This window comes from Romboutsia timonensis (assembly GCF_900106845.1).
In the GTDB taxonomy this organism is placed as follows: domain Bacteria; phylum Bacillota; class Clostridia; order Peptostreptococcales; family Peptostreptococcaceae; genus Romboutsia; species Romboutsia timonensis.
Map to the genome: position 1 here is coordinate 924618 of NZ_LT629850.1, position 56903 is coordinate 981520.

The 56903-nt window shown below is 26.0% G+C and carries 56 protein-coding genes and 1 other annotated feature; of the genes, 46 read left to right on the forward strand and 10 right to left on the reverse strand.

The window, feature by feature from the left end; genetic code table 11:
- From BN7997_RS15755 to BN7997_RS16210, 7 genes are all read left to right on the forward strand, one after another.
- Positions 1-453 (forward strand): hypothetical protein (locus BN7997_RS15755; RefSeq protein WP_195906805.1); only part of this gene is annotated, 453 nt, incomplete at its 5' end.
- A gap of 215 nt (positions 454-668) precedes the next feature.
- Complete coding sequence (locus BN7997_RS06940) at positions 669-2168, forward strand: VanZ family protein (protein ID WP_071120105.1); 1500 nt, start codon at positions 669-671, stop codon at positions 2166-2168.
- 127 nt (positions 2169-2295) lie between these two features.
- The gene (locus tag BN7997_RS06945) at positions 2296-2838 is read left to right on the forward strand and encodes an RNA polymerase sigma factor (protein ID WP_071120106.1); all 543 of its coding nucleotides are present in this window, start codon (positions 2296-2298) and stop codon (positions 2836-2838) included.
- Positions 2816-3580: a hypothetical protein gene (locus tag BN7997_RS06950; protein WP_071120107.1), complete on the forward strand. Its 765-nt coding sequence runs from the start codon at positions 2816-2818 to the stop codon at positions 3578-3580. The genes BN7997_RS06945 and BN7997_RS06950 overlap by 23 nt, the downstream gene beginning before the upstream one ends.
- A 10-nt stretch (positions 3581-3590) precedes the next feature.
- Entirely contained in the window at positions 3591-4466 is an 876-nt protein-coding gene (locus BN7997_RS06955) for an ABC transporter ATP-binding protein (RefSeq protein WP_071120108.1), read from the forward strand.
- 10 nt (positions 4467-4476) lie between these two features.
- Positions 4477-5733, forward strand: coding sequence for an ABC transporter permease (locus tag BN7997_RS06960; protein ID WP_071120109.1), 1257 nt, complete (start codon positions 4477-4479; stop codon positions 5731-5733).
- A 28-nt stretch (positions 5734-5761) separates the two neighbouring features.
- Positions 5762-5884 (forward strand): hypothetical protein, encoded by a 123-nt coding sequence (locus BN7997_RS16210; protein ID WP_278335243.1) that lies wholly within the window; start codon positions 5762-5764, stop codon positions 5882-5884.
- 190 nt (positions 5885-6074) lie between these two features.
- On the opposite strand, the gene BN7997_RS06965 is transcribed toward BN7997_RS16210, so the two are convergent.
- Both BN7997_RS06965 and BN7997_RS06970 read right to left on the reverse strand, forming a co-directional pair.
- The gene (locus BN7997_RS06965) at positions 6075-7403 is read right to left on the reverse strand and encodes a DUF1002 domain-containing protein (RefSeq protein WP_071120110.1); all 1329 of its coding nucleotides are present in this window, start codon (positions 7401-7403) and stop codon (positions 6075-6077) included.
- Between the two features lie 317 nt (positions 7404-7720).
- A complete protein-coding gene (locus BN7997_RS06970) occupies positions 7721-8563 on the reverse strand; it encodes a CAP domain-containing protein (RefSeq protein WP_071120111.1) in 843 nt (280 codons plus the stop codon).
- A gap of 487 nt (positions 8564-9050) precedes the next feature.
- Here BN7997_RS06970 and BN7997_RS06975 point away from each other — a divergent pair, with 487 nt between their 5' ends.
- The 8 genes from BN7997_RS06975 (at position 9051) to BN7997_RS07010 (ending at position 18088) form a co-directional block, all read left to right on the forward strand.
- Positions 9051-9614 carry a type I restriction enzyme HsdR N-terminal domain-containing protein gene (locus BN7997_RS06975; RefSeq protein WP_071120112.1) on the forward strand — a complete coding sequence of 188 codons (564 nt, stop codon included), beginning with the start codon at positions 9051-9053 and terminating at the stop codon, positions 9612-9614.
- A gap of 407 nt (positions 9615-10021) precedes the next feature.
- Entirely contained in the window at positions 10022-10906 is an 885-nt protein-coding gene (locus BN7997_RS06980) for a sigma-70 family RNA polymerase sigma factor (protein ID WP_071120113.1), read from the forward strand.
- A 345-nt stretch (positions 10907-11251) separates the two neighbouring features.
- On the forward strand, positions 11252-11623 hold the full coding sequence (locus BN7997_RS06985; protein ID WP_071120114.1) for a GntR family transcriptional regulator: 372 nt from the start codon (positions 11252-11254) through the stop codon (positions 11621-11623).
- On the forward strand, positions 11624-12505 hold the full coding sequence (locus BN7997_RS06990; RefSeq protein ID WP_071120115.1) for an ATP-binding cassette domain-containing protein: 882 nt from the start codon (positions 11624-11626) through the stop codon (positions 12503-12505).
- Complete coding sequence (locus tag BN7997_RS06995; RefSeq protein WP_071120116.1) at positions 12498-13328, forward strand: hypothetical protein; 831 nt, start codon at positions 12498-12500, stop codon at positions 13326-13328. Before BN7997_RS06990 ends, BN7997_RS06995 begins: the two co-directional genes overlap by 8 nt.
- 236 nt (positions 13329-13564) lie before the next feature.
- Entirely contained in the window at positions 13565-15274 is a 1710-nt protein-coding gene (locus BN7997_RS07000; RefSeq protein ID WP_083335030.1) for a dynamin family protein, read from the forward strand.
- Between the two features lie 4 nt (positions 15275-15278).
- Entirely contained in the window at positions 15279-16982 is a 1704-nt protein-coding gene (locus BN7997_RS07005; RefSeq protein WP_071120118.1) for a GTP-binding protein, read from the forward strand.
- Between the two features lie 26 nt (positions 16983-17008).
- Positions 17009-18088, forward strand: coding sequence for a glycosyltransferase (locus BN7997_RS07010; RefSeq protein ID WP_071120119.1), 1080 nt, complete (start codon positions 17009-17011; stop codon positions 18086-18088).
- Between the two features lies 1 nt (position 18089).
- On the opposite strand, the gene BN7997_RS07015 is transcribed toward BN7997_RS07010, so the two are convergent.
- Entirely contained in the window at positions 18090-18338 is a 249-nt protein-coding gene (locus BN7997_RS07015) for a hypothetical protein (RefSeq protein ID WP_071120120.1), read from the reverse strand.
- Between the two features lie 519 nt (positions 18339-18857).
- Between BN7997_RS07015 and BN7997_RS07020 the strand changes: the two genes are divergently transcribed.
- The 7 genes from BN7997_RS07020 (at position 18858) to BN7997_RS07050 (ending at position 23654) form a co-directional block, all read left to right on the forward strand.
- Positions 18858-20342, forward strand: a complete 1485-nt coding sequence (locus BN7997_RS07020) for an aldehyde dehydrogenase (protein ID WP_083335032.1) — start codon at positions 18858-18860, stop codon at positions 20340-20342.
- A gap of 165 nt (positions 20343-20507) precedes the next feature.
- Positions 20508-20780 (forward strand): hypothetical protein, encoded by a 273-nt coding sequence (locus BN7997_RS07025; RefSeq protein ID WP_071120121.1) that lies wholly within the window; start codon positions 20508-20510, stop codon positions 20778-20780.
- Between the two features lie 192 nt (positions 20781-20972).
- Complete coding sequence (locus tag BN7997_RS07030) at positions 20973-21488, forward strand: sigma-70 family RNA polymerase sigma factor (RefSeq protein WP_071120122.1); 516 nt, start codon at positions 20973-20975, stop codon at positions 21486-21488.
- Between the two features lie 14 nt (positions 21489-21502).
- Positions 21503-21787 carry a hypothetical protein gene (locus tag BN7997_RS07035; protein WP_071120123.1) on the forward strand — a complete coding sequence of 95 codons (285 nt, stop codon included), beginning with the start codon at positions 21503-21505 and terminating at the stop codon, positions 21785-21787.
- Positions 21781-22158, forward strand: coding sequence for a zinc ribbon domain-containing protein (locus tag BN7997_RS07040; protein WP_071120124.1), 378 nt, complete (start codon positions 21781-21783; stop codon positions 22156-22158). The genes BN7997_RS07035 and BN7997_RS07040 overlap by 7 nt, the downstream gene beginning before the upstream one ends.
- 2 nt (positions 22159-22160) lie before the next feature.
- Entirely contained in the window at positions 22161-22940 is a 780-nt protein-coding gene (locus BN7997_RS07045; protein WP_071120125.1) for a hypothetical protein, read from the forward strand.
- A 93-nt stretch (positions 22941-23033) separates the two neighbouring features.
- The gene (locus BN7997_RS07050) at positions 23034-23654 is read left to right on the forward strand and encodes a hypothetical protein (protein ID WP_083335033.1); all 621 of its coding nucleotides are present in this window, start codon (positions 23034-23036) and stop codon (positions 23652-23654) included.
- A gap of 148 nt (positions 23655-23802) precedes the next feature.
- Here BN7997_RS07050 and BN7997_RS07055 read toward each other — a convergent pair whose 3' ends face one another.
- The gene (locus tag BN7997_RS07055) at positions 23803-24243 is read right to left on the reverse strand and encodes a GNAT family N-acetyltransferase (protein WP_071120126.1); all 441 of its coding nucleotides are present in this window, start codon (positions 24241-24243) and stop codon (positions 23803-23805) included.
- A gap of 380 nt (positions 24244-24623) precedes the next feature.
- Between BN7997_RS07055 and BN7997_RS07060 the strand changes: the two genes are divergently transcribed.
- Positions 24624-25586, forward strand: a complete 963-nt coding sequence (locus BN7997_RS07060) for a DUF2232 domain-containing protein (RefSeq protein WP_242873396.1) — start codon at positions 24624-24626, stop codon at positions 25584-25586.
- A 128-nt stretch (positions 25587-25714) separates the two neighbouring features.
- Positions 25715-25971, forward strand: a binding site (T-box leader).
- Positions 25972-26030: 59 nt separating this feature from the next.
- On the forward strand, positions 26031-27254 hold the full coding sequence (tyrS, locus tag BN7997_RS07065) for a tyrosine--tRNA ligase (RefSeq protein WP_071121388.1): 1224 nt from the start codon (positions 26031-26033) through the stop codon (positions 27252-27254).
- A 108-nt stretch (positions 27255-27362) separates the two neighbouring features.
- Here tyrS and BN7997_RS07070 read toward each other — a convergent pair whose 3' ends face one another.
- Entirely contained in the window at positions 27363-28253 is an 891-nt protein-coding gene (locus BN7997_RS07070) for an AraC family transcriptional regulator (protein ID WP_071120128.1), read from the reverse strand.
- 125 nt (positions 28254-28378) lie between these two features.
- Here BN7997_RS07070 and BN7997_RS07075 point away from each other — a divergent pair, with 125 nt between their 5' ends.
- Both BN7997_RS07075 and BN7997_RS07080 read left to right on the forward strand, forming a co-directional pair.
- Positions 28379-30019, forward strand: a complete 1641-nt coding sequence (locus tag BN7997_RS07075; RefSeq protein ID WP_071120129.1) for a glycoside hydrolase family 13 protein — start codon at positions 28379-28381, stop codon at positions 30017-30019.
- Between the two features lie 23 nt (positions 30020-30042).
- Positions 30043-30603 (forward strand): sugar O-acetyltransferase, encoded by a 561-nt coding sequence (locus BN7997_RS07080; RefSeq protein ID WP_071120130.1) that lies wholly within the window; start codon positions 30043-30045, stop codon positions 30601-30603.
- A 158-nt stretch (positions 30604-30761) separates the two neighbouring features.
- On the opposite strand, the gene BN7997_RS07085 is transcribed toward BN7997_RS07080, so the two are convergent.
- Positions 30762-31316 (reverse strand): TetR/AcrR family transcriptional regulator, encoded by a 555-nt coding sequence (locus BN7997_RS07085; protein ID WP_071120131.1) that lies wholly within the window; start codon positions 31314-31316, stop codon positions 30762-30764.
- A gap of 266 nt (positions 31317-31582) precedes the next feature.
- On the opposite strand from BN7997_RS07085, the gene BN7997_RS07090 reads away from it, so the two are divergent.
- The 8 genes from BN7997_RS07090 (at position 31583) to BN7997_RS07125 (ending at position 41003) form a co-directional block, all read left to right on the forward strand.
- Positions 31583-32422 carry a DegV family protein gene (locus tag BN7997_RS07090; RefSeq protein ID WP_071120132.1) on the forward strand — a complete coding sequence of 280 codons (840 nt, stop codon included), beginning with the start codon at positions 31583-31585 and terminating at the stop codon, positions 32420-32422.
- A gap of 312 nt (positions 32423-32734) precedes the next feature.
- Positions 32735-33658, forward strand: coding sequence for a hemolysin family protein (locus BN7997_RS07095; protein ID WP_071120133.1), 924 nt, complete (start codon positions 32735-32737; stop codon positions 33656-33658).
- Positions 33659-33865: 207 nt separating this feature from the next.
- The gene (locus tag BN7997_RS07100) at positions 33866-34777 is read left to right on the forward strand and encodes a DMT family transporter (RefSeq protein ID WP_071120134.1); all 912 of its coding nucleotides are present in this window, start codon (positions 33866-33868) and stop codon (positions 34775-34777) included.
- 334 nt (positions 34778-35111) lie between these two features.
- A complete protein-coding gene (locus BN7997_RS07105; RefSeq protein WP_071120135.1) occupies positions 35112-35558 on the forward strand; it encodes a MarR family winged helix-turn-helix transcriptional regulator in 447 nt (148 codons plus the stop codon).
- Positions 35559-35589: 31 nt separating this feature from the next.
- Positions 35590-37323, forward strand: a complete 1734-nt coding sequence (locus BN7997_RS07110; RefSeq protein ID WP_071120136.1) for an ABC transporter ATP-binding protein — start codon at positions 35590-35592, stop codon at positions 37321-37323.
- Entirely contained in the window at positions 37313-39133 is a 1821-nt protein-coding gene (locus BN7997_RS07115; protein WP_071120137.1) for an ABC transporter ATP-binding protein, read from the forward strand. The genes BN7997_RS07110 and BN7997_RS07115 overlap by 11 nt, the downstream gene beginning before the upstream one ends.
- A gap of 282 nt (positions 39134-39415) precedes the next feature.
- On the forward strand, positions 39416-39961 hold the full coding sequence (locus tag BN7997_RS07120; RefSeq protein WP_071120138.1) for an NADH peroxidase: 546 nt from the start codon (positions 39416-39418) through the stop codon (positions 39959-39961).
- A gap of 337 nt (positions 39962-40298) precedes the next feature.
- Positions 40299-41003, forward strand: coding sequence for an N-acetylmuramoyl-L-alanine amidase (locus BN7997_RS07125; RefSeq protein ID WP_195906806.1), 705 nt, complete (start codon positions 40299-40301; stop codon positions 41001-41003).
- Between the two features lie 204 nt (positions 41004-41207).
- On the opposite strand, the gene BN7997_RS07130 is transcribed toward BN7997_RS07125, so the two are convergent.
- Positions 41208-41435 carry a hypothetical protein gene (locus tag BN7997_RS07130; protein WP_071120140.1) on the reverse strand — a complete coding sequence of 76 codons (228 nt, stop codon included), beginning with the start codon at positions 41433-41435 and terminating at the stop codon, positions 41208-41210.
- Between the two features lie 139 nt (positions 41436-41574).
- Here BN7997_RS07130 and larE point away from each other — a divergent pair, with 139 nt between their 5' ends.
- The 8 genes from larE (at position 41575) to truA (ending at position 49657) form a co-directional block, all read left to right on the forward strand.
- Positions 41575-42372 (forward strand): ATP-dependent sacrificial sulfur transferase LarE, encoded by a 798-nt coding sequence (gene larE, locus BN7997_RS07135; RefSeq protein ID WP_071120141.1) that lies wholly within the window; start codon positions 41575-41577, stop codon positions 42370-42372.
- An 18-nt stretch (positions 42373-42390) separates the two neighbouring features.
- A complete protein-coding gene (locus BN7997_RS07140) occupies positions 42391-43536 on the forward strand; it encodes a THUMP domain-containing class I SAM-dependent RNA methyltransferase (protein ID WP_071120142.1) in 1146 nt (381 codons plus the stop codon).
- Between the two features lie 62 nt (positions 43537-43598).
- A complete protein-coding gene (locus BN7997_RS07145) occupies positions 43599-44534 on the forward strand; it encodes a hypothetical protein (RefSeq protein WP_071120143.1) in 936 nt (311 codons plus the stop codon).
- 203 nt (positions 44535-44737) lie between these two features.
- The gene (locus BN7997_RS07150) at positions 44738-45352 is read left to right on the forward strand and encodes an HD domain-containing protein (RefSeq protein WP_071120144.1); all 615 of its coding nucleotides are present in this window, start codon (positions 44738-44740) and stop codon (positions 45350-45352) included.
- Positions 45353-45371: 19 nt separating this feature from the next.
- Positions 45372-46739, forward strand: coding sequence for a hypothetical protein (locus BN7997_RS07155; protein ID WP_071120145.1), 1368 nt, complete (start codon positions 45372-45374; stop codon positions 46737-46739).
- Between the two features lie 21 nt (positions 46740-46760).
- Positions 46761-47459, forward strand: a complete 699-nt coding sequence (gene walR / locus BN7997_RS07160; RefSeq protein WP_071120146.1) for a cell wall metabolism DNA-binding response regulator WalR — start codon at positions 46761-46763, stop codon at positions 47457-47459.
- Positions 47459-48895 (forward strand): sensor histidine kinase, encoded by a 1437-nt coding sequence (locus BN7997_RS07165; RefSeq protein ID WP_083335034.1) that lies wholly within the window; start codon positions 47459-47461, stop codon positions 48893-48895. The genes walR and BN7997_RS07165 overlap by 1 nt, the downstream gene beginning before the upstream one ends.
- Before the next feature lie 24 nt (positions 48896-48919).
- A complete protein-coding gene (gene truA, locus BN7997_RS07170; protein WP_071120148.1) occupies positions 48920-49657 on the forward strand; it encodes a tRNA pseudouridine(38-40) synthase TruA in 738 nt (245 codons plus the stop codon).
- A 28-nt stretch (positions 49658-49685) separates the two neighbouring features.
- Here the strand turns inward: truA and BN7997_RS07175 are convergent, their stop codons facing one another.
- The gene (locus tag BN7997_RS07175) at positions 49686-50066 is read right to left on the reverse strand and encodes a DUF4363 family protein (RefSeq protein ID WP_071120149.1); all 381 of its coding nucleotides are present in this window, start codon (positions 50064-50066) and stop codon (positions 49686-49688) included.
- Positions 50067-50081: 15 nt separating this feature from the next.
- The gene (locus BN7997_RS07180) at positions 50082-50738 is read right to left on the reverse strand and encodes a DUF421 domain-containing protein (protein ID WP_071120150.1); all 657 of its coding nucleotides are present in this window, start codon (positions 50736-50738) and stop codon (positions 50082-50084) included.
- Between the two features lie 138 nt (positions 50739-50876).
- Between BN7997_RS07180 and miaB the strand changes: the two genes are divergently transcribed.
- Positions 50877-52310 carry a tRNA (N6-isopentenyl adenosine(37)-C2)-methylthiotransferase MiaB gene (miaB, locus tag BN7997_RS07185; RefSeq protein WP_071120151.1) on the forward strand — a complete coding sequence of 478 codons (1434 nt, stop codon included), beginning with the start codon at positions 50877-50879 and terminating at the stop codon, positions 52308-52310.
- A gap of 82 nt (positions 52311-52392) precedes the next feature.
- On the opposite strand, the gene BN7997_RS07190 is transcribed toward miaB, so the two are convergent.
- Positions 52393-53004, reverse strand: coding sequence for an NUDIX hydrolase (locus BN7997_RS07190; RefSeq protein WP_071120152.1), 612 nt, complete (start codon positions 53002-53004; stop codon positions 52393-52395).
- Between the two features lie 144 nt (positions 53005-53148).
- On the opposite strand from BN7997_RS07190, the gene BN7997_RS07195 reads away from it, so the two are divergent.
- The 3 genes from BN7997_RS07195 to mutS form a co-directional block, all read left to right on the forward strand.
- A complete protein-coding gene (locus BN7997_RS07195) occupies positions 53149-54180 on the forward strand; it encodes a hypothetical protein (RefSeq protein ID WP_071120153.1) in 1032 nt (343 codons plus the stop codon).
- A gap of 243 nt (positions 54181-54423) precedes the next feature.
- Complete coding sequence (locus BN7997_RS07200) at positions 54424-54921, forward strand: GNAT family N-acetyltransferase (protein ID WP_071120154.1); 498 nt, start codon at positions 54424-54426, stop codon at positions 54919-54921.
- Positions 54922-55222: 301 nt separating this feature from the next.
- The coding region (gene mutS / locus BN7997_RS07205) for a DNA mismatch repair protein MutS (RefSeq protein ID WP_074010962.1) at positions 55223-56903 on the forward strand (1681 nt) is incomplete at its 3' end.

Sequence of the window (56903 nt, forward strand, 5' to 3'; positions counted from 1 at the left end):
ACATCAGGAGGAAATGGATCGACTAACAACGGTGGAAACACATCAGGAGGAAGTGGATCAACTAACAATGGTGGAAACACATCAGGAGGAAATGGATCGACTAACAACGGTGGAAATACATCAGGAGGAAATGGATCGACTAACAACGGTGGAAATACATCAGGAGGAAGTGGATCAACTAACAATGGTGGAAACACTTCAAATGAAAGCACAACTACTAATGAAGTTGAAAATGAAACTATAAATGACCAACTTGATGAAATTGCTACTTTAGATGAGATTACTAATGAAACTACTGAAGAAAGTAAAGATAATTTAGAAGAAACAACAACTACTGATTCACAAGTTGAAGCTGAAGAATCAAAGAATGGAAATAATATAATAGCTTATATAGGTGTTGGTATAGCAGCAATAGCTGGAGTATTATTTGCAAAAGGTAAAAAAGATGAATAATTAATTTAAATAACGATACCTTAAAAGTAAAATAACAAAATAAAGTCCCTAAGGCTATTATAGCTTTAGGGGCTTTTAATTTATTTTTATTAATTCAACAATTATAGAACATAGATAAAAATAACTATGTAATAAAAATTTGCATTATAATTATTTTTTATGGTATATTTTGTAAATTAAATTAATCGATTTAAAAGATAAGGGAGATTAGAATAGTGAGAATTTATGATTTAATACAACTTGCAAGACAGTATATGCTATTAGGAGTTATTGTTGTAATTTTACTTCTAACAGGATACTTCTTACTTTATAAAAAACTAATGAAAGGTACTGATAAATTAAACAAATTTAAATTTGGATTGTGGAGTATATTTGTAATTTATATAGTTGTAGTACTTGGAGCAACAATTGGACATAGAGCTTCAGCGTATGGTAATATAAATCTACACTTGTTTAGCTCTTATAAAAATGCATACAATAGCTTTTCTATAAGAGAGTGGAGAAATATAATTCTTAATATATTAATGTTTGTTCCACTTGGATTTATGATACCATTACTTTTTAAAAAATGTAAAAGATGGTATATAACTTATTTAATAGGATTTGGGGCAACACTATTTATAGAAATACTTCAACTTATAAGTAAACGAGGGATATTTGAACTCGATGACATTATAAATAATACTCTAGGATGCATTATAGGGTATGGTATAGTAATATTTTTTATATCAATATATGAAAAAAGGTATAAAGTTTTAACTAATATAATTTACCAAATACCTTTAATAATAACTGTTATTTCCTTTAGTATAATATTTATTACTTATTCTAAAAAAGAGTTAGGAAATCTATCTATTACTAATAGCTATAATATAGATATGTCAACTATAGATGTAAGTAGTAATATTGACTTTAATGATAAATCGAATAAAGCGTATGTATATAAAGCATCTGTAGGAGATAAAGAAGAAGCTGCAAAGATAGCTAGTGAAATCTTTTCTAAGGTAAATACAAAAATAGATGAATCTCAAAATGATGAATATGATGATACTATAGTATTTAAATCACAAGATGGAAATTATAGCTTATGGGTAAATTATACAGGTAATACAACGTGGTTTATTTATTATAAAGAATTTAAAGGTAAAGAAAATTTAAGCTATAAAGATGTACAAGCTTTATTAAGTAAATTTGATATAGATTTACCTAAAGAAGCTAGCTTTGAAGATTATTACGGAAGACAAAGGATAAACGAAATAAAAAATTCTTCTAATGTAGTTGTAGCTGGTAAAGAGTTTATTCCAGAAATAGGAGATATCCATGCATTAGTAAATGAATACTATAAAAAGCCTGAGGTGCTTTATAAGAAGCTAGCTAAAGTGTTTGAAATGGATAAGAATAAGTTAAAAAAATTAGAAGAAGAAAATAAAGAGTTGAAGAAAGAAAAAGACGATTTGCAAAAAGCTTTAAAATCATTTGAGCGTGAATTTGGAAGTATATTTTGTAATAGTCGCTTAGCTGATAATTCATTAGTAGATGTTATATCTATGAATAAATCAAAAGATTCTGTGGTTTATGATAGTTTAAAGAATATGTTTAATAATGACAAGATAGATGAATTGAGAAAAACTAATAATCTTAATAATTTAGAACCAAATAATGTTGTAAGCTTGAAAGGTGAGCAACGCAAAAAAAAGAGGTCTGATTTATTCTAAAAATAATAATAAAAATATTGTATATAAGGCACAAGATAATTCTTGTGCTATTTTGATTAATAAAAAATAAAAAAAATTTGCACATTTTCGATTTTAGAATTGTTATATATTATGAGGAGGTGATGATGTGCCTACAAACCCTATTGGAAAGATTAAGAATGGGGACGCAGATATCGGTGAACAAATTGTTACTGAAAATTATGATGCTATTTATAAGTACTGTTACTGGAAATTAGGAAATAGTGAAGATGCACAAGATATCACACAAGATGTTTTCTTGAATTTCATACGAAATATAAATACATATTCTGATAGGGGAAAGCCAAGAGCATTTCTTTACACCATAGCTAAAAACCTATGCATTAATTGTAATAAAAAGCGTAAACCAGATTACTTAGAAGCAACAAAAGAAATTATAGATATTACTGCAACCGAAAAAATTAATAATATTACAGATAAAATAATACTTGAACAGATTGTTAATCGACTTCCACAAGAGCAACAGGAAGTTATAGTTTTAAGATATGTTCATGATTTAAAAGTAAATGAAATTGCAGTTATCACAGGGAAATCACGATTCTCAGTTCGTTATAGGATAAATTCTGCATTATCAACAATTAAAAATAAATTAAATGGGAGTGATTATATTGAAAAAACAATTAGAAAATGATTTAAAGAAAATATACACAGATGTACCCATGCCAAATCCTATTAACATTCAAGAAACTATTATACAGGTACGTCGAGAAGTGAATCAAGCTCAAAATAAGGGATTAACATTTTGGGAGTTTTACTTCCAACAATTTGGATTTATTCGTAAAAATGTATGGGCTATCCAATTTATAATACTATTATTTTGTGGATTGAAACTGTATTATTATACTATATCTGCACAAGTGATAGGCTTAATTTCATCAATAGCACCACTGATTTTTCTATCGGGAATTACAGAACTATCAAGAACTTACACACATGGAACTATTGAAATTGAAATGTCGACACAATATACACTAAGTCAAGTAATGATGTCTCGTGTAAGTATCTTAGGACTTATGGATATTTTAAGTATAACAATTTTATGTATTATTGTGGGAGTAAATACAACACTTCATCCATATGCTACATTTTTGTATATTTGTGTACCATTTATGGTAACTTGCTTTGGATGCTTATGGTTACTAAATAAATTTAAAAACAAAGAATGTAATTATTATTGTTTTGCTTTAGGTATTTTTATAATGGTTATAGTATCGATGTCAACAACATTCTTGCCTAGGTTATACGTAGTATCTTCATTGTGGATATGGACAGTTATGCTTGCGATAGCAATAGTTGGTTCATGCGTCCAAATCTATAGGTTATTAAATAGCTGTAACAAAAAATATGATTACATAAATTTAACACATATTTAGGAGGTTTAAAATGGAATTAAAATTTGATAGATTAACAAAACAGTTTGGAAATAAAATAGCAGTTGACCGAATGGATGTTATCTTACAGCCAGGAGTGTATGGGTTACTTGGAGCGAATGGAGCAGGTAAAACAACTCTTATGAGAATGGTATGTGGTGTTCTTAATCCGACATCTGGGGACATATTGCTAGATGGATATGATATAGATACATTGGGTGAAAATTATAGAAAGCTTATTGGATATCTTCCTCAAGATTTTGGGTATTATCCAGACTTTACGGCTAAGGAATTTATGCACTATGTTTCAGCATTAAAAGGAATAGATAAGAAGAGTGCAAAGTTAAAAACAAAAGAACTATTAGATTTAGTAGGCTTGTCAGAGGTTGCAAATAAAAAAATAAGAACTTTTTCAGGTGGTATGAAACAAAGATTAGGAATTGCTCAAGCAGTATTAAATGACCCAAAGATTTTAGTATTAGATGAACCAACAGCAGGGTTAGACCCCAAAGAGCGTATACGTTTTAGAAATTTAATTTCTAGCTTTTCAAAGGATAAGATAGTTATTCTTTCAACTCATATTGTTTCTGATATTGAATATATAGCAGATACAATACTAATGATGAAGGGTGGTCAAATAATTATTAATAGTCCAAGTGAAGGCGTGACTAAGGAAATAGATAAAAAAGTATGGAGATGTAGAGTACCACAGAATAAAGTAGATATAGTTAGTAGTAAGTATCGTGTTGTAAACTTACAGCATGAAGGTAATAATGAGGTTTCGCTTCGTATTGTAAGTGATACAAAACCTGATGAAAATGCAATTAATGTAGACCCAACACTTGAAGATTTATTTTTATACCATTTTGATGACATGGTATCACTATAGGAGGAATAATATGAAAGATTTATTAATATTTGAGCTTAAAAAAATTGTAAGAAAAAAATTAAATATAATTGTAGTTTTAGCTAGTTTCGCCTTAACAGCATTACTATTTATATCTCCAGTTATTCAATTCATATCATTTGATAAGGACGGTAATCAAGAAAGAGGATTTACTGCTATTGAATTAGAAAAATCTAACCAGAAAGAACTTGCAGGAGTATTAACAGAAGACAGAATTAAAGATGATATTTTAAAATATCAACAGTTATTTGATAATCCAGATAACATAGTTATTAATGATGGGAAAAAGGAGTTAAGTGATTCAGCTTTTAATAAATACTTAGTAGATAAGATGTATTATTTAGGTCTTCTTAATAATAATTATACAATTCCAAATCTATATGACTATTCATTTGCAGAGCTTAAAAAATTACAAATAGAAGAGGACGCTAAATTTTATAGTCAAAGAGATAATAAAATATATAAGCTTTTAAATGCTAGTTATGAAGATTGGAATTATTCAGAGCAAGAAAAAGAATTTTGGATTGAAAAAAACAAAGAAGTCTCAACACCTTTTGAATATGGATATCACGAGGGATGGAAGACTGTATTTAACTGTATTGAGCTAATGGCACTTCCTATAATAGCAATTTGTATTTGTATTGCTCCTGTTTTTGCGGGTGAGTATCAATCTGGTGCTGATAATATAATACTATCTTCTAGGTATGGAAAATCCAAATTAATACTGTCAAAGGTATTAGCGTCATTTGTTTTTGCAATTACAGTATATACATTAAATATTGTAGTAGGTATAGGGATTATATTATTATCATTCGGAATAGATGGGTGGAATTTGCCAATACAAATTATAAATTCAATAACACCATATTCTTTAACATTTTTATCGGCAACAGTTATTTGTATTGTAACACTATATTTAGTGATGCTTTCAATGGTATCAATTACATTATTATTATCTGCAAAAATGAAGACACCATTTTCAGTGTTAATTGTTATGATATGTATAATAATGGCTCCGTTATTCTTTAAGCTTAGTGAGACTAACGGTGCTTGGAATCATATTTATATGCTACTTCCTTCTATATCATGTCAGCCAGTATTTATGATGGATATTACAAATTATATGTCTTATCCTTTACCTGGGATAACAATGGATATACTTACAATGAGAATAGCAATTTACATAATAATAGTGGTTGTTTGTATACCTTTTGCTTATCGTACTTTCAAAAAACACCAAGTGGTATAAATTAAATATAAATGGGAGGGAAATAATGATGAATAGCATATTTAAAAATATATTTCCGAAGACACCAAGTAACTTTAAAAAAGTTATAAGAGAGACGTTGAATATTTTACCAGAAAAGTGTGATAATAAAAAAGTTAAAGTTAAGAAATAATTAAGAAGAGAGTCTATCTGGCTCTCTTTTTAGATTGATAATATTTTATATATGGAATTGTTTTTGTATAATATCTATTTTTAATTAGCATAATACAAAATAATAGAGCAATCTAAGTTATATTAGAAATTTTGAAATCAGGTATAAAAAATACAGATAATTTACTTATCTGTATTTTTAGTATATTCATTTAATAATTAATTACTTGGTTTGTTGTATTTTCACTATTGGGAGTATTCAATGTATCTTTATTATTTGAAACATTTGTACTATTTAAGTTTTCAGATGAATTTTCAACTGGGGCATCTGGATTTATTGAAGAATCAGGTTGAACATTTTCATCAACAGTAGAATTTTGTTCTAATGAGTCAACAGAGCTATCTCCAGTAGAATCACTATTAGATTCTTCATTTGATGGAGGTGTCGCATTGTTATCGTCTACTTTATTAGAATCATTTCCATCAAATAATCCTGTGAACCAATTCCATATCTTAGCAAAGAAACCTTCAACTTGCTCACTAGATGGAAGGTTTATAGTTGATTTATCAGTAGCATCTATTTTAGCATTTTCTCCAAGTAAACTATCGTTAGTATTGTTAAGTATACTTGAATTATCATTATTATTACCACCGAATAATCCTTTAAACCAATCAACTATTCCTTCAAAGAAGCTCTTTATTTTATCAAAGAATCCTGTATTTACATTTTCACCTATAGCAGATAAGTTTTCATTAACAACATCAGATACACTTTCTAGTGCATTTTTCATTTCACTATAGTTATAATCTTGTTTAGATATTTTTTCCATTAAGCTTTCAAGCTTTGCCATTTGTTCATCAGATAAAGTTACATTATAGTTGTTTACTACATTATTTATAGTTTCAGCTATTTGAACTGTATCTTTAGTATTATTTTTTATTATCTCAGTCTTTACATCATTAACGATTCCAGTAGCTTTGTCTTGACCGATATCATCACCTAAATCTCCAGTAGTTATTAATTCCTCTGAAGCTAGTTCTTTTTTATCTTCCTCTAGAGGCTTTCCAGTAGCATCTTCAAATGCTTTCATTATACCTGTTAATGCTCCAGTTCCAGAAACTGGGAAGTTAGCAGCAATTACAACGTCAGCATCAGTAAGACCTGCAGTAGATAATGTAGTTGCAACCATAGCTGGAGTTGCCCAAGTTATATTAGCAGTTTTAACATTTATACCACTACCTGATTTTGTTGGTTCAACATAAGCACAAGAATAAGTTTTCTTTCCAAGTTGAGCTTCAGTCGCTACTCCTTGTAAGTATTTTCTTTCTTCTTGGTTGTTAACCTCAAGTATTACAACTTCATCTTTATTAACACCGAAATATTTTAACATAGTATCTTTTTGTTCTTGTGTTAAGTTTGCACCAAGAGTTACAACTCTAGCACCATCTGCAAATACAAGTCCTAAGCTAGATAAACTTAAAACTGCAGTAAGACCTAAAGTTACAAATCTCTTTTTAAAATTATTTAATTTTTTGTTCATAAATTTCATTCCTTTCAACTTACAAAAAAGTTAAACCATAATATATCCCTATTACATTATACTATAAATGATTAATTTAAAAAAGCAAATTACAAGTTTGTAATAAATACTTAAGAATTTATTTTAATAGTTTGTATCTTTTAAAGATATATATTTTCAATATAAATAATATATAAGAAAGCTAAAGATTGGTTATCCTTCTTAAATATAGTATTTATAGTAAAAATGAATTTATTAAAAAAATATATAAACAAAGAAAAAAGTATAAATGCAGACATTTAAATATCTACATTTATACTTTTTATCTATAATCTAAATTACTTACCTATGAACATTTGAGTCCAATAAGTTGTTCCTTTAGAATCTTTTGCAATACCAACACCTAAGTTAGTAAAATTAGGGTTTAATATATTTTTTCTATGACCTTCAGAATTCATCCAAGCAGTTACAACCTCTTGTGGAGTTTTTTGACCTTTTGCTATATTCTCACCAGCAGTTCTATAAGATATTCCAAATTGCTTCATCATATCAAATGGAGAACCGTAAGTTGGAGATGTATGGTCGAAGTAGTTTTTATTTACCATATCTTGAGATTTCTTTGTTGCTACACTTGATAAGTTAGAATCAAGTGTTAAAGCAGATATTCCTCTTTTAGTTCTTTCTACATTTACTAAATCAAGCACTTGTTGTTGATAAGAAGAAAAGTCTGTACTAGGCTTTTGCTCAGGAGTACTCTCAGGTTTTTGCTCAGGATTAGTACTTGGAGTACTAGGAGTACTTTCAGGCTTTTGCTGTGGATTAGTACTTGGAGTACTAGGAGTACTTTCAGGTTTTTGCTGTGGAGTAGTACTTGGAGTACTAGGAGTACTTTCAGGTTTTTGCTGTGGATTAGTACTTGGAGTACTAGGAGTACTCTCAGGCTTTTGCTGTGGAGTAGTACTTGGATTATTAGGAGTACTCTCAGGTTTTGAAGGTACATTTGGACAACTTGGAGTTAACGGTAATTTGTATTTAACACCATTTACATATATATATACAGATTTCGTAGTCATAACTTTCTTGTAACAAGTTTTTGATAGAGCGTTTACTGGTAGCATACTAGATGCTGTTAGCATAGTTATTGCTCCTAATGATAATATATTTCTAAATTTCTTATTCATATAAACACCTCTTTTGATTTTATTTGCGATTCATATTGTTACTAAATTGTAACTTGCAATTTAAGGGGTTGTCCCTTTCGCATATTTATACTAACATAAATGCTACAACTTTGTAACTGTAAAGTACTGTAATAAAGTGTAGAAAAATGTAAAAAAGTAATATAATAGGCAAGTGAAAATTGCTATATTATGCATGATTTGACTAAAAAATATTGGAAAATAGCTATTTTTCTGCTGTTATATATAAATTGATATGAATTTCTCAGAGGATTTATAAAATAAAAATATATACCATAATTGCTTTTTACTATAAGTTACAAAGTAATGTATTTAATCAAATTTCAAATATGTAATTAAATATGTAAAAAAAGGGTATAATTAAGTTATGATTTTGTATTCAAATATTGAAAAAATAAGAAATATATTATAATATGAAAATAGGAAAAATATAGATATTTATATCTATAAGTTAGAAAGGATAAGTACTATGTCAAAACAATTAGTAAAAGAAAGAGTTATAAAGTATTTAATGGAGGACTTATTAGTACCACATGATATGATAGACACTGATGTACCATTATCAGAGTTTGAAGAAGGTGCAGAGGGTATAATAGATATAATAGTAAGTGTTAAAGATAAAGAAGACTACTTAGTTCCAGTTATGTTAGTTAGCTGTTTAGACGAAGATGTAGAATTAGAAGGTGAAGTAGTACAAAAGCAAATAGATTTCTTAGAAGATGTTGATAATATAACTACTGCAGGTAGAATAATATTAACTAATGGAAATCAAATGATGTATGCTGACTGGACTGGAGAAGAATATGATACAGAAGCAGCTCTTCCAACATATGAACAAATGGAAAAAGAATTATTTGAAATGGAAAAATTAGCTGCTGAGCATGAACACTCTCATCATGGATGTGGATGTGGTGGACATCATCACGAAGAAGAGCATGAATGCTGTGGAGGTCATGGACATCATGAAGATGGTCACGAGTGTTGTGGAGGACACAATCACGGAGATGATCACAACTGTGGTTGTAAACACTAATAAATAAATATATACGAACTTGACGATACTTTTTAATAATGTTATTATAAATATGTTAAAAATTCTATATAAAAACCGTAAATGTTGGGGCAAAAGACAAAGGATTTATTAATATAGGGATTTATAGCGTCGTTCGATTAAAAAAGACTACTTTTATTGTGGTCTTTTTTTATGCTTAAAAACCTAAATATATATTTATATACTTAAAATAAGTGAAATTTTATAAAAAATATAAATAAAAAAAGGAAATTTGATAGCAAAGGTAGAATAATATAAAAATAAACTTATTGACATTTAATTTAATTGGATGGAATGTTTTTGAAGCAGCTATCATATTATAAATGTAGATGAAGCTAGAGAAAAGATAACATCTCAATTAATAAACTATATATAAAAGGGGTTATATTATGGAGGCTAAAAAAGAACAAAATTATGAAAGCTATATTTATTCTGATTCATCAAATACATCTAATGCTATGAAAATGTATTTAAAAGAAATAGAAGAATACCCAATGTTATCTGCTAAAGAGGAAGTAGAACTAGCTAAAGCTATAATTGACTCTTCAGAGGAAGCAAAAGAGAAATTTATAAATGCAAATTATAGATTGGTTGTAAGTATCGCTAAAAGATATAGAAAAGAAAGTGTAGATATGCTTGACTTAATTCAAGCAGGAAACATTGGACTTATAAAAGCAGTTGAAAAGTACGATTATAAGAAGGGATTTAAATTTAGTACTTATGCGACTTGGTGGATAAAACAAAGTATAACAAGATACATAGATGACTGTGAAAATACTATTAGAATACCTGTTCATCTTCATCAAAGAATAAATTTTGTAAAAAGAAAAAAACAAGAGCTTGCTAATGTACTTCAAAGAGAACCTAGTATGGAAGAACTTGCTGAAGTTTGCGAACTTGAAGTTGATAAGGTTTTAGATATATTAAAAAGGGATAAAAACATAGTATCTCTTGATACTCCGATTAAAGAAGATGAAGATAGTAGCTTGGTTGAGTTTATACCATCTGATGCACACTTTGGGGACGTGGTCATGCATGAGGTTGAACAAAATAACTTAAGAGAAAAAATAGACGAAGTGCTAACAGATCTTAGTGATCAAGAGCAACAAGTACTTAGAATGAGATTTGGACTTGATGATGACACACCTAAGACTTTAGAAGAAATCGGTAAAGTATTTGGTGTAACAAGAGAGAGAATAAGACAAATAGAAGCTAAGGCTATTAGAAAATTAAGACATCCAAGTAGACTTAAATTACTTAAAAACTTTTATTAATTAGTTTATACAAAAGTGAGAGTAGTTTTCTGCTTTTTATATCTCTTGTAAAAATATGATTTGATTTCTTTAAGTAAATAGTAGCACATATTAATTTGTATCGCATCTAAAATTTAATTAAATTTTATAAAAATATTTACATTAAAAAGGAATATACATAATTGGTATAGATAAGTTAAAAAGTAGATTTATAAAAAGAGCTATTTCAAAATGATTAAATAATGATTTTGAAATAGCTCTTTTTATAGATACATGTTTACATTTTTTATTATTTTATATACAATACTATTATGGTTAGTTACTTGAGTAATTAACTGATTGATTAACGGATATAAGGAGTGATTTATGAAGCTTATATTAAATGAAGACGAACCGATATTTATTCAAATATCAAAAGCTATAGAGGATGAAATACTAACAGATAGCATAAAAGAAGATGAACAAGTGCCTTCAACAACAGAATTATCAAGGTTATATAATATAAATCCAGCTACAGTATTAAAGGGGATGAATATACTAGTAGATAAGAATATCTTATATAAAAAAAGAGGTTTAGGTATGTTTGTAAATAGGGGAGCAAAAAACACTATAAAACTTTTAAGAAAAGAAAGCTTTAAAAATAAGTTTATAAAGAACTTAATTGAAGAAGCAAATAAGTTAGATATAGATAAAGATGAATTACTTGAGATGATTAAACAATACAAAGGGGGAAACTAAATGAGTGTAGCTATAAAAGTAAAAAATGTTAGTAAGTCTTTTAATGATAGTGTAATACTTGATGATATATCTATAGATTTTTATGAAAATAAAATATATGGTTTACTTGGGAAAAATGGAGTAGGTAAAACTACCTTATTAAATATAATTACAAAGCAATTAATTAGTAAAAGCGGTACTATAGAAATATTTGGACAAAATATAAATGAAAGTGACGATGTATTAGATAAGTTATGTATATTAAGAGAAAGAGAGTTTCCTGAAAATGATATTTTAATAAAAGAATTATTTAATACTTACTCATACTTTTATAAAGATTATGATAAAAATCTACAAGAAAAATTGTGTGATTATTTTGAGCTAGATTCTAAGAAGTCATATAGAAAATTATCAAGAGGTATGAAAAGTATAGTATCGAACATTATAGGAATATGCTCAAATGCTTCAATAACTATATTTGATGAACCTACAATAGGTCTTGATGCAGACAATAGAAATGAGTTTTATAAGATATTATTAGATAGCTATATAAAAAATCCTAGAACTATAATATTATCAACTCACCTTATAAATGAAGTAGAAAACTTAATTGAAAATGTAGTTATAATACATAAAGGAAAAGTAATAGTTGATGATAACATAGATAATATAAGTCAAAAATCATTTTACATAAGTGGAGATAAATCTGATTTGGAAAAATTACAATGTTTAAAAGATACAACACCTGATAAAAGCTTTGGATCTAAACAAGTGTATAAATATTATGGGGATATAAATGAAGATGATTTAAAGTTTATAGAAAGTTTAAACATAAATTTAGAAACTATGAATCTTCAAGATATGTTTGTACATCTTACTAAAAGGGGGAATACAAATGAATAAGTTAATGCCGTATTTTAGATTAATGAAAAAGTCTATAATATTAATGATAGTAATAACACTTTCAATAGCAATAACACATGATGGTAAAGAAATACTAACTGGATTTAAACATTCAGTATTTGAAAATGGATATTTAATATTTAAAAGTGAAATATATTCTACAACAGCATTACTTATATTTATATATGGTATATATCTTTCATATATAAAGTTTAATGTTGCAATAAATATAAAAGCAGATAGAAAAAGCTATATAAAAGCATCTATAATTACAATGATAGGTATGGGGATAGTATTCTCAATATTTACAGTTTTATGGTCATTGATTTTAAAGTTTGTAGTAGAGTATGTTTCTGGTAAAAATGCTTTAGTACTTGGAGATTCTGCATACTTTGTAAATACTTTTACTGATATTATAAATAGTTCTTTAGAAATGGGAACAACAGTATTATATGCTTTTTCGGATTTAAGCATAAGAAGATTTATTATGGATATCTTAGGGCAGCTTTTAACTTTATTTGCATTTTCATCTATAGGATTTTTACTTGGAAGTATTTTATATAGACTTAAAAAGAAAACATCAATAATAATATTTTTAATTATACCAACAATAGTTATAACATTAGGAGTAACATTTTATATATTTAATACAGATTTAATTATGAATTATATAGCTATTAACTTAGTTGATATTTTAAGGTTTATTATAAATGTAAATATACGTTTAATTATAAAACTTTTAACTATAGTAATATCTTTAATTTGTTCAGTACTACTTTTAAAAAATGCACCAATAAAAGAATATGCACATGACTTAATATAAGGCTGATTATACAGCCTTTTTTTAGTTTATGATATGTTAGCTCCCTTTGTGATAAATATTGCATAAAAAGAGCCACACCTTGGACTTTTTAATAAATTGAATTTGAAGTAAAGTTCCTTATTTTAGGTTAACTCAAAGAATCTATTTCTAATAGTTTATCTAGTTACATATAGATATAAGTTCTTTAAGATAATTAAAATTCATACAATATAACAAATTTAAATTTAGAATATTTTATGGATAAGGTATTGAAGAGAAAAAAGGATGATAGTATGTATGATAGCAGATATATTGAATTAGAGAAATTGATGAATATAATAAATAAATTAAATAAAGAATTACAATTAGTAAAAAAAGATATAAACAATAAAGAAAGTAAATCAAAAGAACTAGTTTCATATATAGAACAAAAAATAAAAGAAAATACTAAAAGTATAAAAGAGCTAGAAAATCCATTTTTACTATTTATAATGGGTTCTGGTAATTATGGAAAATCAACTCTTATAAATGCCCTTTTACAAGAAAAAGTAATAGAAACTAGTGATATACCAAATACATGGAAACTAGATTTATTTATTAAATCAGATAATGAAAAAGTAGAAATAACCTATAATGATGAAAGAGAAATTATAAAAAGTTTAAGTAATGGTAAAAAAATATTAAAAGAAGAAGAGGATAAATTTAAAATATCAAAAAAAGAAATATCAAAAAAAATATTAACCTACAAGAATAAACTTAGCAAAGATAAATTAAAAGAATTTAAAATTGAACAAGAAAGATTACACTTATATAAATCAGATATAAATCAAATAAAATACTATTTAAAAAATAAAAAAATACTTAATGACTTTACAATAGTAGATACACCAGGACTTAATCAAACCTTACTAAAAAACACCGTAAAGCGTATGAATAAATACTACCAAAAATCAGATGGCGTAATATGGCTAATAGATGCTCAAAATATAGTATCTAAAGAAACTAATAAATTAATTGAGGAAATAAATAAAATAGATAATTTACATGAAAAGAAAATAATAGGTGTAGTTAATAAAATAGATATAATAAAAAATGATAACGATTTAGAAAGACTTAAAGAAAAAGTAAATGAAATATATAATAATAAATTTAATGATATTGTTTATATATCAGCTCGTGATGCTTTAGATGGAATTGTAAACAAAGATAAATATTTAATAGATAAAAGCAACATAAATAATTTATATAAATCTATAGAGAGTAATTTCAAACAAGTATGTGAAAAAAAACAAATAGATTCTAAATATAAAAATTTATCTATAATGAAAAATAAAATACTAGATAAAATATATTCATATAAGAGAAGTTTGTATAAAGATATATCTGATTATAATGAAATTGAATTTGAATTAAATAAAAGTTGTAATGAAATATATTTATATACATTAAATCATATAAATAAATTTAAGAAGAAAAAAATATATACTAAAGAGGATTTATATTCATTAAAAAAAGCAATAGAAAATTTAGAAGTACAATGTAGTAAGGAAATAGAAAAAAATTATAATACATTAATCAAAAAAGCAGATTTTAGCAATATTACAAACAATCCTATCAACACAAAAGTCTATTTTTCTAAAAGCAAATATTTGATTATAAATTATAATAACTTTAAAACTGTAAAAAGAAATAACAAACTATCAAGTTTTATAAATCAACTCACAAAAGCAAATTCTGAAAAAGTTGTAAATGATGAAGTTGCATTAAGTAACCATATCCAAAAAAATATTACATACTTAGAAGACGAGATAATAACAACCCTAAAAGATAAATTAGAAGAGATAAAAAATAATATAAATGAAGTCAAATATAATACATTTAAAAATAAATATTTAGATTACAATTTAATAAAAGAGCATATTAGTTATTTAGACAATATAGAAAATATATTAATAAATTTGAGGTGATATTTTGGAAAATATAAGTCAATATATCTATGAAATTAAAGAAACTTTACTTAATTCTCCAATAAGACAAAGATTATCACAAAAAGAAATAGTACCCTTTAAGGATATTGTATCTGAAAATCTAAATGAACAGATAGAAAATATCAAAGCATTAGAATCAAGTCAATATAAGCCATTAAATATAGCTATAGTAGGAGAAGTTAAATCAGGAAAATCAAGTCTTTTAAATGCACTTTTAGGAAAAGAAATAAGTAAGGTAGATGTATTAGAAGCTACTTCATCAGTAATAGAAGTTGTTTATAGTGAAAATACTGATGTGAGCAAATTTGCAGATTTGACAAGAATAAGTTTAGACATAGATTATTTGAAAAAAATAAATATAGTAGATACACCAGGACTAAAAAGTATAACTCAAAGTAATGAGAAGAAAACCATAGATTATATTAAGTACGCAGATTTAATTTTATTTGTTATAGATGCAACTCATCTAGGTCAAGAAGATACAATAGAAGCATTAGACTTAATAAGTGAATATAATAAACCTATTATTGGAGTAGTAAATAAATGTGATTTATTAACAGAAAATAGGAGTGAAATTTTAGATTATATAACAAGTGAGTATGGCATTTATATAGATAGATTTTTTATGATATCATCATCTCTTGAATATCAACATAAAATGAGTCAACAAACAATAGCTAAAAGTACAGACCTAATAGTATCAAACTATACAGAACTTAGGGAAAACTTTAGAAAATTAACTGATTATATAGAGTGTATATATGAAAATTCCAATGAGACAAAATACAAAAGTATAAAAACTTCAATAGAAGGAATAATTCAAAAAGATATAATAGTACATAACGATTATAATAAAAGCGTTGATGTATTATTAGGTGAATTAAGAAAATATGAAAAACTACTACAAAATAAAAAAGATTATATAAAAGCAAAAATGGAGTTTGAAATAAATGATTGGATTGATAGAATTTTATTAAGCGATGAGGTAAAAAGAATTGAAAGTGATATAAAATCTGCAAATATATATATAAATGAATCTTACTTAACTGATTTGATAAATTCTAAAAAGAATGAATTAGATGATTTATATTTTAAAGAATGGAGTACTTGCTTAAAAGAAGTAAGTGAAGAAATGGATGATGATATAAAAAGATATGTAAATGATATAACTTATAAAAATGAATTATTAGATACACCAACATTTAAGTTAGATGGGGAAAAAACAGATATGAATGCAATACTTGCAACAATAGGTACAGGGGCAATACTTGGTGCTACATCAGGAGGGGTTATTTCAATCTACAGTGCAACCCTAGGAAATTATGCAGCATCACTTACACTTGGAGCAGCTATTATGACTTATCTACCACCTCTTTTAATAGCTGGAACTATAAGTGGAGCTGTTGGAAAAGTTATATATGATAAAGTTTTAGATGATAGAAAAAACAAAGAAATACTTGACAATATAGAAAAATTTATAAAGAATTTAAAAGATAATATAAAAGAAAGACTAAATAAAGACTATGAAAAGCTTAGTCAAGAAATAGTAGTAACTACTACTGAGATATTAAAAAATATAAAAGGTGTATATATAAATAAATATGAAATAGAAGATTTTATGGAATCAATAGAAAAATATATAACATATTTAACACAATATGTAGAAATATCATACAATAAAGCATAAATGCAAATCCAATAAGGAGTAGAGACATGATAACCCTAAGCTTATGTATGATAATAAAAGATGAAGAATTAGTTTTAGATAGATGTTTAAAAAGTATTTATGATGCAGTCGATGAGATAATAATAGTTGATACAGGGTCAACTGATAATAGCAAAAATATATGCAAAAACTATACAGAAAATATATATGATTATATATGGAATGATGACTTTTCAGCTGCTAGAAATTTTTCTTTTGAAAAAGCTACTAAAGATTATATACTATGGCTAGATGCTGATGAAATAATAGATGAAGAAAATAAAGAAAAACTTTTAAATTTAAAACAAGTTTTATCATTAGATATAGACGTAGTAACTATGCATACATGTATGAACATAGATGAATGTAATAATCCTCAAATAACTATGGTAAGAAATAGAATAGTGAAAAGAGAAGATAACTTTAAATGGATTGGATTTGTTCATGAATATATAGAAGCTAGTGGAAATGTCTATGATAGTGATATTTGTATAATACATGATAAAGTTAAACCTGTAAGTGATAGAAACTTAAAAATATACAAAAAGAAAGTAGAAGAAAAACAAGCATTTAGTGAGAGAGATTTATATTACTATGGAAAAGAATTATATTGTAATAAATACTATAATGAAGCGATAAAAGTTTTAGAAGAGTTTGTATCTAAGGGAACTTGGGAAGATGAAATAATTGATGCTCTTTGTAAAATTGGAGAATGCTATTTATGTAAAGATGATAAAGAAATAGCTAGAAAATATTTTTATAAAACCTTTGAATATGGTCCTCCACAAGGCGAAATACTTTATAAGATAGCATATTCTTTTCAAGATGAAGAAAAATACGACAGAGCAATAAGTTGGTATGAGATAATATTAAGTTTACCTATACCTGATGATTGTTGTCAGTGTAGACATATATGCTGCTTAAGGTTTAAGCCACATCTTAATTTATGTTATTGTTATTTTAAAGTTGGAGACCTAAACCAGGCTTATTATCATCATAAAAATTGTATGAAAATAAATCCAAATGATCCATGTGTTAAATACAATGAAAGTTGTTTTAAATTAATAATGAAAAATAATAAAGTCTAGACTAATATCTAGACTTTATTATTCTATCGAAAAAAATACCAACTTTATATAAATTCATGGCAAATGTTTTTACTAAGTAATTTATATATCCTAAAAATCCTTCATCACATTCTTCTGAATATAACTTTGTGACATCCATTCCAAATTGTAAGTTAATATTATTTATATAATTAAATTGAATACAAACCATATATAAAAAATAGATTATTGCCACCATAAACAATAAAAGTAAAATTAAACCTATTATCATAGATAAATCCCCTCCAATAAATAATCCCTTATATTTAAATTTTACTATAATTAGGACAAGATATCACCACACAAATACATATAAAATATTTGCTTAAACGACATTAACATACATGTAAATGTAATATTTATACAAAAAAATTATTATCTAAAATAATAATTAAATCAGTGTAAAAATATAAAAAATTTAATAGTTTTAGTAATATACTTGAGAAAGAATTAATAATTTTTTTAATATTTTTATATATTAGGAAACGGTAATATGAAAATTTTTAGGGGATAATATTTGAATATAAGAAAAATTGTCATTTAAAAATGCTTAACTGATAAGTAGTTCAATTTAAGGGAATTTTTTATGTGTTTAATAATAATAGAATAGTTATACTTATATCTTTAAATATATAGTATAGAGATATAAATGTAAATTATATAAATTATGATAAATTAAATATTATAATAAGATTTACAAATAATTAGATTAAAGGTTAGTATAGAGTTAATAAGAACTAAGAGGTGTAATATGAATAGATACAAAGATATTTTAACTACTAAAAAAGATCATTTAGAGGAAGAAAAAAACATAAGTGTAGAAGATAGAGTAGATAATTTAATAAAGTTAAAGACCATAAGAAAAAAACATGAAAATATTTTAAATATACAAAAAAAGTACTTAGAGGATAAAAAAACTATAAGCGTAGATGAAAGAATAAAAAACTTAAAAAAATTAAAAAATACAATAAAGAAATATGAAAATGATATAATAAAGGCATTAGAGTTAGATTTAGGAAAACATATCTTTGAATCTTATTCTAATGAAGTCGGATTTGTATATAGCAGCATTGACTACACTATAAAAAATATAAAAAAATGGACAAAAGTTAAAAGAGTTAAAAATGATTTAGCTCAACTTCCAGGGAAATCATATATTTATAAATGTCATTATGGAAGTGTTTTAATTATTGGTCCATATAATTATCCATTTCAACTACTTATAGAGCCTTTAGTAGGAGCTATAGCAGGCGGGAACACAGTTGTTCTGAAACCATCAGAATATACTATAAATCTTGAAAAAGTAATAATTAAAATGATAAAAGATGCGTTTAATGAAGAGTACATAGCTGTAGTTAGTGGAGATTATCAAGTAAACAGCGCATTACTAGATTTAGAATTTGATTATATATTTTTTACAGGAAGTGTAAATGTAGGGAAAATAGTAATGGAAAAAGCAAGTAAAAACTTAATACCAATAACCCTAGAATTAGGTGGTAAATCACCTGTAATAGTTGACAATAGTGCTAACTTAAAAATAAGTGCAAAAAGAATTATATGGGGAAAACTTATAAATGCAGGGCAAACTTGTGTAGCTCCAGACTATGTACTTGCACATGAAGACATATATGATGATTTAGTTAAAGAATTTATAAAAGTAATAAAAGAATTTTACGGTGAAGACATAAAAAACAATAAGGAATTTGGACGTATAGTAAATGATAAACATATGAACAGGTTAAAAAATATTCTTGAACATGATAAAAACAAGATAGTATATGGAGGAGAAATTGATTTTGAAAATAGATTTATATCTCCAACAATACTTAAAAATGTAGACTTAAATGATAAAGTTATGAGTGAAGAATTATTTGGACCAATACTTCCTGTTATAAAGTATAAGAATATGGAAGATATAAAGTACTATATATCTAAACATAAAAATCCACTAGCTTTATATGTTTTCTCTGAAAATAAAGCTTTTAGTGAAGATGTAATAACTAGATTTTCATTTGGTGGAGGATGTGTAAATGATACTATAAGCCATGTTGCATCTAATTACTTACCTTTTGGTGGAATAGGTTCATCTGGTATGGGTAGTTATCATGGAAAGAGTAGTTTTGATACATTTACTCATAGTAAAAGTATTGTTAAAAAGAGTACTAAATTAGATATTAAACTAGTGTTCCCACCATATAAAAATAGAATAAATACTATAAAGAAAGTTATGAAATAAAGTAAAAGTGCCTAAGTTAGAAATTAGGCACTTTTATTTTTGGCTATGTTAGCTTACTTTGTGATAAATAATTAAATTTGTGATATTATTATATTAATCAACTTTCGTAATTGTTATATATTATGATACATATAAATATTAATTTGTAAAATTAGGGGGAATAGGGTGAAAAAATTAATTTTAGGAGCATTAGTAGTAGTAACATTTACACTTACGGGATGTCAAATCATAGGATATAAAAATAATGATAGTGAAACAAATGTAACACAGAATATAATAACAAATAATTGGGTTATATATGAAGATTCAGGTGAAAATTATATTTTATTAAACACCAAGACAAATGAAAAAATAACAGATGTATATGATGAAGGTAATGAAAGATTTATTTCAGCACAGGAAGCAGTAGATGCTCTTAATAACAAATTTAATCGTTAAGTATATCAATACATTAAAATCTATTGTAAAGATTATCTACACCTATTTGGCAGACTTGAAATATAGTCTGCTTTTTTAAACAAGAAATAAAAAATAATTTTTAATTTTTTATGAACTTTTTTTAATTTTAGGTGTCTTAATAGTGTATAGTAAAATAGTAAGTTAGAAAATGGGACGAGGTGTTAAGCAGTTTTGGAGGAGAAAGAGCTTTTAGATAAAGCCAGGCAGGGAAATAAACATTGTTTAAATTTATTACTGCAAAATAATTATCAAATGCTCTATGGATTTTTAATAAAGTTGACAGGAGATAAAGATTTAGCAGAAGATTTAGTACAAGATACCTTGTTAAAAGCGTCTTTAAATATAACTAAGTTTAGAGGGGAGAGTAAATTTTCCAGTTATTTAATTAAAATTGGTATAAATACTCATAAGAATTATCTTAGGAAAAATAAAATAAGAACAGAACATGATGATTTTGAATTTAAAACTAGTTATGATATGGAAGATGATTTAATAAATCATATTAGGTTCAAAGAAGCTTTAAATCATTTGAATAACATCTCTTATGAAAAAAGAATCTTTTTTATTTTGAAACATTATTATGGTTACTCGATTGAAGAAATATCAGAAATACTTAAGGTATCCGAGGGTACTACAAAATCTAGAATACATAATACTATTAAAAAGTTAAGAGAATTATTAAGCTAAAAGGAGGTCGTAAATTGGATTATTTAAATGACGATAAATTAGAAGAAATGGGATATATAAAAGAAATAGATACTTTAGCTATAGTTGAAAAAGCATCTAAAATAACCGAAAAAAAAAGAAATAAACTACTAGTCATTAGTTTTACTTTAATGATAATTACTTCAGTTTTAGGTCAAGGTTTATTCGTGATTTTATTTGGAGGAAATAATTTAGTCAAACTGGGAATAAAAATATATATTTTCGTATTACTAGTAGTTTCATTAATTTTAATAGATAAGAGAGAGGAGAGTTTATGTTAATAGGTAGTAATCAGATTATAATGATATTTATTGTATTTTTCTTAATATTTTCTTTTGCAATTGGGCAAGTTGTGTGGATATATTTAGATAGTAAAAAAAGAGAAGATAAGTGGGGAATACTATGGTCTATATTGGCTATAACACCAATTTTTTTACCGATATTACTACCTTTACCGTTGATAGTTTATTTGTTAGTAACGAGAGCATTTTCAACAAAATGTCCTAATTGTAAAGTGAAAATATCTAGCAAATTTTCTTCTTGTCCAAGCTGTGGATGTAAGTTAAAAGAAAAGTGCAAATCTTGTGGAAGTCCATTGAAAGATGAGTGGAAATACTGTCCATATTGTAATGACAAAATAGAGGGAGAATAATTATGAAAATAATAAAAAACAATAAGGATGTTTTTGTAGGAGTGACTATAGTAGCAGCTTTAATTGCAATTATACCAACTACATTAATGTATATGTTTTCTAAAATGTCTATAGGTATTGAAGAAGGAGACAGTATTGAAGTAGTAGAAGAGAAGATTAATTCTTATTTTGATGATGGTTGGTTTGAAAAAGATATAGAAAAGGCCCTTAGAAAAAAGCCAAGTGGTGACTTTAATATATATACATATACTTCTGGCAGTGAGGAGTCTATGGAGATAGAAGAAAAGATGAATATAATTTGTCCACAGTTAATTGAAGTAAGTAGATTGGAATTAGGTAAAGAATATAACATAAAATTGTATTCAGACTTCTATGAAGGGGATAAAAAAGTAAGCACTGAAGAATTACTGTCAAAAGATATTTTTGGAACACCTAAGTTACAAATAATTTATAGTGATACTTTCATGGAAGGTAAAAGTAAAAGAGATATGACAATACACTTTGTTCAAAATAATAAAATACTTGAAAGTGTAAAATATTACTGCCCTACAAATTATAATGAAGCTGCATATACTCAAGATGCAGATTTAAATGTAAATGAAGATATTCCAATTATGGGATTTACAAGGGGAATAAAAGTAAATGGAAAATATAAAACTTACTCTGCTGACTTTCATAAAAATAAAGATAAAATAGAAAAATCTATTCAAAATAATTTAAGTAAAAATGAAAAAATGGTTATTTTAAGATTAGAAATATCTGATAGGGCTAAATCTGTCTAAAATAAATAAGATATATTTAAATTTGGAAAACTGAATTAGTGAATAATAGTTATAAATTGTGAATTAATAATAAAGATAAGGGGATTAAAAAAAATGATAAATGAAGAGGCTAATAAATCTTGGGCTATTAGAACATATACAGATGAGTTACTAAACTTTATTATATTTACTGGATGTATGTATAATTTAATTGATGATGAAAATTTTGATGAATCAAATACACCTTGGCCAACTAAACTATCAAATTCAGACTTTGAAAATTTACATATTAATAAGTTAAAATCACAGTGGAAACTATGGTTTAATGATGTTATAGAAGAAAGATGTAATAACATTAATCTTGATAAAATGTGTGTATTTGTTAATGAAATATATAATATAAATGATTTCTTAGAACTGGAATATACAGAGCTTAGAGAGTGTTGTAAAAAATCATATCCACATTTTATTGATTGGTGGGATATGCAAGCAGGAGGTAAAAGCGCTATTTCTTTTTATGAAATTATGGGTGGTAGTAAATTTTGTGATTATATCGAGGAATTAGAATGTAAATTAAATAAAAAAGCTAAGCCATTTAATCTTTATATAGATATAGTATATACAGGAGTGCCTAATGTATTAGATATAAATGATAAATATATTGTAGTAACTCCTAATGGCTATCTTAATTTAACCAAGGATTGGTGGATGAAAAAATTAATTAAATTAATATAATGATTACTTCGCAATATTATAATATATTATAAACAATTTATATAAAATAGATAAACAACCATACAAAATAATTTAAAACACTTTGGCATGGTTGTTTATCTATTTTTATTATCACAAATTAAGCTAACACAGTCTTATTTTATATACTTTATAATCTCATTTTTACATGAGGAATACCAACTTCATCATAAACATCTGATATTTCTTTAAACCCTAAAGATTTATATAAATCTTTTATGTAATATTGAGCTGATAAAGTTATATGTTCTTCATTAAGGTTATTAGTTATAAACTCAATAGAGTTCATCATTAATTTTTTAGCTAACCCATTTCTTCTATAATTTTTATTTACAAGTACTCTTCCAATAGAAGTATCTTCATAGCTACTATATTCTTTAGGTATTATCCTTGCGTATGATGTAATGATATTATTATCTAAAGAAAAGATATGATAACATTTTTTATCAATATCATCAAAATCATTTTCCTGGGTAATTTTTTGTTCACATGCAAAAACTTCATATCTAGCTTTAGCTATTTCAAAAAACTCATCTACACTCAAATCTTTAAAGTGCTTTACTATAAACATTTATTATCCTCCTTTTATACTTTTTATAAATTTTATTATAGCATTTTAAAATAAGAATATTAATATATTAAAAAGCAGATATACAAAATATAGTATAATTTAAAGTAGTTATAAAGATAATGAAGGGATAAAGTAGTTTAGATAGAATTTATACTTTTATATAAGACATACTATACATCAAATTAAACTACATGTAGCTAAATAAAATGAAAAAGCAGTAATGCTTTATGACAAAATAGACTTAAAGCTATAAAAGTAGAGAAGATTATATAATTCTAGTTTTTTATCAAAGCTATTTAATAGTTAGATTTCTAATTAGATTTTATTATAAAGAAATGATATAATTAATATTTATAAATATTAATTATTAAGATTTGGAGATGTTTAACTTGAATGATACTAAAAAAATGACAGAAGCTGCACTTATGTCGGCTTTATTTGTGGTAGGAACTATATTCTTTGTATCTACTGGACTTGGATACACATTTTATTTAGATTTTATAGTACCAATATTTTTTGTTGTAATATGCTTAAAATGCGATTTTAAATATAGCGTATTATCAGGGGTAACTTCACTTGTAATAGTAGGTTTAGTATTAGGTAATATTGGGACAGCTATTTGGGCAAGTCAAAGTGTTATTCTAGGAATAATATGTGGTGTTCTTTTGCAAAATAATACAACTATAATGGATGACTTAGTATATGGATCTATACTATCTGTACTTTTAATGGTATTTATAGATATATATGCTTCAAAGTTAATTGGTTATAGCTTTATGCAGGAATTTAAGGGGTATATAAAATTAGTAAATAATAAAGAAGTTGCAAATACAATTTATTACTTACTAATTGCAATGTTTCCATTTGGAATGATGTTTAGTGTATATTATTTAGGATTAATATTTAGCAATAAATTAAAAATATTAAAATCTAACGCTAAAAGAAAGTATAATATTATTAGAAATTTTAGAACATATTCTAGATTTATATCTTGTTCAAAAAAAGTATTTTATGGATGTTCATTATATTTATTAATTTATGAAATATTTAGATTTACTAATATAGAAATAAATAATACATACTTAATAACTATATTTACATGTGTTAGCTATTTATGTGCTTATTTTATAATTAGAGATGGATATACTGTAATTCAAAACTATATACTATCGAAATATCAAAAAGTATCTTATGCAAGATATATGTCATTAGTAACAATATTAATATTAGTATTAGCACTAAAAATAGCTATTTTATTTATAATATTATTTAATATTGTATTAGATAAAAGAATAGATATAAGAGTAAGGCAAAATTATATATTAGATAATTTAATGAATTAGCATTAGGTAAAGTTAAGAATTACAAGATAATAATATAACATTTGAAAAATTTTTACCAAAATAAATTATATTATAGGTTGACAAAATTATTACGTATTAATATAATGAAGTAAATATAATAATTATTTACAAATGCTATGAAAAGAATAAGTAAGATTAATGTAGTCTTTCAGAGAGTTTCCGGTTGGTGAAAGGAAATAGATAAGTTAATTTGAATACATCTTAGAGCAGTAATCCCGAAAGATAACGACTAGTAGGGATTAACGTATTGGCACACGTTATAGTGCTAAAGTATAACCAGGTTTTGGCGTACTTACTAAGGTCAATATTGTGAGATATTGATGAACTAAGGTGGTAACACGTAAGCAATGCTTTCGTCCTTTATATAGGGACGAGAGCTTTTTTTATATTAAAAATAATTATAAGGAGTGAATATCAATGACTATGACGGTATACGATGAATTAGTTGCCAGAGGACTAGTTGCTCAAGTAACTGATGAAGATGAATTAAAAGAACTTATAAATGCAGGTAAAGCAAAATTCTATATAGGATTTGATGCTACTGCAGATAGTTTACACGTTGGTCACTTCATGACTTTATGTTTAATGAAGAGATTACAAATGGCAGGAAATAAGCCTATAGCACTTGTTGGTGGAGGAACAACTATGATAGGTGACCCATCAGGAAGAACAGATATGAGACAAATGATGACTCCAGAGCAAATAAATCATAACTGTGAATGTTTCAAAAAGCAAATGAGTAAATTTATAGATTTTGGAGAAGATAAAGCTTTATTAGTTAACAATGCTGATTGGTTATTAGACTTAAACTATGTTGACTTATTAAGAGAAGTAGGAGCTCAATTTAGTGTTAACAGAATGCTTACTGCTGAATGTTATAAAAATAGAATGGAAAGAGGACTTAGCTTCTTAGAATTCAACTACATGATAATGCAAGCTTACGATTTCTATCATTTATATGAAAAATACGGATGCCAAATGCAATTAGGTGGAAATGACCAATGGAGTAACATGCTTGCTGGTACTGATTTAATAAGACGTAAATTAGGTGAAAATGCATATGCAATGACTATAACTTTACTTCTTAACTCAGAAGGAAACAAAATGGGTAAAACTGCAAATGGTGCAGTATGGTTAGATCCAAACAAAACATCTCCATTTGAATTCTACCAATACTGGAGAAATGTTGCTGATGCTGATGTATTCAAATGTATGCGTATGTTAACATTCTTATCACTTGAAGAAATAGAAGAAATAGAAAAGTGGGAAGGAAACAGAATAAACGAAGCTAAAGAAGTATTAGCATTTGAATTAACTAAACTTGTTCATAGTGAAGAAGAAGCTATAAAAGCACAAGAAAGTTCAAGAGCTTTATTCTCAGGAGCAGCTCATGCTGATATGCCTACAACTGAAATAGAAGAAGCAGACTTAACTGATGGAGTTATAGATTTAATATCTTTATTAGTTAAAGCAGAACTTGCACCAACTAGATCTGAAGCTAGAAGAAACATAGAACAAGGTGGAGTAACTGTAGACGGAGAAAAGGTATCTGATGTAAAAGCTACATTTATTAAAGATGCTTTAGCTGGTGACGGTATGGTTATAAAACGTGGAAAGAAAAAATTCAAGAAAGTAGTTTTAAAATAATCTTATTATACGTAAAAATCCCTAGAATCAAAACTCTAGGGATTTTTACGTATAATAAGATTAAAATATAAAAGCTATATGATATATAAACAATAATTATATCAATAGTTAAACATTAAATGAATCATCAACTCTTAACCTAAGTTCTTTAGGTGTAACTTTATACTTTTCCTTAAAACTTCTTATAAAATAAGATACATTTGAAAATCCTACATCAAAAGAAATTTGAGTAACAGGCAAATCTGTATTTTTAAGTAAATTATATGCTTTTTCTAGTCTATAATTTTTTATAAATTGAATACATGTTTTACCTGTGTATTTCTTAAAAAATCTCATAAAATGATATTCATTATAGTGACAAATATTAGCTAATGTAGTTATATTTATATCATTTCTATAGTTATTTTCTATATATTTTATAACATCTTTTATTTTAAAAACTTTACTGTCATCTGATAATATAGAATCTTTCTTTATTACTAAGTTTTCTCTAAATATATTAGCAAAAAAACTAAACATTAAAGCTTTAATTTCTAGTTCAAAACCATAATATTTATGATTATAAACTTCAATAATTTTTAGAAATATTTCCTTTAAATTATTATAAATACTAAAATTTTCATTTATTACTGTTGGAAGTTTAAACTTTTTATTTACAATAGGTGTTATAAAGTTAACTGATGAGCTATCAAGTATAGAGCTATTTAGTTGAGAAATATCAAATACTAAGCTTGTAAATTCACTATATACATTTTCTTTAGCAATTAAGTAATGAAGTTCCTCACAATTTATAATAACTATATCACCACATTTACAGGTATAAAAATCAGAATTAATTTGTAAATTAAATTCACCTGTGTTTACTAGTATTATTTCGATTTCTTTATGCCAATGGGCAGATATTGAATATTCTTTATCCCCTAAATCAACATCATAAATGCCAAGAGGCAATAAAAAGTTACCATGTTTTCTTTTCTCCTCAAGTTTATCGTTTACCATAATAATCCCCTTAAAGTCAGTTTTGTGTTATTAATTATCAATATATTTATAGAATTTAATGCTTTTACTTTATTATAATAGCATTATAGATATATTACAATTAAATAAAAATTAGGGGGAAAAATATGTTAGAGAAAAAATGGTGGCATAGCTCAGTAGTTTATCAAATTTATCCAAGAAGTTTTTGTGATAGTAACAATGATGGTATAGGGGATTTAAAAGGAATAATATCGAAACTTGATTATTTAAAAGAACTAGGGATAGATGTAATATGGTTATCGCCAGTATACAAATCTCCAAATGATGACAATGGATATGATATAAGTGATTATAGAGATATAATGGATGAGTTTGGTACTATGGAAGATATGGATAATTTATTAAAAGAAGCTAATGATAGAGGAATAAAGATATTAATGGACTTAGTATTAAATCATACTTCAGATGAACATAAGTGGTTTATAGAAGCTAAGAACAATCCAAATAGTAAATACAGAGACTATTATGTATTTAGAAAGCCAGTAAATGGCAAAGAACCAAATGAAATGAAATCAACATTTAGTGGAAGTGCATGGGAATTAGATAAAGATAGTAATGAATACTATTTACATTTATTTTCTAAAAAACAACCAGATTTAAATTGGGAAAACAAAGAAGTTAGAAATGAGCTATATGATATGATAAACTTCTGGATAGACAAAGGAGTAGGTGGATTTAGATTAGATGTTATAGATTTAGTAGGAAAAGAACCTGATAAGTTAATAACTGCTAATGGACCAAAGCTTCATGAATACATAAATGAAATGAATGTAAATACCTTTGGAAAAAAAGACTTATTAACAGTAGGAGAAACTTGGGGTGCTACTCCAGAAATAGCTAAATTATATAGCAACCCGATAAGAAATGAACTTAGTATGGTATTCCAATTTGAACACATATCTTTAGATGAAATACCAGGTAAAACTAAGTGGGATTTAGCTCCTCTTAATTTTATAAAATTAAAAGAAGTATTTAATAAGTGGCAAACTGAATTGGATAATGAAGGATGGAATAGTTTATTTTGGAATAATCATGACCTGCCAAGAATAGTTTCAAGATGGGGAAATGATAGCAAAGAATACAGAGAGTTAAGTGCTAAAATGTTAGCAACAGTACTACATATGCAAAAGGGAACTCCTTATATATATCAAGGTGAAGAAATAGGAATGACTAATGTAGTATTTGATAGTATTAATGAATACAATGATATAGAACTTTTAAACATGTACAAAGAGCGTATAAGTGAAGGTTATAAAGAAGAAGATATAATGAAATCTATATATGCTAAGGGAAGAGATAACGCAAGAACACCTATGCAATGGGATGATAGCTTAAATGGTGGATTTAGTAAAGTAAAACCATGGTTAAAAGTTAATCCAAATTATGTAGATATAAATGTTAAGAATAATTTAGAAGATGAAAACTCAATATTTAATCATTATAAGAAACTTATAAAAATAAGAAAGAATGAAGATGTAGTTGTATATGGTGATTTTAAATTATTCTATAAAGATCATAACTCAATATTTTCATATATAAGAGAATTAAATGATGAAAAAATATTAGTAGTAGCTAACTTCTATGATAAAGACGAAGAATTCGTATTAGATAAGTCTATAAAGTATGAAAGTTGTGAAATTTTATTAAGTAACTATAAGGATTCAAGCGAAAATATAGAGAAAATAAACTTAAGACCTTATGAAGCTATAATATATAAATTAAAATAGATATAATAAGGGGAATAAATATCATGACAGAAAAAGAAAAAATGATAATGGGTGAATTATATTTAGCTTTTGGTGAAGAATTAACTAATGAAAGACAGCATGCTAAGGAAGTTTTATATGAGTATAATATGCTTAAGCCAAATGAAATAGAAAAAAGAGATAACTTATTAAGAGGTTTATTTGGATCAGTTGGAGAAAAATTTTATATAGAGCCACCTTTTAGATGCGATTATGGATATAACATACACTGGGGTGAAAATTCTTATGCAAACTATAATTTAACAGTACTTGATTGTGCTAAGGTAGTTATAGGTGATGATGTATTAATAGGTCCTAATGTAAATATATTTACAGCAGCTCATCCTATATCACCATCTCAAAGAAAGTTAGGTCTTGAATTTGCTAAAGATATAGAAATAGGAGATGGTTCTTGGATAGGTGGGGCAACTACAATAAATCCTGGTGTTAAAATAGGTAAAAATGTTGTTATAGGTTCAGGCAGTGTTGTAACTAAGGATATACCTGATAATACTATTGCGGTTGGAAATCCATGTAGGGTTATAAAAACTATAGATAAAGAGTAAAATAAATCAAATTGATAAAAGTATAGAATATTATTTTAATATAGATAACTTAGTAGTAGTGGATATATAATTAGATAAAGTAAAAAAGATGGTTATTAATAACCATCTTTTTTAGTAAGTATTTAGTGATATGTATACCACTAAAGTTAATTAAATTATTATAGCCAACTTTTTAATAAGAAACTTGCAATATTTTCATAAGGAATAGTTTCAGACTTTAGAAGACCTTGAACAACAAGACCATCCACTACAGATACTAATAAAAATGAAAGTGCTTCAGCATCCTTATTATCTTTAACAGTCTTAGAAATTTCTTGTTTTAAAGTGTTTCTCCATTCAAAATATTTAACTTTAATTGACTCCTTCAGAGTATCATTTTCCGTTATAGCTTCACATAAAAGGTACATATGTATTCTTCCTCTACCTTCTATAGAAGATATTTTTTCCATTATTAAATTTACCATATTAACAGAAAAATCATCAGTTCCTATGCCATGAACACAATCTAGTACTGCCTTTGTTATAACTTCTAAATGCATGTCTGCAATAGCGCATATTAAATCATTTTTTGAAGAATAGTGATAATATAATGTACCTTTACTTATATTTGATGCTTTAGCTATATCAGCTAAAGAAGTATTCTTTACCCCTTGTTTTATTATCAAATCTGTAGCTGCTGATAAAATTGTTTCTTTCATATTATTTTGTTTCATACAAATACCATCCTAGAATTTCGCATTTTACTAAATAAATTATAAATATAGTAAATATTATTGTCAATTAATTATATACATTATATTTAATATAAGAAAATGGATATTTTCATATTAAAAATCTACTAAAAGTAAATAAACTATACATAGAATTAATACAATCAATTTAATTATTGACTTTAGCGTAAATTGAGTATACAATAAAAATAAATAACAGTCAACTGGCCGACTGAAAATATTTGATTATATTAAATGGAGTGAGATATATGAAAAAGATTAGAATAGTAACAGATAGCTCTTGTGATTTAAATAAGGATATAGTTGAAAAATATAATATAGAAATAGTACCTCTTAATGTAGCTTTTGGAGATGATATGTATGTAGATGGGGAGATAGAAAAAGATGAATTTTACAAAATGATGGCTAATTCACCAGTTCTTCCAAAGACATCTTGTCCTTCTCCAGAAAGATTTATGAGAAGCTATGAAGGTGAAGCAGATGAGATATTAGTGATAACTTTAGCTTCAAAGTTATCAGGAACATATTCAACAGCAGTTCTTGCTAAAAATATGTTTGAGGAAGAATATCCAAACAAAAAAGTTACAGTTATAGATACTGAAACAGGTTCTATAGGTCAAGGACTTTTAATAGTTAAAGCAGCACAATTAGCAGAAGAAGGAAAAAGTTTAGATGAGATAGTAAATATTATAGAATCTATAAAGAAAGATGTAGTATTTTATGGTTCATTAGAAACTTTAGAAAATGCTATAAAAGGTGGAAGAATAAATGCTTTAGCTGGTAAGCTTATAAATGCTTTAAACTTCAAAGTTATAGTGAAAATAGGAAATGGTGAAGTTAAGCCTTGTGATAAGGCTAGAGGAGATAACAATTCAATGAAAAAAGTAGTTGAAAATGTATGTGATTCAATACAAGAAGGAGAAGTTAAGTCATTAGCTATAGCACATGCAAATTGTTTAGATAAAGCTCTTAAAGTAAAAGAAATGATGCTTAAAAATCATGACTTTGAAAGTGTTATGATATCCGATCTAGGATCAGTTATGGGTACATATACATCAAAAGGAGCAATATTAATAAGTGTATTATAAAAAAGGTTAGCACTTGCTAACCTTTTTTATAATACTATTAGTCTCACCATAGGTTTATAAACATAAACTTCATTTACTTTTATAAATATAATAATATTATGCTATGTATAATTATTTTTAAAAGTTTAATTTTTATAATAATATAAATAAACTTGTTTAATATATTAAATAATAAATAATATACTTTATGAAATATACAATAAAAATATATATTAATAGAATGAATTTTAATAGAAATTATTAATTGTAATCTCACATTTAATATGATAATATCATATTATCTAGTAATAAAAAAGGAGGTAAAAAGTTAGTATGGAATCTGATTCGCATAGGCATTCAAATCAACCAATATTAATATTTTTACTAACAATTCAAAAGAAAATAGTTTCAATCCTATCAATAATACTTAGACCATTTTTAAAAATTATTACATTTATTAAATCTAATATATTAAAAAAAGAAAATGGTAAAGTATCTGAAGAGTATATAAAGTCTTTAATATGTAAATCCGAAGAAGAAGGAATAATTCAGACTTATGAAAAAAATATGATAGAAAGTATTTTTAAATTTAATGATACAAAGTCAAAAGATATTATGACTTCTAGAAAAGATACTTTTTCAATAAACATAGATGATGATATTGAAGAAAATATAGATAAACTTTTAAACTCTAACTATTCAAGAATACCTGTATATAAAGATAATATCGATAATATAATAGGAATAGTTCATGTTAGAGATATACTTATACAGGCAAAAGATAGAGGGTTTGAAAATATTAACTTAGAAGAAATAATGCATAAACCATATTTTGTTCCAACAAGTGAAAAAACTAATGAATTATTTAAAATTTTACAGAACAACAAAATACACATGGCTATACTTATTGATGAATATGGTGGATTTTGTGGTATAGTTACAATGGAAGATTTAGTAGAAGAAATTGTTGGTGATATTGAAGATGAGTATGACAAAGAAAATAATAATATTCTAAAAATTAATGAAAGAATATTTATAGTTGATTGTAGTATAGAGCTTGATGAATTTAATGAAGCCTTTAATTTAGAATTAGAAGAAGGTGAATATAATACTTTAAATGGTTATATAATAAACCAATTAGGGGAAATACCAAAATCTAATGAAAAAGTAGAAATAAAAGTAGAGAATGTTAATATAGAAGTTGTAAAAGTTAGTAATAAAAAAATTGAAAAAGTAAAAGTAAGTTATATTAATTAACTTAACTAAAAAGAGCATGCTGGCTAAATATAAGTAAGTATGCTCTTTTATTTTAAAATAAAAACTATAAACACTTTTATTATACTTTAAAACTTAATGTAAAAAACATAAAAATATAGTGAATATTTTTAATTTAGATGGACTTTAGTCAAGATAAATCTGATACACTGTATTTAGGAAGAATTTTTTATTAAAGGGGGGAACTTTGTGAAAAAATATATTGGAGAAATAGGATTATTTTTAACAACAATTGTATGGGGGATGGGGTTTGTAGGAACAAAGCTTTCCTTAGATGGAGGATTAACACCACTTCAACTAATAACAATTAGATTTTTAATAGCATCTATTTTTATAAATTTAATATTTTATAAGCGAATAAAAGAAAATATAAGTAAAGAAGCTATTAAATGTGGAGCGATACTTGGAGCATTTTTATTTATAGCTTTTGTAGTTCAAACAATAGGACTTGTATATACTACTCCGTCTAAAAATGCATTTTTAACAGCTGTAAATGTAGTTATTGTTCCATTTATAGGATTCTTTATATATAGAAGGAAATTAGATAGAATAGGTGTAATAAGTAGTTTACTTACATTAATAGGCATTGGTATACTTTCTTTAGAGAAAGATTTATCTATTAATATAGGAGACTTTTTAACTATAATATGTGCTTTTGGATATGCACTACATATATTCTTTACAGGTGAGTTTACTAAAAAGCATGATCCAATAGTATTAACTGGAGTTCAATTTACAGTAACTTTTGTACTTTCTTTGATAGTTCAAATTTTACTTGGAGAAGGTAGTTTAAATGCAAATATTAAAGGATATATTGGAGCTTTATATCTTGGAGTATTTAGTACAACTTTAGCATTCTTAGTTCAAACAATATGCCAAAAAAGAGTGGGTGGAATAAAAACAGCGATAATACTTTCTACAGAAGCAGTATTTGGAACTTTGTTTTCTATAATATTATTACATGAAGTTGTAACGGGTAGAATGATTATAGGAAGTATGATAATATTTACTTCTATTATAATGTCTGAAATAAAGTTATCTTTCTTAAAAGGGAAGAAGTTAAATTTAGAACCAGTTAATATAGAAGTTATAGAGGAATAGTTATAAATATGCAAATATAGAATATATAGTGCATTTTGAAATGATTTAGTAGATCTTTTAGATACTAATAAGATTATTTTAAGGTGCACTTTTATATATTAGCATATTCTAAAATATGAAATTTGTGGGTAATAGATATAATTCTACAGAACGTTTAAATATAATAAAAATATATTTGAGTAAATTATAGAATTTAAACTGTAAAAGTATTTAATAATAATAGATTACAAAAGATAATAATTTTCGTTTACATAAAGTTACATATTTGATACTATATAAATAGTTAGACATCTAATGATTAGAGGTCTAATTAATTTAAAATGGAGAGTATAATATGTTAAAAAAAAATATAAGAACAAATACACTACATGGTAGTTTAATAAGATTAAATAAAATTCATAGAAAAATGGCGAAAAGAGAATTTCAAAAAGTAGATTTAACAGAAGGAAAACCAAGATTACTAGACTTTATTATTAGCAATCCTGGTTGTAGCCAAAGAGAAATTGCATCTTGTTGTAAAATAGAGCCAGCTACAGCTACGAGTATACTATCATCTATGGAAAAAGAAGAACTTATATATAGAGAAAGAAATACAAAGGATAAAAGAATATTAAATGTATTTTTAACTGAAAAAGGAATAGAAGCCCAAAAAAAAGTTGAAAAAGTATTTTTAGAATTAGATGAAATTTGCTTTGATGGATTTTCAGAAAAAGAAAGAATTGACACTATAAATACTTTAAATAGATTATATGAAAACTTAGCAAAAAAGAAAAAAGAATAATTTTAAATTAAATACGAGGAGGAGATTGACTTTGATAAAATTGCTAAAGTATTTAAAAGGATCAGCAATTATATGTGCAATACTTGCACCACTAACAATGTGTTTAGAAGTTGCAATGGATTTATTACAGCCAACATTATTATCTAAAATAATTGATACAGGTGTGGCAAATGGAGACTTAAACTATGTACTTTATATAGGTATACAAATGGTTATTGCAGCAGTAGTTGGTTTAATAGCAGGATCTGCATGTTCATATTTTGCAGCAGTTGCATCTATGAACTTAGGGCAGGAGGTAAGACAAGGATTATTTGATAAAATCCAAACATTATCTTTCGTTGAGTTAGATAAACTTAAAACTTCATCATTAATAACAAGACTTACAAATGATATAACACAAGTACAAATGATGATGAATATGGCACTTAGAATGATGGTAAGAGCACCTCTTACTGCAATTGGCGGGATAATTATGGCTTATATACTTAGTCCTAAATTATCTACTATATTTTTAATAGCGATACCAATAATTACAGTTTCAGTGTTGTTTATATTAAAAAAATCATTACCATTATTCACTAAGGTTCAACAAAACATAGATAATGTAAATACTGTAATGAGGGAAAGTATACTAGGGGTTAAGGTAATAAAGGCATTTGCAATAGAAAATACTCAAAAAAGTAGATTTATAGAAGCAAACGAAGAATTAACTAATACTAGTATAAAATCTCAGAATATGAACTTAATACTATGGCCTATGGCTACATTAATAATGAACTTAACTGTTGTTTCTGTATTATGGTTTGGTGGTAATATGGTAAATGCAGGAGATTTAGAAATAGGTAAAATAGTAGCATTTATTAATTACTTACTTCAAATAATGGGTTCTGTAGTAATGGTTATAAATATAATGATAGGTTACTCAAGAGCTAAAGCATCAGCTACAAGAATAAATGAAGTATTTGAAACTGAAACGAGTATAAAAGAAAAAGAAAATACTAAGACAATAGAAGACTTTGATATTGAATTTAAAAATGTATCATTTAGATATAATGAACATAGTGAAAATGTATTAGAAAATATATCTTTTACTGCTAAACAAGGAGAGACTATAGGAATTATAGGATCAACTGGTTGTGGAAAAAGCTCATTTGTAAATTTAATACCAAGACTATATGATGTAAGTTCAGGTGAAATTCTAATAGGTAAAACTAATATAAAAGATATATCTTTAAGTCAACTTAGAGAAAATATAGGAATAGTACTTCAAGAAAATATATTATTTAGTGGAACTATTGAAAGTAATATAAGATTTGGTAATGAAAATGCATCTAAAGATATGATAGTTGATAGTGCAGTTAATGCTCAAGCTTATGAATTTATTAATAATAAAGAGGATAAATTTGGTAGTGAAGTAGAACAAAGAGCTAAAAACTTATCAGGAGGACAAAAACAGCGTCTTTCAATTGCTAGAACTTTAATAAGAAATCCAAAAATATTTATAATGGATGATTCATCAAGTGCATTAGATATGGCTACAGAAGCAAAACTTCAAAACTCTATAAAAGAAACTATGAAAGATTCTACTGTTATAGTAATTGCACAAAGAATATCAGGTGTTATGGATGCAGATAAGATAATAGTAATGGATGATGGAAAAATAGCCAATATAGGAACACATAAAGAATTATTAAAAACTAGTGAAATATATAGAAGTATAGCTGTATCACAATTAGGTGAGGAGGTGCTTGAGAGTGTCGGCTAAATCAGTACCACAACCAAGGATAGGAAAAGGACCAGGAATAAATTTTGAAAAGAGTAATGAAAAATTAAATAATCCTAAAGAAACAACTTTTAGAATATTAAAATATATAGGAAATAAAAGATTATCTCTTATGCTTATATTTGTATTTTGTGTAATAACAACATTAGTAAGTATAATGGGTACAAAATTAAATGGAGATATAGTAGATAAATATATATCAGTAGGAGATATAAGTGGTTTATTTAGAATATGTATAGTACTTGTATTTATGTATCTAGTAGCAACATTGTCTACATTTATACAAAATAGATTAATGGTAAGTATAGCTCAAAAAACTTCAGCAGAAATAAGAAAAGATTTATATGAAAAGATGCAACATTTACCATTAAAATATTTTGATACTCACTCAAGTGGGGATTTAATGAGTAGACTTACAAATGATATAGACAATATAAATATGACTATGTCACAAAGTATAACTCAATTAATATCAGGGGTTATAAATATAGTAGGTATGCTTATAGCAATGCTTATGTTAAATAAAACATTGACTATAATAGGTTTAATTACAACACCTATTACAATATTTGCAACTAAAGCTTTAATAAAATATACTCAACCATTTTTCATTAAAAAGCAAAGTGGATTAGGAGAACTTAATGGATATATAGAAGAAATGGTATCAGGACAAAAAGCTGTTTTACTATTTTCTCAAGAAGAAAAAGTAAAGAAAGAATTTAGTGAGATAAATAAAAAGATAACTAAAAATTCAATACTAGCAGAAGCTATATCAGGATGTATGGGTCCTATAAATAACTTTATAAATAACTTAACATATTTAATATTAGCTATTTGTGGTGGAGTGTTCCTTTTAAAAGGTATGGATATAACTGTTGGGGTAATATTCTCAATAATATTATATATGAGAAATTTTAATCAACCTATAAACCAAATACTTAATATATCAAATAGTCTACAAGGGGCACTAGCAGGAGCAGAAAGAGTATTTGAGGTAATGGATGAAGAAGCAGAAGTAGATAAACAGGATGCTATAGACGTAGAAAAATTAGATGGCGAAGTTAAGTTAGAAAATGTTGATTTCTCTTATAATAAAAATAAGAAAGTCTTAAATAAAATAAGCTTAACTGCACACAAAGGTCAAACTATAGCAATAGTAGGTCCTACGGGCTCTGGTAAAACTACTATAATAAATTTACTAAACAAGTTTTATCATATAGATAGCGGAACTATAACTATAGATGGTGTAGATATAGATAATATAACTATGGAAAGCTTAAGAAAATCAGTTGCAGTAGTATTACAAGATACTTATCTATTCTCAGTAAGTATAAGAGAGAACTTAAGATATGGTAATTTAAATGCAACTGATGAAGAAATAATAAAGGCAGCAAAACTTGCAAATGCACATCATTTTATTATGCAACTTGAAGATGGTTATGATACTGTACTTAGCGATAATGGAAGCAACTTATCACAAGGTCAAAGACAGTTATTAGCTATAGCTAGAGCTATACTTTCTAAATCATCAATACTTATACTTGATGAGGCTACTTCATCTATAGATACTAGAACAGAGGTACACATACAAAATGCTATGGTTAATTTAATGGAGGGTAAAACTACATTTATAATTGCTCATAGATTAAGTACTATAAGAAATGCAGATGTTATTTTAGCAGTAAAAGATGGAGAGATAATTGAAAAAGGAACTCATGATGAGCTTTTAGAAGCTGAAGGTTTTTATGCAAATCTTTATAATAGCCAATTTAGAAGTGGACTTAGTATATAATAAAAAAGATGATTCTTTATCTAAAGAATCATCTTTTTTATTAATTAACTTGTTGTGTTAGTATAATTAGCACAACAGATTAAATAAGGATTATAAATGTAAAATTAACAAAAGAAGTAAAAATAAAGCGTTGATAAAAAAATGGAAAATATGCTAAAATATGTTTATAAATGTTTTTTATTTGATATTTATTGTTTAAGATATATTTTAAAGGGTATATATAAAATATATCTTAAGTAATGAAAATTACATTGATGATTATATATTAGGAGGGAGAATATTATGAAAAAATTCGTATGTGTAGTATGTGGATATATACATGAGGGAGAAACTGCTCCAGAATTATGTCCAGTATGTAAAGTAGGAGCTGACAAGTTCGAAGAAATGAAAGGTGAAATGAAGTGGGCTGACGAACACAGAATAGGTGTAGCTGCTGGTGTAGACGAAGAAATATTAGAAGGATTAAGAGCAAACTTCGTTGGAGAATGTACAGAAGTAGGAATGTACTTAGCAATGAGTAGACAAGCTGATAGAGAAGGATACCCAGAAGTTGCTGAAGCTTACAAGAGAATAGCATTTGAAGAAGCAGAACATGCTGCTAAATTTGCTGAATTATTAGGAGAAGTTGTTGTTGCAGATACTCAAGCTAACTTAAAAGCAAGAGTTGAAGCTGAATACGGAGCAACTGAAGGAAAATTAAAAATAGCTAAGAGAGCTAAAGAACTAGGATTAGATGCTATACATGATACAGTTCATGAAATGTGTAAAGATGAAGCTAGACACGGTAAAGCATTCTTAGGATTATTAGAAAGACATTTCACAAAGTAATATAGATTTAAAATACATTCTTTTATAAGGATGTTGACTATAAAGTAAAGTGTGTATTCTTCATTTAGATAATCAAATTAGATTATTCAAATGAAGGTACACACTTTTTGTGTTAAATAAAAGTAAAATTCCTATCAAGTAAGCACTCATAAAAGCATTTTAGCCTATTAAAGCTATATTAAAACAAAGAAATAAAAGATTAGTGATGCTTCAATATATATAATATTTTATTTAAATAATATGAAGTGAAACAAATGTCAAAAGTCGTATTTTTTTCATATTATATAACACCATTATATTTTTAATGGAAATTTTATATAAGAAGGAGAATTATATTTTGGCAAAGAAAGTTTTTATAGATCCAGGTCATGGAGGAAACGATAGTGGTGCAGTAGGTATAAATAATTTATTAGAAAAAGATATTACGTTATCTGTAGCAAAAAAGGTTTATGATTTTCTTAAAAAACAAGGTTTAGAAATAAAGTTAAGCAGAACTGATGATAAAACATTATCGTTGAAGGATAGAACATCTGCTGCAAACTCTTGGAAAGCTGATTGTTTTATATCTATACACTGTAATGCTTTTAATGGAGATGCAAGTGGAGTAGAAACCTACTCATACACTACAAGTACAAATGATTTAGCAGCTAACATTCATGAAGAAGTATTGAAAACTAAATGTTATACTAAAAATAGAGGTACTAAGACAGCTAACTTTTATGTAATAAAATATACAAATATGAGAGCTTGTCTTATAGAACTAGCATTCATAGATAATATTGAAGACTCAAAAATATTACTTCAAAAACAAGATGAGTTAGCAGAGGCTATAGCAAAAGGAATATGTAAGTATCTAGGAGTAGAGTATAAATTTATAGAAGATAATGATAATACTGAAGATATACCTGTTATAGATGAAAATACTTTTTATAGAGTTGTATGTGGTTCATTTAATAATAGAGTTTATGCAGAAGAAAGATTAGAGCAGTTAAAAGAATTAGGTATAGAAGATTCTTTTATAGTCATATATAATAAAGAATAAAAATAGAATAAATATTAAGTAAATTAAGGGCTATTAAATATAGCCCTTTATGTATTAATAATTTAATTTGTTGTGATATTTAAATATTATTATTGAAAATACTAGATTTTAACAAACTACACTTTTATATTTAAAAAATTTTATATAGTAATTTCAATATGCTTAGCAAAATAATTATCACAATAGATTACCTTGATAAATTTATTACTTTTGATATATTTTTGGTATATATATTGTAACATTATCTAACCTAGTAATAGAATTATAGATAAATTCAGCATTATCTTCTATATTATTAATATTAAGATTTAAGCTTAATATAATATCACTAAATAAATAAACATCTAGTATATTTGAACCATCTCTAAATATTAATTTCATCCCCTTATTGCATTTAAGTAAATTTTGTAAAATATCATAATTAATTTTCATATTCTACCCCCTGTATATGATAATTTTATAATACAATAAATACCAATAAAGTTCAAACTTAAATCATTAGTATAAATTAAATTTGATTTATATTAATACATTTTATATAATTAACTTATTATACCTTGGAGGGAATCTTATGGAAGTTAATATAAAATTAGATAACCTAAGAAAAAGGCTATTAGAATTAGAAAATGTAGCAATAGCTTATTCAGGAGGTGTAGATAGTAACTTTTTACTTAAGGTAGCAAAAGATACTTTAAAAGATAAAGTTATTGCAGTAACCCTTCATGCTATGATGCATTCAGATAGAGAAATAGAGGAATCTAAAAATTATGCCAATGAATTTGGTGTTAATCATATAGTTGTTAATATTGATAACTTTAAAGTTGAAAAGTTTATAGAAAATAATAGTGATAGATGTTATCACTGTAAAAAAGAAGTATTTAAAGTCGTAAAAGAGATTGCAGCTAAACATAATATAAAGTATGTGTTAGATGGAACTAATTTAGATGATTTAAGTGATTTTAGGCCAGGTCTTAAAGCACTTGAAGAATTAGATATAATAAGCCCTCTTAAAGAGTGTGGATTAACAAAAGATGATATAAGACAACTTTCAAAAGATATGGAACTTAATACTCATAATAAGCCTGCTTTTGCATGTCTTGCAACTAGAATACCATATGGTACAAAAATAACTAAAGAATTGCTTAAAAAAATAGAAAAAAGTGAAGAATACTTAATAAGTGTAGGATTTAAACAATTTAGAGTAAGAGCACACAACGATATTGCAAGAATAGAAGTTGGTAAGGATGAAATACATAAATTTTTCAATGAAGATTTATTAAATAAAACTAATAAAAAACTAAAAGAAATAGGATTTAAATATGTTACCCTAGATATGGCAGGATATGAAATGGGAAGCATGAATAAGTAGTACATTTAGGAGGATGACATGAAGAAAAGTTATACATTAATATCGCCTTGCTTTTTCGGTATGGAAAAAATGCTAGCAAGAGAGATAAAGGATTTAGGATTTGAAATAATAAAAACAGAAGATGGAAGAATTACATATAAAACTGGTGAAGATGGAATAGCTAAAGCTAACATGTGGTTAAGATGTGCAGAAAGAGTTCATCTTAAGGTAGCAGAATTTGAAGCAAAAACATTTGATGAATTATTTGAAAATACTAAAAGAATAAATTGGTCAAGATATATTCCATATGGAGCACAATTTCCAGTTTCAAAAGCATCATCTATAAAATCAAAACTATATTCTACAACAGATATACAGGCTATAGTAAAAAAAGCTATAGTAGATAGCCTTAAGAAAAGTTACATGGAAAGTGGAATGTTAAAGGAAGACAAAGAAAAGTATCCAATATATGTATTCTTACATAAGGATAAAGTTACTATATCAATAGATACAACTGGAGATGCACTTCATAAAAGAGGATATAGAGAAAAAGCAAATAAAGCACCAATAAGAGAAACATTAGCTGCAGGGATAATGAGTTTAGTACCATGGAAACCAGGAAGAATATTAGTAGATCCAATGTGTGGATCTGGAACTATGCTTATAGAAGCTGCCATGATGGGTATAAATATGGCACCTGGTCTTAATCGTGAGTTTATATCAGAAAAATGGAGAACATTAGATAAAAAAATCTGGTGGGATACTAGAAAAGATGCTTTTGATAAAATAGATAACGATGTGGAATTTAAAATATATGGATATGATATAGATGAAGAAGCATTAGAAATTGCAAAAGAAAATGCTGAAATAGCAGGAGTAGATGAATATATAGAGTTTAAATTAGGAAATGCTATAGATTTTACAAGTGACGAAGAATATGGATTTATAGTTACAAATCCTCCATATGGAGAAAGATTAGAAGATAAAGAAAGTGTACAAAGTTTATATAAACACTTAGGATATACATTTAGAAAATTAAAGAATTGGTCATACTATTTAATAACTTCATATGAGGACTTTGAAAAAGAATTTGGGCAAGAAGCAGATAAAAGAAGAAAGCTATACAATGGAATGCTTAAAACTAACTTGTATCAATATATAGGACCACGACCACCTAAAAAATAATTAATAATTTCCCCCTTAAGATAATATATATAACATAAAGAGTATTTTAAGGGGGTGTAATTATGTTAAGACTAAGTAGTAGAAGCCGTAATAGAAATGTAAAAAATAAGCACTCAAAAAAAATAGAAAAAAATACACAAGAAAAATCAAAATATGAAGAAGATTACAATGAGATAATATTAAATGACTTAGTACCAGAGGAAAATAAAAAAGAGTTTGGGTTAGATAATGAATCTAATCAAAAAAAACAAGGTGGGCTTAAATTAAATTTTGCTTTAGGTGGTAAAAAAAGACCTAATAAAAAGCAACATCATAATCCGCACCACCAACATCAAAATCAAGATCAAGAAACTTCAGATGTAGTAGAAGATGTTCAGACTAACAAACAGCAATCACAAGAGAATATGGCAGAAACTAATAAAACTAAAAAGTCACCTAGACCTAAAAAAAGACCTAACCATAAAAAGTCATCAAATAATAATCAAGAAACTCAAAGCAATGAAAACTTAAAAAATAGTAAAACTGAACATAATAATAAAGAACAACATGGACATAATAAATCCAGCCAAAGTGAAGAAAGTCAAGGTAAACCTGGTTATGGAAAACAAGCTCATCATAAAAATGGATTAGGGAAAAGCAGTAAAAAAGCTCATGGTAAATTGAAAAAGTCACAAAATGATGATAAAGAATCTATAAGCTCTCCACAAGAAAAAAATAAAAGTTCAAATCAAAAGGTAATAAATCCTAAAAAAAGAAAAGGACCACATACTCATAAAGAAGAAATAGAAGATGAAGTAAGAAGTTTAGAAGAAGTAGAACCTGAAGCTGAAATAGAAGTTAAAGAAGACGATAGTAAAGATATAATAACATTTAGAGGAGATGAAACTACTGAAGAAAATAATATAGAAGAATCTCAACAAAAAGCTTCAGAGATAAAAGAAGTACAAAGTAAATTTGAAAATATTGTTTGGTCAGAGGATAAGTTTCCTAAAAAATAATAATAAATCTATATAAATAGTGTTAAAATATAAAAGCTTAGTATTTATACTAAGCTTATTTATTTTGAGAAAGGAATGTATCTGAAATAATTTGTCAACATGTTGCTCAAGGTAATATCAAGGATATATCGTTAAAGACATCAAGCGATTAGCCTATACGATAATCAAGCAAGTAAAATTTTAATATTTAAAAGGGTGATTTTATGAATAATAAAGAACTATTTGAAAAAATAAATGAAATTTTATTAAAAAGTTTGAAACCATCTGAGGATTTAGAACGTCTAATAATAGAGGGGTATTTAGATAAAGAGCCATTTAATAAAATAAAAAAGCTAAACAATATAGAACAAAATCCAAAATATCATCCAGAAGGAAGTGTTTTAAAGCACGTGCTTTTAGTAGTAGATTTAGCAAGTGAATATAAAAAATATTCAAATGATGAAAAAGTATTTATGTGGGCAGCACTTTTACATGACATAGGAAAGTTAACTACTACAAGAGTTAGAAAAAATAGAATAACTTCATATAACCATGATACAGAAGGTAAAGATATAGCAATGAATATTCTAAATGAACTGACTGATGATGAAGAATTTAAACAAAAGGTATCTAAGTTAGTAAGATGGCATATGCAACCATTATTTTATGATAAAAATCTTCCATTTTTTCAACCACAAGATATGATAAATGATGTAGAATATAAAGAGGTAGCATTACTATCTTTATGTGATAGGCTTGGAAGAGGAAATTTAGATGAAGATAGGATAAAAGAAGAAAAAGAAAGGATAGAAAGTTTTAAAGCGTATTTTGAAAAATAAATAAATAGGGAGGTTTTGGATGAAGTTATTTAAGTTAACTGCTTTATCAGCTTTGTTAATGATTACATTAAGTGGATGTAGCTTAAACTCTGAGTCACCAGAACAACTTATAAAGGAAAAACCAGTTTATAGTGAAGCAAGTTTGAAATTATATAAACAAATAGAGAAGATTTTACCATCTCTAAATTCTTCGTTATTGCTTCCACGAAACTCAAGTGAAGTTGCAAAAATAAATGAGGTTGACCTAAATAAAGATGGAGAAAAAGAGTTAGTAGTTTTTGAAAAAAAAGAAGATGTAAATGAAAATAAAACTGAAGTAGGATTTATGGTACTTAAGAAGGATAAAAATGGAGAATATCAAGAAGAAGGAAACGTATTAGAAGGTGGGGAGACAATAGAATATGCGAATTTTTATGACTTAGATAAAGATAACCATTTAGAAATAATTCTTCTTATAAAAAAACAAGATAAAACGAATATGTACATATATAAGTTTGAAGATAATGAGTTAAGTAAAGTAGATACTTTAAACCCATATTGGATAAAAGACAAAGATAATATTACTGATATGAAAATTAAGATAGAGTATATCGATAATGATGATATTTTAGATATATTGGTTTTAAACTATAATCCTAAAACAAATAAAGTTTATTCAAGTTTATTAAACTTTGATGGTAAAATTAAATTATTAGATTATATAGAGCATGAAAATGTTAAAAATCTTAATAACCTATATATAACATATGGACAAGTAGATACTAATAAAAATGGAATTGTACTAGATATTCCAAATCTAAAAGATAATAATTATAGAACTCAAATATTATATACTAAGGATAAAAAGTTAGAAAAGGTATTTAAAGATGATGATAAAAATTTAATGAAACCATACTATATAGCAGTTGAAGATATAAATAAAGACAAAGTTCTTGAAATACCAATAGTAGCAGGAAGTAGTAGTATATATACATTACAATCATCATCTACAGTAAGTTGGTATAGATGGAATGGAAAGTATAATGAAGATGCTAGATTGGTATTTAATAGTAGAATATATTATAATTATAAATATAATTTTAAACTAGATATACCAAATAACTTGGTAAATAAAATATATAGTGAACAAGAGTATCAAGGTGAAAATACTTTATTTAAGTTTTACTATCATGATTCAGTAGAAAATGAACCTAAAAATATTTTTACTATAATTGTATCTCCTAAGCCTGTTGCAGATGAAGGAAAAAATATAACTAATAAATCATCTATGATACTTGCTGAAAATTATGATAATACATTTATATTACAAAAAAATAATGAAGAATTGTTAAAAGCTTTAAATATAACTACAGAAGCATTAATGGAGTATTTTTCATTAATTTATTAATATTTGTTTGGGAGGATTTGTATGAAGGAAAAAATATTAATATTAGAAGATGAAATAGGAATAAGAAGTTTTGTAAGTATAAATTTAAAAAGAGAAGGATATGAGGTAATAGAAGCTGGATGTGGACAAGAAGCTATAGATAAGATAAAAAATGAAAAAAATATATCTTTAGCACTTTTAGATGTAATGTTACCTGATATGAGTGGAATAGAAGTTTGTAAATATATAAGACAAAATTTTGACCAAGTTGGAATTATAATGCTTACGGCTAAAGCACAAGAAGAAGATAAAATAGAAGGATTTATATCTGGTGCCGATGACTATATGGTAAAGCCATTTAGTATAAAGGAGTTATTATTTAGAATAAGTGCGTTACTTAGAAGAATCAAAAAAGATGATACTATAAACACTAATGAAATAATATCGCTACCTTTTACTCTTAACTTAGATAAAAGAAAGCTATTTAAAGATGGTAAAGAAATAGAACTTACACCAACAGAGTTTTCAATAGTAAAATATTTAATAACTAATGCAAAGAAATCTTTAAGTAGAGATCAAATACTTGAAGAAGTTTGGGGAAGTAACTATCTTTATGATTTTAAAATAGTAGATGTAAATATAAGAAGAATAAGAAATAAAATAGAGGATGACCCATCAAAACCTAAATATATACAAACTGTTTGGGGATATGGATATTGTTTTAGAAAGGAAGAACAATAGTGCTACATTTTGAAGGGTTAAGAAAAAGAGTAATTAAAAATTATTTTATAATAATTATAACAACAGTTACTTTATTTGAAGGATTATTTATATTTTATGTTCAGAATTATTATTATGACTCTGTAAGACAAAATTTAAAAAATCAAGTTGAATATACAAACTCTGTATATAATACAAGTATAAATAACATAGAGAATACTACTTTTGATGAAAAAGTAAGTAATATACTAGATAAACAAAGAGTTGTAGGAAGCTCAAAGTATGCAACACAGGTAATAAATAAAGATAAGTATATTATAATTGATCAGTATGGAATAAAAAAACATGAGAAAATAGAAGCTGAAGATGTAGATAAGGCATTAATGGGTGGAAAGGATTTATATCCAATAACTCATAAGATAGAATCTACTAATGAACATGTAATGAGTGTATCTGTACCAATAAAGATAAATAATGTAATAGAAGGTGCAATAAGATACACTGTGTCATTAACAGAGATAGATGCTACTATATTTAAGTTGGCACTTGGATTAATACTTGCAGGGATATTTATATTAATAATAGCTATATCTTTAAGTCTAAGATTTGCAGAAACTATAATTCAGCCACTTATAGAACTAAAAGAATTTGCAAATGAGTTAGCACATGGTAACTTTAGTATAAAATTAAAAGACACTAGTATATCAGATGATGAGATAGGAGATTTGGCCAAAACATTTGTACATATGGCCGCTGAAATAGATAAAAGTGAAAAATTAAAAGAAGAGTTCATATCATCAATATCTCATGAACTTAGAACGCCACTTACATCAATAAAGGGATGGAGTGAAACTTTAGGATATGAAGGTATAACAAGAGATGAACTTGACTTAGGGCTTGGAATAATTCAAGATGAAACTGAAAGACTTATAAAGCTAGTTGAAGAGTTACTTGATTTTTCAAGACTAGCATCTGATAGAATAAAGTTAAAAATAGATACTGTAGATATAAAAAGGCTAGCAATAGGCGTTGTGAATCAGCTTAAGGTAAAATCGAGCGAGAAGGATATAAGCTTAAATGTAGAGTTTAAAACTGAAAATATTGATTTAATCCAAGGGGATAAGGATAGACTTAGACAGGTATTAATAAATTTAATTCAAAACTCTATAAAATTTACTGACGAAGGTGGATTTATAAATATTATAGTATCTCAAGATGAAGAGTACACAACTATGAAGGTAGTAGATAATGGAGCTGGTATAGAAAAAGAAAATTTAGAAAAAGTCTTAGATAAATTCTTCCAAGAAGATTACAATAAAGCAGGTAGTGGTTTGGGACTTGCTATAAGTAATGAAATAGTAAAACTTCATGGAGGTAAGATGATACTTAACAGTAAAAAAGGAGTAGGAACTTCTATAACTGTAAAAATAAAAAATACACTTATAAAATCTATATAAGCTGAAAATAGAAAGAGGAACAATATGAGAAACATAAAGATGACTATAAGATATGATGGCTCAAGGTATAAAGGGTTTCAGAGGCTAAAAGACAATGATATGACAATACAAGGTAAGATAGAAGATGTCTTAAGCAAAATGGCTAATGAAAGTATAGAGATAATTGGATCTGGAAGAACAGATATGGGAGTTCATGCATATGGACAAGTTGCTAATTTTAAAACAGCTTCTAATTTATCTGTAGATAAAATGAAAACATATTTATATGAGTATTTACCAGAAGATATAGTAATAACTAGCTTAGAAGAAGTAGATGGAAGATTTCATAGTAGATACAATGCAAAATCAAAAGTATACTTATATAAAATATACAATAATAAATTTCATGATCCATTCTTAAGAAAGTATACTACTCATATACCTAAGAAGTTAGACATAGAATTAATGAAAGAGGCAAGTGAATATTTTATAGGAGAGCATGATTTTACTAGTTTTGCATCATCTAAATCTAAGAAAAAATCAAATGTAAGAACCATATATTCTATAAATATAACAGAAACTAATGGTTTAGTAGAAATATACTTTGAAGGTAATGGATTTTTATATAATATGGTAAGAATAATGACTGGTGCTTTAATAGATGTTGGACATAAAAAAATAGCACCTAAAGATATTAAAACAATGCTTGAAGAAAAAGATAGAACCAAAGCTGCAGATACTGCCTCAGCTAAAGGACTATATTTATATAAAGTGAGTTATTAAAAAATAGGCTTTTAAAGCCTATTTTTTATTAGAATATATGGTTTAAATCACATTTTTCTGATTCTAAAATATTATTTAAGAGCATCTTTATAGTCTCAACTTGTTCTAATGCATTTAACTTATCATCGTATTTTATACTTTGTTCAATAATATTAAGAGATAAACATATATCATCAAAGTACTCATGATTAACTATTTTATACCAAATTTCTTTTTCTTTATGCCAGGATTTAGACCATTTTTTTATATCATTAGAAACTTTTTCAAGATTATCATCTTCAATATTTTTTTGAATAAGTTCAATTTCAGATTTAAATTTATTAGTAAAATCATATATTTTATTTTCAGAATAAATACCTAAAGATATAAATAATAAAGTCCATATTAAAACGCCAATAATTCGTTTCATATTATATCACCTCATTTATTCTTTTTTTCTTTGTATAAAGATATCATCATTTTCATCTATCATAAAAATTAAGACATCTTTAACCTTTTTTATATTTTTAGATTTTAAAGTTTTTAAAATCCATTTTTCATCCTTATTTAATTCATTTAAATTATCTTTTATAACTTTGCCATCTATTATAACTGGAATAGGTAAATGTTTAAAATCAGTTGCTTTACTAGAATCATAAGATGGTGATGGAACAATACTTAGATTTCCATCAGTTTCAAGTAGTGCATATTGAACATCTTTAAGGTTGAAATATCCTTGAGAACGTAATGACTCAAGCAACTCCTCAATAGATATACGTTCTTTTTTCAATTGTTTGTAATTTAGTTTACTTTTATTTATAAGTACAGTAGGGCTACCAGATAAAATCTTACTAACAGTTCTACTTTTTAAAGCTATATAAGAAATTAAAATTTCTATAAATACAAGTGCAGTAATTGATGAAATTCCATATATAATAGGTATAGAATTATCTTGCATTGGAATAGCTGCAACTTCTGAAAGAAGTAATGTTATTACTAAGTCAAAAGCATTCATTTCAGCTATTTCACCTTTTCCCATAACCCTTAAAGCTATTAAAACGGCTATATATAGTATTATACTTCTAATAAAAACAACAAGCACCTTATCACCTCTAAAAACATTATATAACTTAATATAACCAAATTTAAATGTTAAATACTCAAATATAAAATGATGTCTTTAAAATAATGGTAGAATTTGATATAATATGACTTACTTAGTAGTAAGGAGGTTACGATTATGAGCAAAAGAAAACAAGTACAAGTTCCTATAGAGAAAATACAAGAACAAGATAGATTTATAGAAGCAATAGCTGAAAAAAATTCAAGATTTTATGCAATACATCAAACAAAGCCAAAGTATATGATACAAACTTTTGGATGCCAAATGAATGAACATGACTCAGAAAAGTTATGTGCAATGCTTGATGATATGGGTTACCAAAGAACTATGCTTGCTGCAGAGTGCGACCTTATAATATATAACACTTGTGCAGTAAGAGAAAATGCAGAACTTAAAGTTTATGGAAACTTAGGTCAATTAAAGTTTAATAAACGTAAAAATCCAGATTTAAAAATAGCTGTTTGTGGATGTATGATGCAACAGCCTCATGTTGTTAAAGAACTAAAGTCTAAATATAATCATGTTGATTTAGTATTTGGAACACACAACCTTTATAAATTCCCAGAATTATTAGCTTCATCAATGGAATCAGAAGGTATGTTAGTAGATGTTTGGGATGTAGATGGAGAAGTAGTAGAAGGTCTTAGAAGTAGTAGAAAATTTGAACTTAAAGCATTTGTAAATATAATGTATGGATGCAATAACTTCTGTACTTATTGTATAGTACCGTACACTAGAGGTAGAGAAAGAAGTAGAACTGTTGAAGATATAGTTAATGAAATAAAAGAATTAGTGGCAAATGGAACTAAGGAAGTAACATTACTTGGTCAAAATGTAGATTCATATGGTAAGACTTTAGAAAATCCTGTAACATTTGCTGAGCTTCTAAGAATAGTAAATGAAATAGAAGGTTTAGAGAGAATAAGATTTATGACATCTCACCCTAAAGATATATCTGATGAAGTTATATATTCTATGAGAGATTGTGATAAAGTATGTGAATTTATGCACTTACCAGTACAATGTGGAAGTACAAGATTACTTAAGAAAATGAATAGACATTATAGTAAAGAACATTACTTAGAAATAATAGAAAAAGCTAAGAAAGAAATTCCTGATATAGCATTTTCAACTGACCTTATGATAGGATTCCCAGGTGAAACTGAAGAGGATTTACTAGATACTATAGATGTAGTTAGAAAAGTAAAATACGATACAGCATTTACATTTATATACTCAAAGAGAGAAGGAACTCCAGCTGCAAAGATGGAAGACCAAATACCAGAAGATGTAAAACATGAAAGATTTAATAGAGTGTTAGCTGTAGTAAATGAAGAAATAGCTAAGATAAATGAAAGCTACCAAGATAAAGTTGTTGAAGTTTTAGTTGAAGGAAAGAGTAAAACTGATGATAATGTATTAACAGGTAGAACTAGACAAAATAAACTAGTAAACTTTACTGGTGGAAGTGAAGATATAGTTGGTAAGTTAGTTAATGTAAAAATAACATCACCAAAAACTTTCTCATTACAAGGAGAATTAGTTAAGTAATTATAGAAAATGTGCCTTAAATATTTAAGGCACATTTTTTTAGCAATGGATGAAGTCGTTGACGATATGAATCAAGTGAATTTTATACTTCTAAAAACTCTAGGAAATTTTCTAATATTTTAGCTGTTATACCCCAAATTACATAATTTTCATATTTATAAAATAAAACTCTATAATTACTAGTAGCAAATTTGTAATCCTTTTTATTTGGGATAATATCATAAGGAAAATTATCATTTGGAATAACTTTAACTTTATTATTATAAAGAGAAGGCTTATGTTTTAATAAGTAAGATAATGGAACTAAAAAAATATGGTCTACCTCATCTTTATTTATATGAAGGCTATCTATATTATTTATATATCCCACAAAAGGATGAATTATCATATTACCAGGTGTTATAAGTAAATCTATTTCAGAGATAATATTTACGTTTTTAACATTTGTTCCAAGTTCTTCGCAAGTTTCTCTTATAACTGCATCAAGAGGACTTTCATTATTTTCTATTTTTCCTCCAGGAAAAGATATTTCATTTGGTTGACTTTTTAAATTTTTAGACCTTACCTGAAATAATATATAATGCATGTTATCTTTCTCTACTATGGGAATTAAAACTGAAGCTCTTTTCATATTTTTATATCCATTTATATACGGTTTATAGTTTTCAAATTTATGCTTTAAGTCTTCTATCATATAACTACTCCTTTAATTATTAAAGTATAGTATTATATTATATACAATTATAAATCAAAATAATACAAATAATACGATTATTATAGATTATTTCTTACCTCATATGTATAATATAAATTAGTTATATAGTAAGGAGAGACATAAATGAGATTATATACAAAAGAAGATGACATATATATAAATATACCAAGTAATATGATAAATAATATCGATGAAGATAATATTTTATTAAAAGAATATATAAGAATTTATAAGAGTGTAGAGAAGCTTAAAGAATATATAATTAAATATTTATTTGAAAAAGATAGCTCAATAACTCAAAAGAATATTGGGGATTTATTACTTAATATAAAATCTGAAGAAAATTTAGATAAATTTATAAATTATATAGATGTAGATATACATTCTTTAGAAGAAAAGTTTAAAAATTTAAATATACACTTAGGTGTAAATATAGATGAGATAAATTTAGCAAAAGAAGAAATTAAAAATGAATATGTAAACAATTCATATAACGAAGACTTTATAGTTAATAAAGAATATATAGATGAGATAATAAATTGTATAAAAGATGAAAATATGTATTCATTAAGACAAAAATCTAGATATGGAAGCTTAAACATAGAAGGGAAACTAAAATACCTAGAGGATATAGAAGATTTCAATGAAGATGAAAAGGGTGGAATGTATAGTCCTATACTTGTTATATATAGACCAGCTAAGTATTTAAGAGGAAGTTATATATTAGAAGATACTTATTATGTATATATAAAAAGACAACCACTAAATGCACTTATTAATCAAGAAAAGCTTAACGAAAAAGGTATTGATGGTATGGGAAGTATTATATATAAAAAGCTAAAGCATGACCTTACAAATGAAAATTTACAGGAAATATTAGCTGAAATATATATATATGCAAATAAAAATAATTTAAACTTTGAAAATATAAAATTAACTGATATAAGTTCTAATAGATTATGGCTTACAAGTGAAAGACTTAAGAAAGAATTTAAAGAACTTAGATATTATCATAAAAATTTAACACAAAAAATAAAAGATATATATGATTCTACAGGTGCATACTATACACAACTAGGTGGAAAATATATTTTTAATACTAGAGAATTTGCTCATTGTTATAAAACATATAAAGCAAAAGATATAAATGGATAAATTTCATAATATAAAAGGTTTTGAAATTATACAAAAGTTCTTATATAAAGATATATTTATGTAGGAACTTTTTATTATAAAGAAATTAGAAACTATTTATAAATAACTAATTTTAAATTACTTTAAAATATTATATTAAATAATGATTTTTATAATGAATATGAGCTAACCCTATAAATTGGAAGATAGTAAGATTTATGATATTATAAAATAAAAAGTAAGAGATATAAATGGGGGAATCTAATGATTAGAAAAGCTAAATTAAGTGATGTAGATACTATAATGTCTATAATAGATGAAACTGTAAAAGAAATGAAATCCTATGGGAATACTCAATGGGATGAGAATTATCCTAATAGTGAAACTTTTATAAATGATATAAAAAATGATAGCTTATATGTGTATGAAGAAGACAACAATATAAAAGGTTTTATATGTATTGATTGTAATCAAGCAGCAGAGTATGAAAATTTAAACTGGTCATTAAATGAAAAATGTATGGTAGCACATAGAATAGCTGTTAATACTAAATTTAGAAATGGTGGAATAGCTACTAAGTTAATGAGTTTTTGTGAGGAGTTAGCATCAAAAGAAGGAATAAGATATATAAAAACAGATACTTACTCATTAAATACAAAAATGAACTCTTTATTTAAAAAACTTGGATACAAATTTATTGGAGAAGTAAAATTTTTAAGTAAAGAGAAGGCATTTTATTGTTATGAAAAAATATTAAAATAATATAAAAATATACGTATAAATTAAGATATAATAAGAATTTAATTATTAATATAGAAGTAATCTGGGTATTAAAAATACTTAGATTATTTTTTATTATTAATGTATTATAAAATAGCTACTTTTGATAACGTATAATTAAATAGTTATTTTGAGCAACGGATGTATCCGTAGTGGTAACAAGGATGTATCGTTGGCGAAATGAGCGAAGCGAATTTTTTTATCCAAACTTAATAAAGCTTATTAGTTATGGTATAATAATTAACTAGACAATATAATTACTAAAGATTTAAGGAGGGTGAGTATGAACATAGATAGAAATAAACTTACTCCAATGATGAAACAATACTTTGAAGTTAAAGATAGATACCCTGACTGTATATTATTCTTTAGACTTGGAGACTTTTATGAAATGTTTTTTGAAGATGCTATAGTAGCTTCAAAAACACTTGAAATAGCATTAACAGGAAAATCATGTGGCCTAGAAGAAAGAGCCCCTATGTGTGGGATACCATTTCACAGTGCCAATTCATATATATCAAAATTAGTAGAAGCAGGATACAAAGTTGCAATAGGTGAACAATTAGATGATCCACAAACAACTAAAGGTATAGTAAGAAGAGATGTTATAAGAGTTGTAACACCAGGTACTGTACTTGAAGGAAGTTTACTTGAAAATAAGAAAAATAACTATCTTTTATCACTATATATAAAAGGCGATTTATGTGGATTAACTTATGTTGATATAAGCACTGGAGAAGCAAATGCAACTTACCTTTCTACTGATAAAATAGTAGAAGAAATTGCTAAAGTTCATCCAACAGAAATAATAATAAATGACTTAAACTTTATACCTAAACTTCAAAATATAGCAACAATAAGTAATATATATATAAATGAAAGTTTTGACGAAAAATATTTAGATGAAAGTATTCTTAATGAGTACTTTAGCGATGAATATTTAAGCAATATAAAATTTGATGATAAAGATTTAATAAAATATAGCTTATCTATACTTTTAAACTATATATTTAACACTCAAAAGCAAGTTACATCAAATATAAATAACATAAATATATACAACTCAAGTGAATATATGGTACTTGATATGTTTACAAGAGTTAACCTTGAACTTACAGGGACTATAAGAGGAAATAAGAAAAAAGGTTCACTTTTACATGTATTAGATAAAACATCTACTGCTATGGGGGGAAGACTTCTTAGAAAATATGTAGAAGAGCCATTAGTTAATAAAGCTAAAATAGATGAAAGATTAAATGTTATACAAGAAATTAAAGATGACTTTATGCTTCGTGAAGACTTAAATGAAATCTTAAAAAATGTATACGATATAGAAAGAATATGTGGAAAAATAGCCTTTGAAAAAGTAACAGCAAAGGAAATGATTCACCTTAAAAACTCTATAGAAAAATTACCTATATTAAAAGAGACTATAAATTCATCAAGTGCATCTATGCTTAAAGATTATATAAAATACTTAGATGATTTAAATGATTTATACAACCTTATTAATCAGTCTATACTTGAAGAACCATCAATAACATTAAAGGATGGTAATATAATAAAATCAGATTTTAATGAAGAATTAAAAGAGCTTCGTGACATCTCTAAAAACGGAGCATATATGATAAAAGAAATCGAAAATGAAGAAAGAGAAAAAACTGGTGTTAAATCCCTTAAAATAGGATTTAATAAAGTGTTTGGTTACTTTATCGAAATAACTAAAGCTAATTTAAATACTGCTAAAATTGATGAGTCTTATATAAGAAAGCAAACACTAAGTAATGCAGAACGATTTATAACTCCGAAGCTTAAGGAAATAGAAGATAAAATACTAAATGCTGAAGAAAAGATTAAGTCTTTAGAATATGAAATATTTGTAAATATAAGGAATGAAATATATAAAAATATAGATAGAATACAAAAAGTATCTAAAACTATAGCAAATATAGATGTATTTGTAT

Excerpts from the sequence above, each read along its gene's own strand:
- tyrS (WP_071121388.1), top strand. The coding sequence starts at position 26,031 with ATGACGGTATACGATGAATTAGTTGCCAGAGGACTAGTTGCTCAAGTA.
- BN7997_RS07130 (WP_071120140.1), bottom strand. The coding sequence starts at position 41,435 with ATGAAAATTAATTATGATATTTTACAAAATTTACTTAAATGCAATAAG.
- BN7997_RS07020 (WP_083335032.1), top strand. The coding sequence starts at position 18,858 with ATGAATAGATACAAAGATATTTTAACTACTAAAAAAGATCATTTAGAG.
- BN7997_RS06955 (WP_071120108.1), top strand. The coding sequence starts at position 3,591 with ATGGAATTAAAATTTGATAGATTAACAAAACAGTTTGGAAATAAAATA.
- BN7997_RS07010 (WP_071120119.1), top strand. The coding sequence starts at position 17,009 with ATGATAACCCTAAGCTTATGTATGATAATAAAAGATGAAGAATTAGTT.
- BN7997_RS07105 (WP_071120135.1), top strand. The coding sequence starts at position 35,112 with ATGTTAAAAAAAAATATAAGAACAAATACACTACATGGTAGTTTAATA.
- BN7997_RS07090 (WP_071120132.1), top strand. The coding sequence starts at position 31,583 with ATGAAAAAGATTAGAATAGTAACAGATAGCTCTTGTGATTTAAATAAG.
- BN7997_RS06965 (WP_071120110.1), bottom strand. The coding sequence starts at position 7,403 with ATGAACAAAAAATTAAATAATTTTAAAAAGAGATTTGTAACTTTAGGT.
- BN7997_RS07120 (WP_071120138.1), top strand. The coding sequence starts at position 39,416 with ATGAAAAAATTCGTATGTGTAGTATGTGGATATATACATGAGGGAGAA.
- truA (WP_071120148.1), top strand. The coding sequence starts at position 48,920 with ATGAGAAACATAAAGATGACTATAAGATATGATGGCTCAAGGTATAAA.
- BN7997_RS07045 (WP_071120125.1), top strand. The coding sequence starts at position 22,161 with ATGAAAATAATAAAAAACAATAAGGATGTTTTTGTAGGAGTGACTATA.
- BN7997_RS07175 (WP_071120149.1), bottom strand. The coding sequence starts at position 50,066 with ATGAAACGAATTATTGGCGTTTTAATATGGACTTTATTATTTATATCT.
- BN7997_RS07190 (WP_071120152.1), bottom strand. The coding sequence starts at position 53,004 with ATGATAGAAGACTTAAAGCATAAATTTGAAAACTATAAACCGTATATA.
- BN7997_RS07145 (WP_071120143.1), top strand. The coding sequence starts at position 43,599 with ATGTTAAGACTAAGTAGTAGAAGCCGTAATAGAAATGTAAAAAATAAG.
- BN7997_RS07040 (WP_071120124.1), top strand. The coding sequence starts at position 21,781 with ATGTTAATAGGTAGTAATCAGATTATAATGATATTTATTGTATTTTTC.
- BN7997_RS07195 (WP_071120153.1), top strand. The coding sequence starts at position 53,149 with ATGAGATTATATACAAAAGAAGATGACATATATATAAATATACCAAGT.
- BN7997_RS06995 (WP_071120116.1), top strand. The coding sequence starts at position 12,498 with ATGAATAAGTTAATGCCGTATTTTAGATTAATGAAAAAGTCTATAATA.
- BN7997_RS06990 (WP_071120115.1), top strand. The coding sequence starts at position 11,624 with ATGAGTGTAGCTATAAAAGTAAAAAATGTTAGTAAGTCTTTTAATGAT.
- larE (WP_071120141.1), top strand. The coding sequence starts at position 41,575 with ATGGAAGTTAATATAAAATTAGATAACCTAAGAAAAAGGCTATTAGAA.
- walR (WP_071120146.1), top strand. The coding sequence starts at position 46,761 with ATGAAGGAAAAAATATTAATATTAGAAGATGAAATAGGAATAAGAAGT.
- BN7997_RS07085 (WP_071120131.1), bottom strand. The coding sequence starts at position 31,316 with ATGAAACAAAATAATATGAAAGAAACAATTTTATCAGCAGCTACAGAT.
- BN7997_RS07080 (WP_071120130.1), top strand. The coding sequence starts at position 30,043 with ATGACAGAAAAAGAAAAAATGATAATGGGTGAATTATATTTAGCTTTT.
- BN7997_RS07095 (WP_071120133.1), top strand. The coding sequence starts at position 32,735 with ATGGAATCTGATTCGCATAGGCATTCAAATCAACCAATATTAATATTT.
- BN7997_RS16210 (WP_278335243.1), top strand. The coding sequence starts at position 5,762 with ATGAATAGCATATTTAAAAATATATTTCCGAAGACACCAAGTAACTTT.
- BN7997_RS06980 (WP_071120113.1), top strand. The coding sequence starts at position 10,022 with ATGGAGGCTAAAAAAGAACAAAATTATGAAAGCTATATTTATTCTGAT.
- miaB (WP_071120151.1), top strand. The coding sequence starts at position 50,877 with ATGAGCAAAAGAAAACAAGTACAAGTTCCTATAGAGAAAATACAAGAA.
- BN7997_RS07140 (WP_071120142.1), top strand. The coding sequence starts at position 42,391 with ATGAAGAAAAGTTATACATTAATATCGCCTTGCTTTTTCGGTATGGAA.
- BN7997_RS06970 (WP_071120111.1), bottom strand. The coding sequence starts at position 8,563 with ATGAATAAGAAATTTAGAAATATATTATCATTAGGAGCAATAACTATG.
- BN7997_RS07015 (WP_071120120.1), bottom strand. The coding sequence starts at position 18,338 with ATGATAATAGGTTTAATTTTACTTTTATTGTTTATGGTGGCAATAATC.
- BN7997_RS07055 (WP_071120126.1), bottom strand. The coding sequence starts at position 24,243 with ATGTTTATAGTAAAGCACTTTAAAGATTTGAGTGTAGATGAGTTTTTT.
- BN7997_RS06960 (WP_071120109.1), top strand. The coding sequence starts at position 4,477 with ATGAAAGATTTATTAATATTTGAGCTTAAAAAAATTGTAAGAAAAAAA.
- BN7997_RS07000 (WP_083335030.1), top strand. The coding sequence starts at position 13,565 with ATGGATAAGGTATTGAAGAGAAAAAAGGATGATAGTATGTATGATAGC.
- BN7997_RS07070 (WP_071120128.1), bottom strand. The coding sequence starts at position 28,253 with ATGGTAAACGATAAACTTGAGGAGAAAAGAAAACATGGTAACTTTTTA.
- BN7997_RS07155 (WP_071120145.1), top strand. The coding sequence starts at position 45,372 with ATGAAGTTATTTAAGTTAACTGCTTTATCAGCTTTGTTAATGATTACA.
- BN7997_RS07075 (WP_071120129.1), top strand. The coding sequence starts at position 28,379 with ATGTTAGAGAAAAAATGGTGGCATAGCTCAGTAGTTTATCAAATTTAT.
- BN7997_RS07050 (WP_083335033.1), top strand. The coding sequence starts at position 23,034 with ATGATAAATGAAGAGGCTAATAAATCTTGGGCTATTAGAACATATACA.
- BN7997_RS06985 (WP_071120114.1), top strand. The coding sequence starts at position 11,252 with ATGAAGCTTATATTAAATGAAGACGAACCGATATTTATTCAAATATCA.
- BN7997_RS06975 (WP_071120112.1), top strand. The coding sequence starts at position 9,051 with ATGTCAAAACAATTAGTAAAAGAAAGAGTTATAAAGTATTTAATGGAG.
- BN7997_RS07060 (WP_242873396.1), top strand. The coding sequence starts at position 24,624 with ATGTTTAACTTGAATGATACTAAAAAAATGACAGAAGCTGCACTTATG.
- BN7997_RS07200 (WP_071120154.1), top strand. The coding sequence starts at position 54,424 with ATGATTAGAAAAGCTAAATTAAGTGATGTAGATACTATAATGTCTATA.
- BN7997_RS07150 (WP_071120144.1), top strand. The coding sequence starts at position 44,738 with ATGAATAATAAAGAACTATTTGAAAAAATAAATGAAATTTTATTAAAA.